Origin of the sequence: Vibrio sp. YT-18 (assembly GCF_033337345.1) — a bacterium.
In the GTDB taxonomy this organism is placed as follows: domain Bacteria; phylum Pseudomonadota; class Gammaproteobacteria; order Enterobacterales; family Vibrionaceae; genus Vibrio; species Vibrio alginolyticus.
Genome location: NZ_JAWOQO010000001.1, coordinates 1 through 57671 on the forward strand (window position 1 = coordinate 1; position 57671 = coordinate 57671).

Sequence of the window (57671 nt, forward strand, 5' to 3'; positions counted from 1 at the left end):
CAGTAAGCATGCCATTAACTTTCTTCTGCAAAATCAGCTAGGTAGGATGATAGTAGTGTATGCCGATACAATTTTTTGTTTATCGAGCCAAAAAGTTGGGTATAAATCCAAGAAGTTGGTCGGTGTTGGCTGTGGTCTTTGTGTACGGTAGCTGTTTAGCTGAAGCGATACATATGGTGTTTTTACCCGTGAATACATTCGTAGTGGGCACGTTGTGGATGTAATAGTTCTAAGAAGGCTTTGCCCCGTTTCGTGTTAGAGAAAGTCAACCCAATCAGTCTTACCTCAAGAGCTTTCGATAGATTTTCTAATGCCAAATGAGATGTACGTCAAAACACTCAATCATGTCGTATTTTCTTGTTCTTGATTATGTGAGATATGATAATACCATTTTAAACAGTTGGTTACACTGAAGCTCAGCGCTGGGTTGAAGCGCAAAAAATTCCAAAGTGGCATGTTTAATTGTCCCATTTTGGGATCAAGTGAATTGTAGATTTCCCGACGCAGCTAGGTTGTAACTTCTAAGTATCGATGCGAACGCAACCTGTATCGTAGCCACAAAGTAGTGCTTGGAAGGCAATAAACAAAGTAGATGATCAAATGAAATTAAACATAGATGATCCACGTGAACTATATCGCGGGGTTAACGCTGAACTGGATGGCATTATCGGTGAGCTGGCCACCGAGTCAGATGATGAGCAATTGAACGGCGCTCAGCGTGAGGCCCAATCTTTGCTCCAGGAACATCGGTCAAACCTTCAGGATCAACTGGAGGCACTTGAGACAAATGCCGAGTGGGATACATTCACTATCGCGTTTTATGGCGAAACGGGTGCGGGAAAATCCACCATCATAGAGACCCTGAGGGTATTGCTGAAAGAAGCCAGCAAACTGAAAGATCAGGAAGCGTTCCGGGAACTCCAGAGCAAACACGAGTTGACAGCTGAAGCACTGGACGGGCTCCACCATGAGGCAGAGCTACTCGGCCGGGAACTTGAAGATCTCAGCGATAAATATGAAAAAACATCTGCCAAATATGAACAGCTAAGTGTGGAATCCAGTAACAAGATTACCCAATATCGTGAGCTGATACTGGAGAAAAAACGAACGGCGTCTTTGTGGCAGAAGTTTCTGCACCTGTTTCGGAAAACGGAAGAGGAGCTGGCCATTGCGCGTGAAAAACTACAGTTGCACAAGACCGAAACAGAATGTGAGAGCGAGCTGTCGGCCCTGAACGAACAGAAAACAGGACTGGAAATTCAGTTGGCTGAAACCAGGAACAAACTGCAGGAGTTCAGGGAGCGCCTGCCAGAGCTTGAAGCTCTGTCTGACGGCGGAATTATAGGAGATGGCCGTTCGGATTTTACTCGAACGACGCAACGATTCGACTTAAGCGTCGCTGGCCAAGAATTCGCACTACTCGACGTACCAGGAATAGAAGGTACCGAACGCCTGATCGCTGAGGAGATTGAAAAAGCCCTCCAGGCAGCCCATGCGGTGTTCTATGTCACGAACCAGCCCGCACCCCCACAAACGGGGGATCAGAAGCAACGGAAAGGTACCCTCGAGAAAATAAAAATGCACCTGGGGGCTTCGACGGAGGTCTGGTGTGTTTTCAATAAAAAAGTAATAAATCCCAAGTATGCGCTGAAAGATCGTCCCCTGATCTCCGAAGATGAATGCGCCAGTCTACGGGAACTTGAAGGAAAAATGGCGGAACAGCTCGGGTCGCATTTCCAGGGCGTGCGTCCCTTGACCGCACTACCCGCTTTCTTGGCTGCAACAGATCATTTTGCGCCCGATTCACAGAACGCGAGACGCCGCAAGAAAGCTCTATCCGAATTTGAAGCAGGCCAGCTGATCGAATTATCCGGTGTAGAGGCATTTATCAGCCTTATACAGGACAGTCTGCTGGAGGGAAGTCAGCAAAAGATCCAACGGGCCAACCTTTTCAAGGTGAAGGATGCTCTTGATAAGACAGCTATCGTCCTCGACCAGGTAGGAGAGGGAATTTCAGAGTTGGCGTCAAACCTCCACCTCGGCGAGCAGAGTTCGAAGAAGCAAATCAGAAGTGGCTTTTCATCATTCAGGAAACGTCTCGAATCATCCACCGAGATATTGATTGATCGCTTCAACAGCGATGTTCTGAACAAAGTGTATTCAGAAATTGACGACGATATTACCAATGACGCCTTTAAAACCAAGTTGGAACAGTTAATTGAAATCCATCAGGAGCGATTGAGTGAAAGGTTGAAGAAGGCGATGGCGAAGGAAATTGAACGCTTTGGAAAGGAGACTGAGAAAATAGTTAAGCGTTTCGAGGATAAAAGTCGTGAGTTGACGGATATCTACACCACGATTGCCAGTGCTGACATTGATCGTGACTTCGACCTAAAACTGGATATCGACAATGGTTTGCGATTGACGAACCTTCTGGCACTCATCGTTGGTGGGGCACTGTTGTGGTGGAACCCAGCGAGCTGGTTAGTTATTGGTATGGGAGCAGCCAGTATTGCAATCGGTGCATACAAGGCCGTGCGTGGATTTCTGAGCTCCAGTTACAAAAAAGCACAGCAACGAAAAGCTGCTGATGAAAACCTCAGAAATATAACCGGCCAATTGCGCGATTCACTGCAAGAAAGTCTCAAACAAGGACTCCCAGAGATGGAAAAAACAATCAGTGATATTGAACAGGCACTCGCCAGGCCTGTGAACAAGGCGAGGACCCACGCCGACCTCATTAAAAAGTCGAATACAAAAATCAAGACCTTGTCGGGCATGATTGAAGCTACAGGAGCACTAAAATGAAAGACACTCTCAATACTTTCAAAGGCCAGCAGAACGAATCTCTGGAGCTGTTGAATAGGCTTTCGAAGTTTTTGACGCAAGGTGAAAAGGCCGGGGTTCCGATCGATCAAGAGTTGCGTTCCAAGCTTCAGACTGCCATACAGTCCGTGTCTGGCGAGCGGCTAAAGGTTGCACTCATCGGCGGTTTTTCAGAGGGTAAAACGTCTATTGCCGCGGCTTGGATGGAGCAGCTCGATAAGTCCAGCATGAAAATCAGCCACAGTGAATCTTCTAATGAAGTGAAAGTCTACGAGGTGGGGGATGACTTTGTACTTATTGATACTCCTGGTCTGTTTGGCTTCAAAGAAAAGTACAACGCCGAGAAGCAGGCTATCGAAAAATACAAAGACATTACTAAGAAATACGTGAGCGAAGCACATCTGGTTCTGTATGTCATGAACCCGACAAACCCGATCAAAGAGAGCCACGAGGACGATCTGGCCTGGCTGTTCCGGACCTTGGGGCTTTTGCCCAGGACAGTGTTCGTACTCAGCCGCTTCGACGAAGTAGCGGATGTGGAAGATGAAGATGACTACCGGGATAACCTTAAAGTTAAATATGACAACGTCGTTGGTAGACTTCGCGCGGCAATCGAGCTTGACGATGAAGAAGAAAACGAACTATCGGTAGTTGCTGTGGCGGCAAATCCGTTTGATCTGGGCGTTGACCACTGGCTTCAGAACCCCGATGAGTTTAAAGAGCTGTCACATATTACTGAGCTTCAGGCAGAGACGGCGCAGAAGATTCATAACAACGGTGGTGCAGCAGCCCTTGCAGAAGAGATGCGCGCCAGTGTTATCCGCGATGTTCTGAGCAAACAACTGCCGATAGCGATAGAGAACGACCAGAAGATCTCGCAGGAAGTCACCAAGCTGGATGAGCTTAATAGCCATTTGAAGCTTGAGCTGGCGACTACCGAGCGGGATATTGAAGACGCGAGGATAGAGCTACGGAAGTTCGTCGTCCGATATTTTTCCGACCTGATCCTCAAAGCGAAAGGTTGTAGTCTCGAAACCTTCGGTGATTTCTTCGAGCGGGAAATTGGCTCTGAGGGTATTGTGATCGCAACTCGGTTACAGAATGAGTTCAGTCGTCAGGTGCAGCCAATTACGCTGGAAGTCGAAAAAATGCAGATTGGCTTTGACAACGAGGTCAGTCACTTCAATACCACAATCAAGTCGCTGGGCAAGCAGGGAGTCAACCATGTCTTGAACGGAAAGTTCATTAATAAAGACTCTGTCCTGGCCGCCCGGGATGGCATTGTGAATGTCGCGAAGTCCGTTGGGTTCGATCTTGGTAAGTATCTTAAATTCAAGCCTTGGGGTGCCACCAAATTTGCCAAAGGTGCGAACGGGGCTCTTGCTGCAGTGGGATTGGCGTTTGAGCTATGGGATAGCTGGGAAGAACATAAGCGCCAGACCGAATTTCAGAACGCGATCGCCAAAATGGTGAGCAATTTCGAGAAGCAGCGGGAGGAACTGCTTACACTGATCAATTCTGTCCAGTTCAAGGAAATGTTTTTTGGGAACTATATTAAGCTCAGGCAGCAAGTCGTGGAGGTGGAGAAGATGCTTAATCAAAGCCGCGAAAGTCAACAGATGTTCCACGCGTGGAAAACAGAAGCGGAGGCAATAAGGGAGAATTTCAAGCGTATGGGATGAATGTAGGTTTTGAATCCTGAATTCATTGAATGATCTGTCAGGATTTCTTAGCAGGGGGCATGTTGGTTGGACAAGCCCTTTTTCTAACCACGGTATGAACATTTGCCCAAACTCAAATTATCCGAAGTGTGCTCCTATGAGTAAAGTCGCCAACCCACTTCTGTCCAAAAAAGTGTTTCGTTAGCTTGAATTAGAACAACAAAGCGCTCTTCACAGAAAATGAAGGTCGTTTATCTCGTCTTAACAGCCTTTCAAGTTGTTTGAAATGAGGTATCGAGATCCGCTTCGCTCTTAGTTACGTTCAACCTTAGCTGCTACTTTTCATCAATAAATAGAGATGAGTTACCATCAAGTAGCATAGGGAAGCGAGGGAGTATTCTCTCAAATGAACATTAAACTCCTTCTTTGTAGCCTGTCACCTTCAAACTACTTCCTCTAGCGCTAACAATTAATTCAAATGTGCGCTGGTTAATGATTTTTCTGTAAGTAACACAATTGAACGTGATAGAAGTAACAAAATGGCCTCTTAAAGGTAACGTTCCCGAAAAGTTTATATATTATCGCCCTCATTGATATAAGTAGTAGAGACGCTCTGAGTACGAGCGCTCTGAAATTCAAGCTTTAGATGGACATTTAAAGTCACCATAAGTTTGCGATTTTTCCTTGGGAACGTTTGCAATATGCCTAAGTATAAATTTACGTGAGACTATGGAAATGAAACTACACACTTTGACGATGGCAGTAGCGCTTGGAATGGTTACTGCACCTGCATTCGCAGCAACAGATGTTGACGCTCTTGAAAAGCGAATTAATGAATTAGAACAGAGACTTGAGCAGACAGAAAAAGCATCCACAGAAGCAAATGAGAAAGCCTCAAGCTTTGAGTTTCATGGCTACGCTCGTTCCGGGCTACTGATTAATGACGATCTGAATGGTGCAGTGGGTACTGGTCCTTACATGACGGCAGCTGGTGCTATTGGCGCTCCAGTTGGGCGATTAGGGGTAGAGGATGATCATTATGTGGAAGCAAACCTTATTCACAAACGTTTTGCAGATGATGGTTCCAGCGCATTGTTCCGAATCATGTTGGCAGATAGTACGGAAACCAATAACGAATGGACGGCGAGCGAGAGTCAATTAAACGTTCGTCAGATATATGCTGAGCTAAACAAGTTGAGTATGTTCTCTGAATCAAGAGCTTTTGCTGACGCGACGTTTTGGGCTGGTAAACGATTTGACCGTGATAACTTTGACATTCACTTCTTTGACTCGGATATTGTTTTCTTATCTGGTACTGGTGCTGGTGTGTATGACGTCCAAATGAGCGATTCGTGGAAAGCAAACTTCTCGATCTATGGTCGTGATTTTGGTGAGATTGATAGCTCGTCAACAGATGTTGAAAACTATATCGCGACAATGAACAACCGCTTCGGTAATTGGCAATTGATGCTGAGCGGCATGACGTCTGCTGATAACAATGATCGCGTAGAAGGCGGAGCGGACAAAGGTTTACATGCGATGTTTGCTTACCATGGCGATAACTTCTTTGGCATGAGTGAAGGCTTCTCTAAAACCGGTATTTTGATGGGTGATGGACTGGGTGCGGAACTTAAAGGCATCGGTTCAAACGGAGATTTGTTAGAAGACGCAAAAGCCGTACGCTTGTTCAGCTATGGTGTAACACGCATCGGCGACAACTGGCGTGTAGCACCTGCGTTGCTAGCAGAACACAGCCAAGATCGCTTTGCTAAAAATGATGAATTTACGTGGGCATCGTTCAACATCCGCTTAGCGCAAGAGTTTACGCAGAACTTTGAGATGGTTTATGAAGGCTCATACCAATACATGGACCTAGACAATGCGATTGATAAAGCAAGTGGCAGTTTTTACAAAGCGACAATTGCACCAACGCTTAAGATGTCTACCGCTGCAGGTTTCTTTGACCGTCCGGAGCTACGTTTTGCAGTTAGCTACGTTGATTGGAGCGAAGACTTGAATGGCTACTCGATTAGCCAGGATGCGGGTGCTGCAACGATGGGTGATGGTGGTGAAGTTCTGTTTGCACTGCAAATGGAAACTTGGTTCTAAAGGGATCTAACCGACAAAGAGTAATAAGAAAAGCGCCAACTGATTTCAGTTGGCGCTTTTTCATTAACAGGACTGACGCTCAATTGTTTTGAATGTTAGTACCATCTTACTCATTTCAAAACTTCTGTTGGCAATTCTATCTAGTAGCAGTTTCGCACCATTTTCACCCGCTTTATCAAATGCATAGTTAAATGTTGATAAGGTTGGGGTGCACACTGATGCGAGCTCATCATCACCAACTCCTAGAACTAAAACGTCTTTACCCGGTGTTAACCCGAGCTCTTGAATCGCTCTCATCGCACCGATAGCAATACGGTCTGTCGCACAGAACAAGCCATCTAGCTTAGGGTTCTTTGTTAAGTGTTGTTTTGCCAATGAATAGCCAGAATCGATGGTAAAGTCACCACGAGCATGGAAGGCGATCTCAAAACCATGATGCTGTAGCGCTTGAACAAATCCTTCAGAGCGTTGCTTATCTACCGCGATATCGTCACCTTGCACACCAATAAAACCCATGGTTTGGCAACCTTTTGCAACCAGTCTATTTCCCGCTTCAAACCCTACTCGTGCGTCATCATGAATGATGCTTGGAATATTAAACATGGAACCATCTTGACCGACGAGCACAACTGGAACGGCTGAGTTTTGAATTGCTTTTACCAGTTTGGAATCGAGGTGGGTGGCGTAAAGAATGATCCCTTCAACCCGTTTTTGGTTAAAGATCTGAATGTACTCCAGTTCTTTTTCGTGGGCTTGGTGAGTGCTAGCAAGTAAGACATGTTTCCCGGCTTTTTCAAGGACATCGGTTAATCCATCGACACCTTGGGATGTGGCATGAGAGGAAACCCGAGGAACAATGACACCAACCAGATTGGTCTTTTGAGATTTTAGATCTTTAGCGACTTGGTTCGGCAAATAGCCACACTCCGCTACTGCTTGGCGGACCTTCTGTTTTGTCGCTTCTTTTACGCCATACTCATCGTTTATAACCCGTGACACTGTTGATTTTGATACGCCAGCCAGACGGGCGACATCATGCAGACTCGCCATTGTTCCTATCCATTCTGTTTTTCGTTTTTGGGATTGTTTGCAAAGAGAAGATGAAAAGCTCTTTGATAAGTAGCGATTCTAACCTCCTATACTGCTCTTAGGGAGAGAATTTGACGATCATTCTCACATTCTCTCTGCTTTATCTTTGATTATTTGGTTTTATTGAGCAAAAATCTGTTTTGCAAACGTTCCCGAAAATTTCGCAAGCTCAGATAATAATCCAATGGGGTATGAAATGAATTATCCGGCAGTAGCAAAAGAGTTGTTAACTCTATTAGGTGGTAAAAGCAACATCACCGCACTTGCGCATTGTGCGACACGCTTACGCCTTGCCGTTGCAGATGAGCAAAAAATAGATGAACAAGCGATTGATAACCTTGAAGGGGTAAAAGGGCAGTTCAAAGTTGCGGGTCAGTACCAAATCATTTTTGGATCAGGCATCGTAAACCAAGTTTATGCAGAAATGGCGAAGTTGACGGGTATGAGTGAAATGTCCACCAACGACGTTGCGTCTGCTGGCGCAGAGAAACAAAACATTGTTCAGCGCGCGGTGAAAGGGCTGTCTGATATTTTCGTCCCAATCATTCCCGCAATCGTCGCTGGTGGTTTGTTGATGGGTATCTATAACCTATTGACTGCTCAAGGCTTGTTCATTGATGGCAAATCTTTGATTGATGCCAACCCAGGACTGACAGACTTGGCGAACATGATCAACACGTTTGCGAACGCGCCGTTTGTTTACCTGCCTATTCTGCTGGCATTTTCAGCCAGTAAGAAGTTTGGCGGTAACCCTTATTTAGGGGCGGCGCTAGGTATGTTGATGGTTCACCCTGACTTGCTGAATGGTTGGGGATTCGGCGGCGCATCTGTGTCTGGCAACATTCCGGTTTGGAATATTCTTGGCTTTGAAATCCAAAAAGTGGGTTACCAGGGTTCGGTGTTACCGGTTTTGGTATCGGCATTCATTCTTGCGAAGGTTGAGCTAGGCTTACGTAAAGTCATACCTTCTGTTTTAGACAACCTTTTAACGCCATTACTGGCGATTTTCATAGCGGGTTTGCTAACGTTTACTGTCGTCGGTCCGTTCACGCGTGATATCGGTTTCCTATTAGGTGATGGTCTGAACTGGCTATACAACACAGCTGGCTTTGTTGGTGGTGCGGTATTTGGTCTTATTTATGCTCCGTTTGTTATTACTGGTATGCATCACAGCTTCATTGCGATTGAAACTCAACTTCTTGCGGATATTGCGACGACGGGCGGCACCTTTATCTTTCCTATTGCGGCGATGTCTAACGTTTCTCAAGGAGCGGCAGCGTTGGCGGTGGGCGTGATGAGCAAAGATAAGAAGATGAAAGGTATCGCGATTCCATCGGGTGTTACGGGTTTGCTGGGTATTACAGAGCCAGCCATGTTTGGTGTTAATCTAAAACTACGTTACCCATTTATTGCGGCAGTTTGCGCTGCGGCGTTATCAAGTGCGTTCATCACAATGTTTAATGTGAAAGCTCAGGCATTGGGCGCAGCTGGTCTTCCAGGCATCATTTCCATTACGCCAGAGAAGATTGGGTACTACATCGCGGGTATGGTGATCGCGTTCTTGACCGCATTTGTTCTCACCATTGTTCTTGGTATGCGTGACCGCGCTAAAGTCGGTAGAAAAGCAGCGGCTTAATCTGAACTCCTTAAGGGTGGAGTCCCAAAAATCCACTTCTTTTCCTAAATGTTTGGGGTGCTAGCCAAGCACTAATGGCTTGGCTAGCCTTTTTCAATTTTTACTTGGTAGTGAAGGTGTTCAACACGTTGGACTATCAGGGCTTTAATTTCAAGGTAAGCAAGATGAATCAAGTGTGGGTAACTGGTGATGCTGTTGTCGATCTAATACCGGAATCTGAGACTTCTTTACTCAAATGTCCCGGTGGTGCACCAGCGAATGTCGCCGTAGCAATTGCTCGTCTATCTGGTAAGAGTGCGTTTTTTGGACGTGTAGGTGATGACCCATTTGGTCGCTTCATGCAATCAACGCTCGATCAAGAGGGCGTGAGCACGGAGTTTCTCGTTAAAGATCCTGAGCAAAGAACATCAACAGTGTTGGTGGATTTAGACGAGCAAGGTGAGCGCAGCTTTACGTTTATGGTAAAACCGAGCGCTGATCAGTTTATGTCTGTTGAAGACATCCCAAACTTTAAGCAAGGTGACTGGCTACACGTTTGCTCAATTTCACTGGCAAATGAGCCAAGTAGAAGCAGCACATTTGAGGCGATCAAAAGAGCAAAAGCCGCTGGTGGTTTCATTAGCTTTGACCCTAACTTGCGTGATGAAGTGTGGCAAGATCAATCAGAAATCCAAGCTGTCGTGATGAAGGCTGTAGCGATGGCCGATGTGGTTAAGTTCTCTGAAGAAGAGCTTTTGTTCTTGACTGACTCAACGTCGATGGCGCAAGGTTTACAACAAATAGCCTCTTTGAATATTGCTTTGGTCTTGGTGACACAAGGTGCGAAAGGTGTTTGGCGCGTCTTTGAAAGTCAGAGTGAACTGATCACAGGTCAAGTCGTTAGTCCGATTGACACCACAGGTGCGGGTGATGCTTTTGTCGGAGGGCTACTGGCATGCCTGTCTCGGCATGACGATTGGAAAAATCATCCTGTTGTTAGCTCTGCGATTCAATGGGCAAATGGCAGTGGTGCATTAGCGACGACGCAAAAAGGCGCAATGACCGCGCTTCCGACCCAGACAGAGTTGCTGCAATTTATTGGGCAATGATCTTCAGATCCAATTTCAGTTGAGAAAAATTATGAGCTTAAACAACCGTTGGACTGTAGAGCAAAGATATCGTCGACTTGAGCAAATCCCTCAGTGTGATATCGAAGAAATGACACTTTCACGTCAGCAAGATAAAGGCTTTCCTAGTTTTCATATCGCCCCTAGATTTGGGCTGTTAAATGACCCAAATGGGTTGTGCTATTTCAATGGTGAGCACCACATCTTTTACCAGTGGACGCCTGTGGGACCAGTCCATGGAATGAAGTATTGGTACCACCTTTCTACTAAAGACTTCATCCATTTTAAAGATCATGGCGTGGGTCTTCATCCCGACCAAGACTACGATTCACATGGTGTCTATTCGGGCGGTGCTTTGGTGGAAAACAACAAGGCTTTGCTGTTTTTTACTGGTAATAAGCGTGACCAAAACTGGAATCGAATTCCAACACAATGTTTTGCCACTATGGATTCGGAAGGCAACATTGAAAAAAATGGAGTGGTCATCGAAAATGAACATTACACGGAGCACTTTCGTGATCCAAAAGTTTGGAAGAAAGACGACGACTATTTGATGGTGGTGGGAGCTCAAACCAAAACCGAGCATGGTTCAATGGCGCTCTATCAAAGCAAAGATTTGAAAACGTGGCAGCATAAAGGTCCTATCAAGACCAAGTTTTCTGACCTTGGGTACATGTGGGAGTGTCCTGATTTCTTTGAGATTAATGGTCAATCGGTGATGCTGTTTTCTCCACAGGGCGTGAGCAGTCGTAATCCTTATGATTTCAAAAACATCTATTCTGTCGCATATATCGTGGGTGATCAGTTGAACCTAGAGTCGATGACTTTAGAAAACCACCAAGATATTTTGCAGCCAGATTATGGGTTTGATTTCTACGCCCCACAAACCTATTTAGATGAGAATGGGCGTCGCATTCTTATTGCATGGATAGGGTTGCCAGAAATCGACACACCATCGGTCACACACCAGTGGGCAGGAATGTTGTCTCTTCCTAGAGAACTAACGTTGAAAGATGGTTTTCTTGTTCAAACTCCACTCCCTGAATTGGAGAGTTTAAGAAAAGAAGAGGTGGTCTTTGCACAGTCCCATACACTGGAAAGCACAAGTTGTTTGATCCAATTAGACCTTGAGGGCGATGGCTTTGAACTTGAGCTGAGTAACCTCAAAGGTGACAACATCGTCTTTAGTGCGACAAAGCACGAGTTTATGCTGGACCGTCGTCACATGTCTCATTTGTACGCAGAAGAATTTGGTGGTATTCGAAAAGCACCAAGATTGGACGCTAAGCAGACGATTGAGATGTATATCGACAATTCTGTCATCGAGATTTTCATTAATGGCGGCAAACACACGATGACCAGTCGTTTCTTTATTGATGACCTCAATACGGTAACGTTGAGAGGGTTGGAGCAAGCAAGGCTTTTCCCTTTGAAAGGTATTTCTGGTTTGTTTGAATCAGCTAAGTAACGGTTTCGAATACATTAAAACGCCCTTCATTGATTTAGTGAAGGGCGTTTTTCTTTCTAACTATCTAACTTAACTGCCTATCACGCACGTAAGTTGTTTGAACTAAGGTATCCAGAACAACTTCATTCTTGGTGACTTTGAAGTTTAGCGGTTGTTCTAAATCCCCAAATAGTGGCGCGCCGCCGAGTGTAGCTTACTCATCGTTGGCATCTCGAACCTAGTTCACATTATCGCGACGTTTTTACTTATAGCGTGAAAGAAAATCCCATAACCAAAGGTTCTAACTAAAAGAGATTGCAGGACTTTTATTTAGCGAATTCGACCTAATATCTTGAGTATGCCTAATCGCAGTTGGCGAAGAGGTGATGTTAATAATGCTTGCTGGCGCGTAAGACCCGTCAGTTTGAAGATGCATTCAAACACAATAAGGGAAAACAATGGCTAACGAATACATTCCACCAAAAGTTTGGACAAACGATAATGAAAACGGCGGTCAGTGGGCGAGCATCAACCGTCCGGATTCTGGCGCACGTCATGAGCAAGAGCTTCCAGTTGGTGAGCACCCATTCCAACTTTACTCAATGGGTACCCCAAACGGTCAGAAAGTGACGATCATGTTTGAAGAGCTTTTAGCGGCAGGCGTAACGGCAGCAGAATACGATGCGTACCTGATTAAGATTGGCGATGGTGACCAGTTTGGCTCTGGCTTTGTGGCTGTTAACCCAAACTCTAAAATTCCGGCATTGGTTGACCGTTCGGGTTCTGAGCCAGTGAACGTGTTTGAATCTGGCAACATCTTGTTTTATCTAGCAGAGAAGTTTGGTCACTTCCTACCAACAGAAGGCGCGAAACGTGCCGAGGTAATGAACTGGTTATTCTGGCTGCAAGGTTCTGCGCCATACCTAGGCGGTGGTTTTGGTCACTTCTACGCGTACGCACCAGAGAAGTTCGAGTACCCAATCAACCGCTTTACAATGGAAGCAAAACGTCAGTTAGATGTATTAGACAAGCGTCTTGCGAACAATGAATTCCTAGGTGGCGATGAGTACAGCATCGCTGATATCGCAACATGGCCATGGTACGGCAACCTTGTGTTGGGTCGTGCTTACGATGCGGCTGAATTCTTAGACGTAGAAAGCTACAAAAACGTTGTGCGTTGGGCAAAAGTAATTGATGAGCGTGAAGCGGTAAAACGTGGTCGAATTGTGAACCGTTCATGGGGTGAAGAATGGGAGCAGTTACCTGAGCGCCACAGCGCAGAAGATATTGATAAAGTATTGAAACTTAAACCATAAGCAATCTTGGCCTAGCTACGTCAAATGAGTTTAGTTTTATCTATGCTTATACAGTGACCTTAATCAAATCTATAGCGCACCATATACGGTGCGCTATTTTTATTCTCATTTAGTCTCGAAATGCTAATTTATATCACCTCTTGAAGAGCATTTAGTTCGTAGATGAATCTTTAATGTATTTATATATTATGATGCAAAACAAAGCTCATATTTCCATGTTAAATATGGACTGGTCATACTGCTTTCTAATAATTAAATTATTTAAAAATTATAAACTGATTTTATATCCATTATAAATAAAATTAATGATAATTAATATTTGACATAACCTCTAAATTTATGTGGAATATGCGAGTTGATTTGTTTTGAAGAAATAAAATTAATTTCTAGTACTTTTATTTAAGACAAGCTTAGCTTTTAGCGATGTTTAATTATTAATGCTTATATCATGAAAGAGGATATGTATGATGTCGTCGTTTGAGTCGTACTGGGTTGGGATACGTCAAAGAATAGCCGAACAAACCGAAGGTAACCGCAGTTTAAAGTCTCTAGTCATTAAAAAGCAGCGTGTGAACTTAAATAACAGTGGGTTATCCTTTCGCGCTAAGTCCGGATGCCTTATTCCTCACTGTTATACCAAGTTCTCTGATGAGATAAACCTAAAAACATCGAAAAAATCGTCTCTTAGTTTTAAAAAAGGAAAGCTGTATTTTTCTCCAGTTTAATAATAAATGAAATTTGCATAAATTATAATATTAGGTTTTTAAATTTATCGATAATTAATTACGATTTTATGATGCGTTTTCAATATGTTTTCTTGGTAAATAATTAGCTGGGCTTATTGTTGATTGTTTTTGTTGTTTCCTATTTAGATATGGATAAAAGCTCAACTACTTTTCCTATACCAACTTACTCCCTGAATTGACTTGCGCGCTTTTTCTCTCCTCTCAAAAAAACATAGCGTTACGGAATTATTTTCGCTCCTGTTTCATTCTTCAAGACGAAAGCTCTACCTACCTCTCATTATTTTCGACAAACATTGAGTAAAAGTAACCAATCGTAACAAGGTGGCTGTAACTGAGCGCCGTTTCAATATACTCGTTTTTTAACTAGGTAATCCCGCGCTTTGAATTCATTCGGGTACCGTTTGTAAGCCTTAAATGCTACTAAGATAAGATGTCATGATGAGAAAAAGTACTATATTACACACAGTGTTAATTACAGGGTTCGCTGCTGTATCCTCGTTGGCTTATGCTGCGCCTTCAGTTGTGCCAAATGCGCCGGAACTCAGTTCTCGTGGTTATGTTTTGATGGACTTCCATACGGGGAAAGTACTGGTTGAACGTGATGCCCACAAACGTTTAAACCCCGCGAGTTTAACGAAGTTGATGACTGCTTATGTAGCTGGTCAAGAAATTAATACAGGCAATATTACGTTGAATGATGAGGTTGTCATCAGCCGAAATGCTTGGGCAAAAAATTTCCCAGATTCTTCAAAAATGTTTATTGAAGTCAATACTTCCGTTTCTTTGTCTGACTTATACCGTGGTCTGATTGTTCAATCTGGTAACGATGCCAGTGTCGCTATTGCTGAGCATGTTGCGGGAAGTGAATCAGGGTTTGTGAGTTTGATGAATAGTTGGGCCGCCAAGCTTGAATTGTCTAACACGGCATTCACCAACCCTCACGGCCTAGACAGTGACGGTTTATATTCGACACCTTATGATATTGCCAAGTTGGGCCAAGCGATTATTCGTGACTTACCTGATATCTATCCGCTGTATAGCGAAACCTCGTTTACTTACAATGGCATCACTCAATACAACCGTAATGGCTTGCTTCGTGATCGTAGTATGAATGTCGATGGCATGAAAACTGGTTATACAAGCGGCGCGGGTTATAGTCTAGCGACTTCTGCAACACAAGGTGATATGCGTTTGATTGCCGTAGTGATGGGAGCGAAGAGTGAGAATGTTCGTGAATCAGAAAGCAAGCAGCTGTTGAGTTATGGCTTCCGCTTTTACGATACGGTAATGCCGACTGAGGCGGGTGCGGAACTTGCGAAAGCTCGAGTTTGGATGGGCGAAAAAGACGAGCTTACTGTCGGCGTAGCTAACGATGTTTATCTCACTTTGCCAAAAGGAGATGTAAAAAATCTGCAAGCGGAAGTTGAATACAACGGTGATTTAGTTGCGCCAATTTCTGAGCAACAAGTGGTTGGTAAAGTGCTTTACAAAGTCGAAGGTAAGGTCGTAAATGAAGCCGAGCTCGTTGCATTGGAGTCCGTGGAGGAAGGCAGTTTATTCAAGCGAATTTTAGACTGGTTTAAGCAATTGGTCGCTAGCTGGTTCTAAACAGTAGCGAACTTCTGTCTATATCACTCTATCTTGTTAATGTTCTATTAAATCAATTTACTAAGGCGACCAACGTGGTCGCCTTACGTTTTTGGAATACTCGTTGCGTTAAAACACAGGCCCTCTTGTAAGGGTGTGTTTTTACCTGACCAAGAGCGTTTTGTGTTTTTGGGTGCGAGAGAAAAGAAACTAGAACAAGAATGGAGTGACACGTGCACAAGATTTTATCTTTGACATTGATTTTATCGCTCATGGGCTGCGCTATGCCTTACCAGCAGGAGGTCGATAGCGGCCAATGTGTTGGAGTCATGACCTCTCAGGATGCATATGGTTATTTAAACCCAAACCATTACACGATGCAGGTACTCGCGCTAAAGCAAGAAAAAGATGTGAAAGATTATATTCGCTATATCGATCCTAAGCATCCGGTTTGGGTTAACTGGAAAAACAGCCGAGGCACGCGTTGGTATACGGTAACTGTTGGTGATTTTAAAACGAAGCAGGATGCCTACAATGCGCTTTCTTCATTACCAAGCCGTGTAAAGCAGTCATCCCCGTTTGTGCTGACTTTTGCGGAAATGCAGCGTAAGCAACAAACGAGTGTTGTGAGAATGCGTTAACCAACAAAAAACGGAAGCGATGGCTTCCGTTTTTGTATTTAGGAGTAAGCTTAAAGCGCCGCTAAAATCGTTTCTGCTTTGCTTGCTTCAAACTCTTTTGGCTCTTCAACGTTAAGCTTAGCCACTGTGCCGTTTTCAATGATCATCGCGTAACGTTGTGAGCGAATACCACCAAAGCCGCCTGTATCCATTTCAAGACCCAATGCTTTAGTAAAGCTAGCGTCGCCATCACCCAACATCAAAATCTCAGAAGCGTTTTGAGCTTCGCCCCACGCTTGCATCACAAATGCATCGTTTACAGAAACGCACGCAATTAAATCAACACCTTTTGCCTTTAGCTCATCAGCTAATACCACATAGCCTGGTAGATGGGCTTCTGAACAGGTAGGGGTGAATGCGCCAGGTACAGCAAAGAGTACGACTTTCTTGTTCGCAAACAGTTCTGTAACGTCGTGGTTCACCATACCATCGGCAGTCAACTCACTTAGAGTTGCAACTGGTAGAGCTTGGCCTTGTTGAATCATGATTCTGTTCCTTTTTGTGTGCTAGTTTAGCTTTCTCAGTCTAGCGTTTATAAATGCGGTTAACCACAGAGTTTTTGTAGGGTTTTAATACCTACGCGTTTGGCCTAAGGCGTGGCACTGATGCCTTTATTGCAAAGCTTCGTGCTGGTTTACGTATTGGCTAACAAGGTGACGATATTTCGCCTTTAACTCGTTATCGATAAAGCTGGCATCAATCGCGTTCATTGTAAATTGGGCAAGTTCACTCTTACTCATTGGATGTGCGTTGTTGACGGCCAGAAAGTTATCCGTCATGTAGCCACCAAAGTACACAGGATCGTCTGAGTTAATCGTTACAGCGACACCTTTTCGTAGCAAATCCACAATATTGTGATCTTTCATATCGTCGAATACACATAGCTTAAGATTCGATAACGGACACACTGTCAGTGGCATTTGGCTTTCGATTAAGGATTCAACTAATGCTTCATCATCAACACAGCGAACACCGTGATCCACGCGGCTCACGTAAAGCATTTCAATTGCATCGCTAATATTTTGTGCGGGGCCTTCTTCACCTGCGTGAGCAACGGTAAGTAAGCCTTCTTCTACTGCTTGTTTAAATACGCGCTTGAATTTAGCTGGCGGATGACCTTGTTCTGAAGAATCTAGTCCAACACCAATGATCTTATCACGGTGTTTCAGAATAGCCTGTAGGGTCTCTATGGCGCTCTCTTCTGAAAGGTGACGGAGAAAACACGCAATAATTTGCGAGGTAATGCCAAGTTTTTCGTGACCATCTTTTAGCGCACGAGCGATTCCATTGATAACAGTGTCAAAGCCTATGCCGCGTTCTGTGTGTGTTTGAGGGTCAAAAAAGATTTCGGTATGAATAACGTTGTCTTCTTTACAGTGCAGTAAGTATTCCCAAGTGAGATCGTAAAAATCTTGCTCCGTACGCAGAACTCCCGCTCCTTGGTAATAGAGGTCGAGAAATGATTGTAAGTCTGTAAACTGATATGCGCTGCGTAGTTCACTCGGAGAAGAGTAAGGGATCTCGATGCCGTTTCGTTTTGCTAATTTGAATAAGAGTTCCGGCTCAAGTGAACCTTCGATATGTAAGTGCAGCTCTACTTTTGGAAGACCTTGAATAAATGCGTTCATATTCCACCTTATGTGTATTGTGGATGCAGTTACTCTAAGAATAGGTATAGATAGAAATAAATCGAACGCTATCACAAAGAGTAAGACCCACGATGATCTCAACTCTTCGTAATCAGCACTTTGCGGGAACTGGTAGAGACCCCCAAACCATATCATTGGGGTTATACGAAGCAAACGAGAGGGATTATACGCAAAAATATCGCTTTGGCTATACGCAAATAACCTAACTGTCATTAGTCACGGGTTTTCCTGTGAGCGAAACGACTATTTGCAAGTCACTTGAGTATAGAGGAGCCAGTTGTTTTTGCGTGTGTGAGAGGCACGTTTAATTAGAAGAGTAGTCTAAAAGAGTGGAGATTCGTTTGAGCAAAGGTAGGTGGCGGTACCTTGCACAACGATAAAGGCAGAGAAAGCACTAGAGAGCATTTATAGATCGAATAACTTATCAAATTCTCTTTGTTCCATAATGTCTTCTATGCGGCGTCGAGTTTTCTGCTTTACCGCCGCCGCGTTTTGTTCAGACTCTTTTTTGTCTTTTTCTGACTGCTTCTTACTTTTTCTAGCCATTGGATACCTTCCAAATTAGTTGCATTATCCATTAATGCATGAAAACTGAATCAGTTAACAGTAAAACTTCCTAACTTTGAACCTGAATCACAGAGAATAGTTCCAGATTGCGTTTTCTCACAATATTCAAAATCGATCATGAAGCTATGAGAAAGAAGTTTCGGTAATACGTGCCTTCGTAAAATATCACCATTTAATTGATGTATTTTAGCGTTCCAAGAGGTTTGAGGTTGTTCTAAATTAAATTCAATTTCTAACATTTATTCTCCTGTTTTTTAGTGATTTTCTCTTTGTTAAGTAATTGATACCAATGCCTTTGACGGCCAGTTCTTTTTGAGGACATGATTTTTCCTATAAATAATAAATTAAGCAGTACTATTCAGTTTATTTTAGATAGCACAAAGCAATGCCTAAAATTAGGCTGAGTGATTGATGAAAGAATATTTTTGAAGGAGAGAGGTTTGGTGCAGCATGGGCATGCTACACCAAGAAAAGCAGTCTTATAGAGGAGTTACTTCAGTCGCTTGAGGACCTTTTTTACCTTGCTCTACATTGAAGCTTACTTTCTGACCTTCAGTCAGTGTTTTGAAACCGTCAGAAACGATAGCGTTAAAGTGTACGAATACATCTTGGCCGCCGTTGTCTTGAGATAGAAAACCGAAGCCTTTAGTTTCGTTAAACCATTTTACTGAACCAGTTACTTTAGACATAAAAATACCTTTGAATTAAACATTAAAATTATGATTTGTTTTGTGGATCTTTTCTAAGCTATTGAATGTTCAATCAAGAGGAAGTTGTACGCAGGTGTCTGAATTGGGGATTCAAGATTTTACTGAGAGGAAACTTAAACTAAATGTTGCATTAACAGCTCTCTTCTAAGAGCCAAGGCACACTATACACCTTGTTTAGAAAATAGCTACATTTATTTTAGATAAATTAAATGTGCTCATTATTAACTCGATAAATTGTATTGTTCGAAAAAGTTGAATAAGTAGAACGAATAGTATGGCTCATAATTTTAGCTCATCAACCTAAAATAGAACCTTATCGATAGCCATAGATTGAACATGCGACTTGCAAGCGGTCACAAAGATAAACTAGGAGAACTAGTATGAGTACATTCAGAGAAATTCGTCAGCTTATTCCTGCGCAACCTACTGCTGATGGTGATGGAGTGAAAATTCGCCGTGTAGCGGGTTTCAATCATGCTAGCTTTTCTCCATTTTTGATGATGGATGAACTCAAATCAGAAGACCGCGCTGACTATATCGGCGGTTTCCCTCCGCATCCGCACCGCGGTATTGAGACGCTTACTTATATGTTGAAAGGTCATTTCCAGCATCGTGATCATATGGATAATGTTGGTGAGCTTCGTTCCGGTGGTGCACAGTGGATGGCGGCAGGAAGAGGCGTCATCCATAGCGAAATGCCTATTATGAAGGAAGGCGAATTGCATGGTTTCCAAATTTGGATTAACCAGCCTGCGAAAAATAAGATGCAGCCAGCTCAATATCATGACTTTCAACCTGAAACGATCACTGAGTTTGATACTCCGAATACGGGGGTTGTACGTTTGATTGCGGGTTATATGACTATAAACAACGAACGAATTCAGGGGCCGCTAACAGAGACAGGTGTTGCTGCCACGGTAGCCGATTGGAGAGCGATGGGGGGGCAAGCTTTGAATTTGAACACGGATCAAGACAACAACATGATGCTCTATGTCTATAAAGGTCGTATTCAATTAAAAGGTCGTGAGATCAATCAAGGCGAAATGGCCATTTTATCGAAAGGTGAATGGGTTGAATTGCAGGCCGAAAAAGAGAGTGGTGCACTGATCTTTATTGGTGAGCCAATTAATGAACCCGTGGTGCATTATGGCCCTTTTGTCATGAATAGCATGGAAGAGATAGAACAAGCCATCCAAGATTACAACTCTGGGTTGTTTGAAACTTACTAGTTTGGACTGCCTACTCGCTTTTTCAGTTAGCGAGCAAATTAAAACAGTTTTGAGCCTGAATATTGGGCTCGACCAGAAGCAAATACGATAATCCACTGCCATCGAATTTGCGTTAGCCACGTTTAATCCACGTGGCTTTTTTCTACTTCTGACTCCAGCGTATGATGGCTTCCTTTCCTGCTTCAATTCCTAACTCATAAGCATGACGCAGTGGTGCTGGCGATCGACTCAGCCGTTTCAACTTGAATGTTTCAGGAGGACACACTTGAATGATTTCGATACCAGGTGGTGGGTTGTTGATCAGCGCTAAGGTCTGATTGTAGCGAACTTCACGTGTCAACATCGGTTCAATTAATCCGGGCGTTTCTTTCAACATCTTCCTAGTTAGGGCGCTGAATCTTCCTCTTGGCTTTTGATAGCTTGCGGGCTGGCTGCGTAAAACCATAATCTTTTTGGCTCCTCGCTTTATTGCTTCTGCAACAGGAAGTGCGTCTGAGACGCCACCATCAACGTATTGAATTCCGTTCAGTGATACGCCATTTCGGTAAAGTACAGGCAGTGCGCTGCTGGCTTTCATTGTTTCTGCCAAGTCGTCGACATCAGGAAGGTGGTACTCCGCTTGCCCATTGTCTTGACGCGTCACGCCTAAAAAGAAAGGTCGTGAATCAGCTTTGAGCGCAGATTTATCGATGCCAAGTTCTTCGAGGGTGACATTCCACATCCAGTCTAAGTTCATCATATCACCACCACGTAGAAGTTGAGATGGAGAGATAAATTCTTTTCTTAAGCTGTAATCGAGGTAGATTTTTAAGTTACGTCCGGGCATTTTAGCTAAGTAGGCAGCCAAGTTGCTAGCACCCGCAGACACTCCCCAAAAGCTATCAAATGGAGAGAACTCGCTAGCAAGAAAATGATCGAGTATGCCGCATGAAAATACGCCTCGCATGGCTCCACCTTCGACAATCAATGCTCGAGAGCCTACTTTTTCCATCACTTCGCTCCACTCTTTATCAATCGGATAATAGAATGCAGCTTAACGCATAATGGTTTTATACCCAAGTGGGCCAAAGGTCTAGGTTGCGTTCCTTTGAATAAAAGGGCATCAACGGATGCCCTTGTCACTTTTAGCCTATGGAATTGCGGGTAATTGAGTCGCTAATTTAGTGAAGGAGACCGAGCCAATTAGCCCCCTTACATAGAGCCATACCTGTAGTCCCATACTGATCGTTGTTGGAATAGTTTGATGATCACTTGTTAAATAGGCATACAAACACTATCCAGAGCGTTGTAAGCAAAAGTAATGGGGTGAATACTTTCTGGATAGAAGCGCCATCAGTTAAATTGTAAATTTTGATGGATTCATTATAGAACGCTCGTTTGAATTCTTTGAAGCTAATGTCGCTCTTCGCATGCGACTGTTCATAGTGCTGGTGCGCAGCGTCCGATAGCTGGTATTCCAAGTCTTGGAGCTCGTACTCCTTGTTAAAAAACGCATCCCAAGCCGAAAGGCGGGCTATCGTTTTAGGAGATGGATCCCCATTTAGTTTCTCTAGACGTTTAGCATAAGCTGCTTGATATTTATCCACGGTATATTCCTGTCTGAATAGACGTTGAGTTAGAACATATGTAAAAAAGAAAAATAAGTAATAAAAGGTTTTTTACGTTCTATACCTGTGATAAATGCTAAAAATTTCAATGCTCTAGCACTCCGATGTCGCAAATGATATTGATGGAATTGCTCTGCGACAAATAAAATAATTACTCTAGATAACAACGAATTTTTGTTGTTTTTTTAAAAAACTGATCATGAGATTGAGTGGGGATTTTTACCGAGAAGAATTTCGCTACTGTAACTGTCTATATTTACTCAAAAAGAGAAAATCTTAGAAGCTTTCTTTGATTGATGTGAGATATTTTAGGTCGAAAAGCATTAATTTTGGCTATGCTTATAGTTCGTCTTTTTTGTTGTTGAACTCTACTTCGAGGGGGAAAGAACCCATATTTCGAGCATAGGATAGCTCGCTTTTTCGTTACGTCGTTCTTGGAGTTTGAATCAGTGACGACGCTATGAGTCTAGCATCTTGAACTCACTTGGGTGTATTGATTAATTATAAAAGTAAAGCAGTGCTGAGCTAGGATAAACTTCAACGTAAAGGTGACGGTATGAATATACAATCAGCCATTATTGAATATGCGATAGCGATTATAGGCTTACTTTTGACGGGCGTTACCCTCTGAGCATGACTGCCCAGAGGATAGAAAGCGCATTAGCTTTTTGCTAACGATTGATGTTGTATCGAGCCATTGCAGCTTCTTCTGACGATACAACCGTTTTACCAATTGGTGCGAGTGAAATAACCGCTAGCTTGAGGTGTTGGAGCGCAAACGGAATGCCGATTATGGTGACAAAGCATGCTGCGGCAGAAAGTACGTGACCGATAGCTAACCAAAGGCCTGCAAACACAAACCAAAGGACGTTACCAATAACGCCGAGCGGACTCGTGCCAATGTCCATTTCATTGGTCAATTCATCGCGTGAGATGGCCTCTTTACCGAATGGGAAAAAGGAAAAATTACCCATAACGATACACGCACGCCCCCAAGGTATTCCGATGATGCTAATAAAGGCCAAAATACCAAAAAACCACCATAGCAACCCCATAAATACGCCACCAAATACAAACCAAATGATGTTACCAAGTGTTCTCATTCTATTTCCTTTATTCTTGAATGTGATGATTCAGATACCTGAGAGCACCGTAAAACAAATCTAAACCGTCTGTTTTGTCAATGTGTGCTTTTGTGCCCTCATTCACCTGATTGATAGAATAATCGCCGTAGTCTTAACAGAGAATGAATGCCTTCCTTAATGCAAGTCTTTTTAGTATAGAGCGTAATACTCAATCAAGCATATAGCCAAGAATCGCATTATCTAGAGACAACTTTCTCGAGATATTGACAAATTTGCTCTGCCAATCGATGGCTGGCAATGTTGCGTGTTACTACTTCATCAGCAATATTTCCAGACTCAACGACGCCAAACCAATCGAGCAACATCGAATGGAAACCTTTACTCGTCAGCATTGGCGTCCAGTCTTTCAAATTGATTTTTTGCTCTTGGTTAGCTTGCCATAGTTTGCCTTCAACGAAGGAGTCGAACTCAACTGCCTTGTTTGCATAACAAGCTTGAACGCGCTCTGTAGTGATACCGAAGTGGCGATTCATCGAGGCGTGGAGCAAAGTATCTCCATGTTGCCACTGAATATCTAAACGCGCCAACTGACCACCTTCAAGTTGATGAGTTACATAAGCATCTTTTAGATCGGCTTTGGCTGTGACGTTAACGCTGTCTAATGGGTGAATAAAATCATCAAATATAAAGGTACGAACATCCCCCGGTAGTTGGTGACGGTTCTTTTCCCAGCGTAGCGACTTTAAGTCATATATGTTGCCTTGCTGCACTTGTGGCATATGTTGGTTGTAAAGTGGAATGTGACGACGGTTAAAGCCCACATAGAGTGGCTGTCTCTCTTTTTCGGCAATGTCGTACAGCTTTTCCACGTCATCAGCACTGTTCGCTAATGGTTTGTCGACAAAGGTTGGAATTCCATGCTGCAGAAAAAATGCCGCTATTTGAGGGTGTACGCTTGTTGCCGCATGAATCATGACGGCATCGACGCCAAAGTGTAGAAGTTGCTGGTAGTCTTGGCAGATCTCTGAGATTCGATACTGCTTAGCCAGGCTCTCAAGTGTGTTTGGGTTGCGGGTACAAAATACAAGTTCGATATTTGGAAGCTGAGTGATAACAGGAAGGTATGCTTTCTGAGCGATATCCCCTAGACCAATAATACCAATTTTCATCCTAGTCCTTATCTCGATGTATGGGTCGCGGACTGTCAGTATAACGCTTGGCGCGGCGATGAGTTTAAATACCTTGTTAGAAAAAGCCTGATTCACACTTTGAGCCAGGCTTTATTGAATGATTTAGGAAACGGCTCGGCAGGCTTTGAATATATCTAACTTGCTATCGTAGGCTTGAGTTTGTACATCCATAATGCCTAATAAAGAGTGGAACACGTTATCATGTGAGTATTGGCCTGCATTCTGTGCTTGTTTATACAAACAGTCGGTATTGATCTGCTTCGCTTGTTTAAAGCCCGAAGACAGCCACATAATCAAAGGAACGCGTTTTTGGAAATCTGGTGCAAGGCCATAAGGCATACCATGTAAGAACAATCCGTTTTCGCCTAGTGACTCACCGTGATCCGATATATAAATTAGCGCGGTATTATACTCAGACTCTAACGCTTTAAGTTTTTTGATGGTTTCTGCCAATACATGATCGGTGTAGCGTATTGTATTGTCATATGTGTTCACTATTTGTTCGATGCTACAGTTTTCGATATCTGCACGTGGACAGTCTGGTTTAAAGAAGGCGTTGTCTCTTGGGTAACGCTGAAAGTAGGTCGGACCGTGGCTTCCTATAAGGTGCATGGCGACCACTCGGTTACCGTGCATATCCGCGACTTCCTGATCAAAATGATCTAATAGCGCCATGTCGTAACAAGTTTGGCCATTACACATAGGGCTTACTTGCTTTCGATCCACTTCGATTTTCTTGATCTTGTGGGCTACTTCTTTATCCCCACCGTCATTTTCTTTCCAAATGAGGTCAACCCCGGCGCGCTGCATTATATCGAGAGCATTGTCCTGGTTATCCGCTTTGGTGCGTTCAAACTCGTTTCGCGTGAGCTGTGAAAACATACAAGGCACAGATACAGCAGTCGCGGTGCCACAAGATGCGACGTCTTGAAATGAGATAACATCCAATTTACTAGTATAAGGGTTTGTCTCTCGTGTATAGCCATTGAGTTGGTAGTTCTGCGTTCGAGCGGTTTCTCCTACGACAAAAACCAGTAGTGTTGGTTTGTGCTGTGCTTGCTGTACGGCGCTATCTGACTGCTTTGCATCTGTGCCGATTTCTCGATATGGCTGTGGCGTGGTGAAATATTTCTCCTTCACATACCCGGTCGCGCTGTAAACGAACTGGGTGGGTATGATGATTTTTTTTAGGTGGCTATTGTTGCGCCCTACAGATGCGTAGTCTTGATAGTACACGCTGGCAATGACGGCGATGACAGCTAGCGACGACAGCATCGATACTAATTTGGTAACAGAGAAGTACAGTAATTGGTGACGTTGAGATTGCAGCTTGACCTTAAAGACAATCATCGCTGGGATAACTCCCATAATCAGCGTCCAAATTACAGAGTGAGCACTCAGGTAAGAACTCGCCTCGCTCGAATCGGTTTCAACAATATTGGCAATCATTCCAGAATCGAAAAGTGTGCCATAGTTATAGCTTGCGTAGCTCACCATACTTGAAACAATGATTAAAATTATAAAGAACGGCTTGCCGATCCAAGGCCAACTAAATAAATTAAAAAGGAAATTGAGCGCGGCAAGAAAGAAAATTGGTATTGTGATAATAAATCCAATCTTGACATTATCTAAGTGTGTAAAGATGCCGATCAGTTCTTTATAAATAGGGATATTTACGACGAGAGCGAAATACAGCGCCAACAGGAAAGTAAAGGTAACGTAAGAGATACCTCTCTGTTGTAAATCATGTGTCTTCATAATGAGTGTCTTGAATAAAAATTAGAGCAAGAACGAAGCCCAAATAAAAAGGGCAAGAGTTAACGCAACAAATACTGCTGCTGAACCAATATCTTTGGCTCTACCACTGAGCTCGTGCCAGTCATCGCTAACACGGTCGACAACCGCTTCTACGGCGGAATTAATGAGTTCGACGATCAATACCAAGAACAGGCTACTGATCATCAGCACTCTTTCGTATGTGGTGACAGGAAGGAAAAAAGCACAGACGGAAAGCACCAAGGCGAGAATCAGTTCTTGTCTAAAAGCGGCTTCGTGTGTCCATGCGGCTTTCAATCCTTGAAATGAATAGCCGGTCGCATCCATGACACGGCGTATACCTGTTTTACCTGGCTTCAAAATATGACCTTACTATTTAAGCATTGGGATGGAACACATATCCCAGAGAGGTAACGAGATTAATCGTTACAGCGTGAAACATTTGTGAATAGAATCCATCGCGCGATAATTTAAGAAAAGTGCTTATTTAATCAAGATCGTAGACGGTATAGCCTTTGTTCTGGAGACATTTACGCAATACGAGAGATTGGGTTTTGGTTGAATCATTTGTTCCACTCAAAGCACCAGCTCCAGCTCCTACAGCACCGCCGGCAGCAGCACCGACAGCCGCTCCACCTAATCCGTCTTCTAGCGCACCAGCAGCTGCGCCGATCAATGCGCCTGTAACTGCCCCATTAGTGGCTTCAGATTTCGCTGCCTCTGATTTGTCGACATTTTCTGCATAGCCTTGGCAGTAAAGAAAGTCTTGTTCATATGTACTAGGGTCAACATTGGTCATGTCGACGACAGGTTTTTGGTTGTAGGCGCAAGCTGTAAGCGTAGAAGTAAGCGCCATAATCAGGATAAAAGATTTATACATGAGTACTATCCATTTAGTGTGTGAATCTTATGGATTAAATGTACACTGTTTTATTGTTGGGCTCTGTCGCTTGAGTGTATTGAAGTGTCGTCTTCTGTAAACGGGGTAGGAAGGTTAAGTTAACTGTCTGATTTTTTGAGGCTAAGTGTGAAGCAAGCTCCTCCAAGTGGGCTATGGCAAATCGAAACTTCTCCACGTTGAAGCTCCATTATCTGTCTGACAATCGCCAAACCGAGCCCAAACCCGCTCGTCTTTTTGTTGCGAGATTCATCCGCGCTGTAAAATGGTTCGAATAGATGAGGCCAATGCTTTTCTTCAATACCTATGCCATCATCATGAACATTGATGAAGCAGCGGTGCTGATCGTGTTTTATCTCCACTAAAATCTGCTTATCTGCGTACCGCATTGCATTGCGCAGCAAGTTATCTAAGGCTCGCTTTAACAATTTTGGGTCAGCAAACGCGAGAACGTTTTCTGAGTTTACTTCTTGAAGCGAGATAGCGAGCGTAGTCTCTTTTTGCCATCTCTGTCGTAATTCTTTGACTAAGTTGAATAGGACGACTTCTTCTTGAGTTTGTAATGCTGTGTCAGGACGCTCCATCTTTGCGTAGTAAAGCAATTCTTCAACCATTTCTTCCATCTCGTCAATGTCTTCGACGATACTGTAAACATACTTTTTCTGTTGTTCAGTTAAGGTTGAATCCGATAACAAATCTGCTTGCCATTGTAAGCGGAAGATTGGGGTACGCAATTCATGTGCAACGGCGTTAGTTAGCATTTTATTGCTAGTGATCAAGCGAGATACTTTATCGGCCATCGTGTTAAAGCTTTTGTTTAACGTCCCAACAGACTTAGCGCTTGAGGTACTAGCTCGAGCCTTGAAGTTACCTGAGGCAAACTCAACGGTCACTCTCTCTAGCTCTCGAATCCGACGGCTTAAGAACCAGATCAACAATATGCAATACAGAGCAAATCCAGCTAAAAAGAACAACCAAACGATATTGTCATCAAAGTTGGCAGCTTTAACCACAGGGCTATTCGGATTATCGCTCATTTTAAAGATAGGCGTGCTCGCATCTAGGCGGAACCAGATATCCCTTTCTTCATCGTAAGCGACGTTAACGGAGGTATCATTTTCAAACGCCTTTTTGATGTCTGTTGGAAGCTCTTCAAGCGTATGAGGCACCAACAAACGATGGCTTGATGTGGCAAATTGTTCCAACTGTTGTTGAGTATATTCTAATCCGTGTTCTTTATAGATAGGGTAGATCAGATCGTGAAAAGCTTGACCCTCATGCTCTTGTAACAGGTAGTCATAATCTGTGTTGATCTCATAAACTAAGAACTCGTATCCCCACAAGCTAGCCATAAACAGAATGATAAGGCCAACAAAGCTTTCCAGATAAATCCGTCTCATTATTCATTCCATGCATCAGGCATAAATAGGTAGCCTTTGCCGCGAACGGTAATGATTTTTTGTGGTGAGCAAGAAGCATCGCCTAGCTTCTTTCTCAGTGTCACTATGCGATTATCAATGGTGCGGTCTGTTCCATCGTATTCAATACCACGCAGTGTTTTGGTCAGCCACTCGCGTGATAGTGTTTTTTCAGCATGCGTTGCAAGAACCCACAACAAATCGAACTCGCCGTCTGTCAGCGCAATTTCTTCTTGGTTCATTACGCACGATTTACGCAATCGGTTTAAACACAGAACACCAATTTGTAGGCCGTTTTCGGACTCGGTAGGCGCCGCCTCTTTTCTTCTTAATAGCATGCGAATACGAGCCAGCAATACGCGAGGTTTGATGGGTTTAGTAACAAAGTCATCTGCGCCTATTTCTAATGCGGCGACATGATCGAAGTCATCATCACTTGCTGTCAGCATCAACACTTTGCCTTTGTAGCATTCTCGGATTTGACGACATACACTCAGACCATCTTGCCCGGGTAGCATCAAATCTAACAGCACCACGTCTGGTTGTGTGTCAATAATCGCATTGGGTGCGTCCGTCCCATTGTCGATACATTTGACCTGAAAACCTTGTTCAACAAAATACTCTCCCAACATAGTTTGTAATTTGGGATCGTCTTCCACAATGATTAGAGATGGTTTGATTTGTTGTGCGTTCATTTAAGTGATGTATACAATATTTAATATCAATGGAACTTAAACAAATTTACGAATTATTTCAAATAAAGCTTTCTCAGAATAAGGTTATCGGATGAGTTAACTGGATAAAATTGCCAATTAATGATTTAAATCTAATCACCAATCACATTTCGAGAGATGTAAAAAGGCGCAACGTTTGCGCCTAGGTATGGAATCTTAAAGCGAAATTACCGCTTATTCGGTGGTACATACGACGCTGTTGTCGCTGCCAAATGCATTTGGAACGTAAGCATCAGCTTGTGGGTCATTTTCCCACTTCGCGTCATCGAGCAAGTAACGGAACTGAACATTCTGCGCTTTAGGTAAGCGGGTTTTAAATTTAAACTGACGACTTTTCTTCACTAATTTCATCGGTTCTGGCTGCCAGTTGTTGAAGTCTCCAGCAATTTGGACAGAGTCCCACTGATCTTTATCTAGCTCGAACGTGACTTCGACTTCATCTTTTGTCTTAAAGAATCTTTTTTTAAGCATTGATCTTTCCTTGTTCGTACAAAAACCGTTCTAACTATTACTCGTGTTTCATAATGATTTCAAGTTTTATCGAATTGTTGCTGGTATCTGATGAGGGGAGTATCCGAACGGTGAATAGCTCGTTGTGCTGGTTTCGTGTACTGAGGGAGCGTTAGAGAGAAAATTCACTAGCCTAAAATGGTCAAAGAACAGAGTTTGTTAGCGAGCCGAGAGTCCGTATCTTGAAGTCAAATCGTTATCATGTATTATCTTAAATCACCATTTTCCTTGATGTAGCTATGTTGAAGTTTAACCGTACATTGTTGACTGCGATAGTTTGCTTAGTTGCTATGCTTTTGAGTAGTGTCGCTCCTGTGGCGCAGGCTTCCGCTCCGATGAAAACAATTGAAGTACGCGATCTTATTGTTCAACAGGCTGCTCTGCACAAACAACTTGGCGTCAATGACGACTGCGTAGAATCACATCACGATGAGTCAGCCATCAATAAGGCACAACAATCTCACACGAGTTGTAGCTCTTCCTGCATGGTCAAAATTCCCGCCAACTTATCTCAAAACGACTTACTGCTTCTTCCTTATAGCCTTGCCTTGATTGATAGGCCTCTAGTCGAAAAAGTAGTGACAGTGAGCACCAAACTTTATCGTCCTCCGATTGTTTAATTCCTCATCTCAAATTACTTGGGGTTTCCCCCTTTTTACCAAATGAAATGATTTGGCATTTGAATGCCATAAGGAAATAAACAATGAAAAAACTACTTGCCTTATGTAGTGCACTTTTACTGACTTTTACCGCTCATGCAGCGCAATTTGAAGAAGGGAAGCACTACAAAGTTCTGGATGTTAAGAAAGCATCGAAACCTGTTGTGACGGAATTCTTTTCTTTTTATTGCCCACATTGCTACAAGTTTGAGTCGCTTATTGAGCGTTTAAAACCTGCTCTGCCAAAAGAGGCAAAGTTTGAAAAGGTACATGTGGGGTTCATGGGCGGAGATATGGCGATTCCGATGGCCAAGTCCTACGCGACGATGGTGTCGCTAGGAGTTGAAGATACAATGATTCCTGCTATGTTTGCCCAAATTCATCAAAAGCGACAAGCGCCAAAAGACGAAGCTGAGCTGAAACAGCTGTTCGTTGATAATGGCGTCGAAGGTAAGAAGTTTGATGCGGCGTACAATAGTTTCGCCGTAAACTCAATGCAGAAAGGTTTTGATAAGCAATTCTCTGCCAGCACGTTGAGAGGGGTTCCGGGTGTGGTTGTGAACAATAAATACATTGTTTTGGCCAACGAAATTCGTACTTACGACGAGTACAATCAATTAGTTAATTACTTATTGACGCTGTAACTGTAAATAGCATTGAAGCTTAAAAATGGCGACGGTAGAGTCGCCATTTTTTATGCTTATCACTTTCGTATTATCTAAGAACGCTTGTACATGCTTGAGTCGGAACACTAGTCATAAATATGGCATGCGGATAAAACAAGCTAGCAGCAGTGATTGCAACATTACATGGCTGAGCAATCGTGGTTTTAATCACATTGGTAAGCACGGCTCCTGTATTATTTACTGTTTGAGCGGCGGCTTGTTGTGCTTGGTAAGACACGCAACCTGTCGTTGCATTGATCATCGCAGTGCTAAACAAAAGTTTGCGAAAAAACATATTCATATCCTTTGTGAATGCTTTGAATTACTTATATGTGGATTGGTTCATAAATGAAACAAAACAGTGTTCAAAATATGTGTGCATTCACGAAATGAACATTGTTTTATAAAAAGACGTTTTTTTGTGATCTTAGTACTGGACAGACCAGGTTATGAAACTAAAGCCAATCCGTGCATTACGATTACGCCGAAGGTCAGTTTGCTCCTCATTCCTTGATATCCCTTGGGCTCGGCGTCTTGTTCGACTTTCCTCACGAGCTTTTCTGCATACCAAACAGCAAGGTACCCAATTGCTAAGAGTAGGGTTGCGACTGCGTAATGTTTGTGGCCCTGCAGTAATGCGCCCCAAGCCAGTAAGACAAAAAGGTTGCTGAGAATTAATATATTTCGGCTAAGGCGATGGTAGTAATGCTCAATGCCATTACCCCAAAGGATGCCGGATAAAAAACTTAATATAACGGCGCTATATGCGATGAAAAATTGCTGACCACTTAAATTGAAGAATGAGATGTCAGTGAAAATCAGCCCTAAACTAAACACAAATGGAACCAGGCCTAAGTAACCGAGTTGTAGCATGGTTGAGCGTGTTGTCATGGTCGTCACCTTATAATTGTTGCTCTATCATATTGGTAAGCGTAGTACTTGTCGGTGATGTGGAGCTTGGAAAAGTAGCAATAACTTTACCTTCAGAGCTAATTAGAAACTTGTAGAAGTTCCATTTTGGTTTTATGCCTGCTTGGTTAGTAATCTGGTTGAAGACTGGGTTCGCATCTACACCTAATACTGAAGAGCGAGCCATCATTGGAAAGGTGACCCCGTAATCGAGATAACAGACTTTCGCTGTGTTTGTTTCGCTTCCTCTATCTTGTCGAAAGTCATTGCTCGGGAAACCGATAACGGTGAAGTTTTGGTCTTTGTAAGTTTGATAGAGGGTTTCTAACTGTTCAAACTGAGGAGTGAAGCCGCACTGGCTTGCTGTATTGACGATTAGTAGTGTCTTTCCCTTAAAGCTTTCGCATAGATCGACTTCTTCCGTTGAGTTTAACAACCTTTGCTTACCTTGAAGAATATCAGGGCACTCAGATGCAAGAGCAAGCGAATTCATGGAGAGAAAGCTAACGAGAGCGGCGAGTTTCAGTAATCCTTTCATGGTGTTGTTCCCCTTGTTTTCAATAAGTATAACTACTCAAGTGCAAAGAGGATCGATCAAAAAAGCCGCACAAATGCGCGGCTTTTTTCAAGAGCTGAGATCTGACTATGCCAGTTTCAACTCGAACTGGTTCAGGTACATTACCATGTCTTCAATCGTCAGTACCGGCATGTTGTGCAGGCGACCGAATGCTACGATCTCCGGTGCCTTTGCCATCGTGCCATCTGGATTGGTCACTTCACACAGTACGCCAGCGGGTTGAAGCCCTGCCATTTGCATCAGATCAATCGTACCTTCTGTGTGACCACGGCGAGTCATTACACCACCTGGACGTGCGCGCAGAGGGAATACGTGACCCGGGCGAGCAAGATCTTCCGGTTTTGCGTGCGGGTTTGCCGCCGTTTTAATGGTCGTTACGCGGTCTGCTGCTGAAACACCCGTTGTTACACCAACTTTCGCTTCAATAGAAACCGTAAATGCGGTTTGGTTTGCGCTGTTGTTGTTTACCACCATTGGAGGCAGTTCCAGTTTGTCTGCTTGAGCATCTGTTAAGCACAAACAAACGATGCCGCTACATTCGCGGATCATCAATGCCATTTGCTCGTTAGTGAGGTGCTCGACTGAATAAATGATATCGCCTTCGTTTTCGCGATCTTCATCATCAAGAAGCAGTACGCCACGGCCTTCTTTTAAAGCGATAAGTGCGTTTTCAACGCGAGTAATTGGGTCGCCGAATTCGGCAAGTAGTGATGACTGATTCATGGTTAACTCCTAAATTTCACCAGAATCAGGGCGGTATGAGAGATCGCCGTAAAATACGATCAAAAAGAAGTGCACCAGCATTCTTAGCGATCTGACTCGCTATGCTGGTGTATTCTTATTCTCTTTCATCCGGACTATAACCGTCGGCTCTGGCATCTCACCAGATCTGCTGACCTCGACGAATCGAGCGCTCGCGGGCTCACTTGAAAAAGTATACCGCCGGTGGGGAATTTCGCCCCGCCCTGAGAACAATTAAAAATGTACCACTTCATCCAAGTTGTGAAGAAGTGGAGCTAGGATAGTACTGCGAACTGAATAGCTTGGAAAGTCGATTCCATCTGTATGATGGAAAAGTGTGCTATCGACGGAAATAATCTGTGCGAATAAAGTGATCAATCTGCTGCGGCACGAAGGTGTTGTAAATCAGGCTCGTATGCGTTTGCTTCACTTCGATATGATCTTGCATACCGTCCAGTCTTGTCTCTTCTACGGTAACGGTACCGTCCGACATGGTGTTGTCATTACGGATCAACAATGGGCGAGCGCCAATCGGCATCGTTCCTGCGATACTGCCGAGTTTTTGAGGGAAATCCCAGGCGTCATCATGTTTGTTTAATCCGTGGTGTGGCGAATTGCCTAAAATTGCACCCAATCCGAGATCTTGAATTCGACCTACAATGGACGCGCCTTTAAGAGGCGAACCGATAGCGACAACATGAGAGATTAAGTTAGTGCTCGGTTTTCTGTTGGCGAGATAGCGCTTAATCATCAAGCCCCCCAAGCTGTGTCCCACGAGCACGTTTGTGGTCAGTGGATTAAGCGAATGATCAATAGAATCAAACAGTGAAGACTCATCGATAGCAACAGTGTTATAGCTGAGTACTTGCGTTTCGTATCCGAGTTTTCTCAGCTTTTGGCTAAGAGGCTGCATGACCAGCCCATGCATATAAAGACCATGTAAGATGATGATTTTCATAATACCTCCTAGATTTATGACGTCGTAGATATCCTACTCTAATTGACAAGAAACTACTTGTGCTTTGTGGTGCATATTTACGTTTTGCTGCAAAGTTTGACTGCTGTAGCAAGCGACTCAGCCCAGTAAATCCTGTACTTGTTGTTGCAATTGATGACGATTTAAAGACGCAGGACTTAACACTTCACCGATAACAACATCCACTTTTGACCAAAAACGAGTCGGTCGTTTTGTGAGAGCATGTCCGCCTTTATGGCTGAAAAAAGAACCCCAAAGCCCTTTTAACGCCATAGGGATGACAGGAACAGGGTTACGTTCAAGGATTTTCTCTACACCAGGGCGAAACTCACCCAATTGACCGTTAGACGTTAAACGACCCTCAGGGAAGATACAGACAACCTCACCGTCGTAAAGTGCTTGTTCAATCTCCTCAAATGCTCGTCGGTAAGTGTCGGCACACTTACGTGGAGAACAGATCGGGATAACACCGGCATGAAGGAATACATATTTAAGAACAGGTAGCTCGCTGATGGACTTGTCCATCACAAAACGAACCGGGCGAGTAGAGGTTCCCATCAAAATCAATGCATCGACATAGCTAACATGGTTAGCCACGATTAACGCAGCACCTTGTTCAGGAATATGTTGGCGCCCCTTTACGGACACACGATACATACAATGGCTGAGTAAATAACTGATAAAGCGTTGTGTGAATTCCGGTACTTGACGATAGACATAGACTGCCACGAAGAAGTTACCTATTGCCATCATGGCAAACAGTTCCACAATAGAAAGCTCTAGTACGCTGAGTACAACGATCGAAACCAAAGCAGACACCACCATAAACAACGCATTCATGATGTTGTTAGCAGCAATGGCACGTGCACACTCCCCTTTGTTTGAACGCGATTGGATGAACGCATAAAGAGGAACAATAAAGACACCGCCGCTTACACCAACAAGGAACAGGTCAATCATGACGCGCAGATGTTTGGATTCAGCAACGAAGCTTTGCACATCATAAAAGTGCACCGGAAGCGATGGATAACTCGGGACTGCCCATAGCAAGTCGACGCCAAACACTGTCAGTCCAAGGATACCGAATGGCAAAATACCAAGCTCAACGTGGTTGAAAGAAAGTTTTTCACACAACCAAGAGCCTGTAGCGATACCAATGGAAAACAATGCCAACAGCAAAGAAACGACAGTGCTATCTGCGAACAAATGTTCGCGTGCGAAGTTAGGGAATTGAGTTAGGTAAGTCGCACCCATGAACCAGAACCAACTGATGGCAAGAATAGACATCCAGATGCCTCTCTGTTTTTTTGCCACTTTTAACGTGTTCTTTAAACCAGAAATCGGTTCAAATTTCGCTTTGTCATTCGATTGGCTAGGCATCGTTGGAATATTCACGCTGCTCATGAACCCAAGCAAAGACAAGGCAATCACGGTACAAGAAGCAATCAAGGTACCATTAGGAATGGCTAGCAGCAGGCCTGCGCTAAGCGTACCTATAAGAATCGAAAGAAACGTGCCCATTTCAACCCAAGCATTTCCTTTAACAAGCTCATTTGGTTTGAGCGCTTGTGGTAGCAAGGCGTATTTCACGGGACCAAAATAGGCCGATTGAGTGCCTGTCATAAACAGCAGAACCAGCATCAGCATGGCACTTTGGGTGGCAATAGCGGTTGCTGCGCAAGACATGATAGCTAGTTCGATGAGCTTTAGACGTCGGATTAATTTGGCTTTGTCCATGCTGTCAGCGACGGCACCAGCATGCGCTGAGAATAGAAAGAAAGGTAGGATGAATAAGCCTGCCGCCAAATTAACGAATAGATTGACGGATATTGGTAGGTTATCAATTTGGCTGTATGTCACCATCAATAACAGAACGTTTTTGTAGATGTTGTCATTGAGTGCGCCAAGGCATTGCGTCACAAAGTAAGGAAAAAAGCGTTTTGAGAAAAACATGCTGGCTCCGATTAAACAAAGTCGAATGAGATGGGAGCACTTTATGCTCAATGAACGATTAAACCAGCTTTCTCTTTCAAGTGACGTTGTATGCCACCAAAAGTAACGAAATTCGTTACTTTCATTTTCATTCGTTTATTGAGTTACTAATTCCGAGACTTCTGAGCAGGTTTTCTTTCCCATGGTTCAAACAAAGGGAACGTCCAACGACGCATCGCAATAATCAGAGAGGTGCCGTGCTTTTCGTCCATATCGAGAGAGCTATCATTTTGGCAAGCCTGATAAAACTCATCGATGACCTTTTGCAGTTTCTGTTGTAGCTTCTTGTTGCTTGGTACACTCATCAGTCCTGTTGCCATGGAGAACTTTTCATCTTCACCAGAAAAGTAGCTTTGGAAAAAGGCGTCTTGAACTTGCTGTTGGAAGAACCGTTGAATAGGGCCGCCCATCTGCCACTTAAATGTCGGAGATATACGCAAACGAATTTTGTTATTTGGCTGCAAGTCGATGATGTTCAGACGATCCAAATGAGCAAGCTTTTGCACCAGTTCCAACTCATTGAAGGTGTATTGCTGAACGATTTGCTCAAACTGATAGCCATTTACAACACAGATTGCCACGAGTAGCAGGGCTTTATCATCAACCAACTGCTTTTCTTGCTCTAACGTTAGCGACTCTAGACCTTTATTGTGCGCAGCCGCAAGCTTAAACAGGTCCGCCATTTCTAAACCAATCAATTGGCAAATGCGTTCTAAGCGTTCAAGACTAATGTGTTGACCTTCAGCGAGTAAACGTTTGACGCTTCCTTCACTTAAATCAAGGTGTTGTGCAACATCCGCATAATGCAGCCCAGCTAACTTTAGTTGGCGTTTAAGCTCTTTAATTAACGTATAGCTTTCTGACATTTACGCTGTTACCTCGTCGTGTAACTGCTCTAGGTACGTTTGCATAAAGGTTTTGCGTTTTTGCGCTTCGCGTCTTGCTGACTCTGTGTTCATAGTTTCGGCGATTTTGAATAACTTGGTCTGAAAGTGATCCAGAGTGAATTGTTTATCGTTAAGTTCACGTTCTTCGGCAAATATATCGCTGTCGTTGTAAAGTTGCGCGTTAAATTGAGTGCTGACTTGAATGCATCGCGTCACGCCAATTGCGCCTAAAGCGTCCAGACGGTCGGCATCTTGGACGATTTTGGCTTCTAACGTATTTGGCCTGATGTTTGCGCTAAAGCTGTGTGCCTCTATCGCATGAGCAATGGCATCATGATATTGCTGCGGATAATCGATACTCTCTAAAAATGCGACCGCTTTTTTGGCTGCGATGATTGAGCTCTCTTTGCGATTTGGGTGATCTTTCGGGTAAGTAAAGCAATCATGCAAATAGGCAGCCGGTAATACAATCGCGATGTCTGCATTTTCTTCTTTGCAGAGCTGTTTCGCTGTTTTGACCACGCGTTTTACGTGTTTAAGATCATGAGCTGCATCTACTTGCATCTCTTGCTGCATAAATTCCAAAAATTGCGGTTCTATCTGGTTTAATGACGTCATGGTTCATATCTACAACTAAAATGAAGTCAGAAGTATGCCCAACGCTTAGAATAATTTCCAAGTGCGATGGTGTAATTGAGATTCAGCCACCAGAACCTTGTGCAACGTTTGGTACTGAGCCGTTTTATATGGCCTTTCAATGTGTTCAGTGGTTTATGAGACAAGAATAGACAGAGCGAGCAGTGATGTTTACCAGTAGAAAAAAGGCCTGACGATGTCGTCAGGCCTTTTTAGTTTCGCCGATCTTTTTAGCGTTTGAACGTTACTTGCTCTGCTTGTTCAAGATGAATATGAGTTGTTGCAGGCTGTGTTTCTGCAATAACTTTACCGTGACGAACAGAGTAGCGAACCGGCACTTGGCGACGTACTGCGTCAAAACCATTTTCTGCGGGAAGAATCAGTAAACTACCTGGTTTGCCTTCTTCAATGCCGTGCTTATCTTGAATGTTCAGTGTACGTGCTGAATTGGTGCTGATCAGATCCAGTGAGTTGTTGATTTGGTCGTAACCCATCACCTGACACACGTGCAGACCCATATGCAGTACTTGCAGCATGTTTGCAGTGCCTAGTGGGTACCAAGGGTCAAATACATCATCGTGTCCAAAGCAGACGTTGATGTTGGCATTCAGCATCTCTTTCACTCGTGTTACGCCGCGACGTTTTGGGTAATCATCAAAACGTCCTTGTAAGTGAATGTTCACCAATGGATTTGCCACGAAGTTGATACCGGACATGCGTAATAAACGGAACAGGCGAGATGCGTATGCACCGTTGTAGGAACCCATCGCTGTGGTGTGACTGGCCGTGACTTTATTCCCCATATCAAACTTGTGCGCTAATGCTGCCAGTGTTTCAACGAACCGAGATTGTTCGTCATCGATTTCATCACAATGCACGTCGATCAGGCGGTCGTATTTTTTCGCTAACTCGAATACGTAGTGCAGCGATTCAATGCCATATTCGCGTGTGAATTCAAAGTGTGGAATCGCGCCAATCACGTCCGCACCTAATTTGACGGCTTCTTCTAGCAGCTCTTTGCCATTTGGGTAAGAGAGAATTCCTTCCTGCGGGAAGGCGACGATTTGGATATCTACCCATTCTTTCATCTCTTCACGCACTTCTACCATCGCTTTTAGGGCAATTAGGGTAGGGTCTGAAACATCGACGTGGGTACGAACGTGTTGTACGCCGTTTGCTATCTGCCATTTTAAGGTTTGTTTTGCGCGCGCTTTCACGTCTTCAATCGACAGCATTTCTTTGCGCTCAGCCCAACGTTCAATACCCTCAAACAATGTGCCAGAGATGTTCCAGCTTGGCTCTCCTGCGGTTTGAGTTGTATCTAAGTGAATGTGTGGCTCGCAGAAAGGCGCAACCGCCATACCGCCTTCAGCATCGATGATGTCACCGTTATGACTAAGCTCCACATCGTTGCTTTCAATGCGCTTGAATTGACCATCTTCAATCAAAATTTGCTGCAGACCTTCTTGTCCTTTTAGCGTTACGTTTTTGATCAGTAGTGTTGTCATGATGGTTCCTTACGCTGGCTGTGTAGCCAGTGCTTTTTTGTTGAGAACAGGATTAAGAATCAGGAAGCTAATTGCGCCGCCAAGTACAGCGTTAATCGGCACTACGCCAGGCAGGAAGTGTCCCGCACCAACGCCAATCACGACAGCGATAATGCCAGCCCAGTTAACGTTTTGGAATTGGGCGGCTTCAAAGTTTGCGTAGCGTTTACGGTTCGTGAAGAAGTCAGCGATGATCACACCGCCAATCGGTGGAATTGCCAAAGATAAGAAGGTCAGCCAGCCAACAAAGTTATTGTAGAGCCAGAGAGCGCAAAGTGTGCCAACAAGACCGTTCGCCATTGAGATGTATTTACTTGGTAAGCCTGTGATGTTGGAAAATCCAAGACCCGATGCGTAGAGCGCGTTGTCGTTGGTCGTCCAGATGTTCAAGCCAAGAACGATGATAGCTGGAATAAGAAGACCTTGCGCGATCATCACTTCAGAGATGTCTGATTGACCCGTCACCGACGCACCTGCCGCGCCAAAGATAAACATTAACGAGTTACCGATGAAAAATGCCACCATGGTGATCATCACGGCGCTGCGCGGCTTTTTACCAAAGCGTACGAAATCCGCCGTTAATGTACCAGCACTGACAAAAGAGCCGACAACCATCGCGAGAGCTATTGAAAAATCGAGTGGCTCGGTTGGTTGAACCTGTTGTAGTTCGCTTATACCGCCAACACTATTTACTGCCTCGATGACAGAGTAGCCGCCAAGTAGCGCAATGGCAGGAACGGCAATTGCTGACAACACCATCAGTGCGGAGATGCCAAAGTAAACGGTCGCGGTCATGAGCAAACCGGAGACGAGGATCAAAGTATTGGTATCGATGCCCGTTGCTTTGTGCACCGGAATCGCAAACATCGCGACACCAACTCCAAACCACCCAACTTGAGTACCGCCAAGAAGAGCAGAAGGAAGCCAAGAGCCTTTAGAACCAAAAGAGAAACGAGCAAGAAGGTGAGTAGAGAGACCAGTAGAAGCGCCGATGTAACCGAGGAAAGAAGTGTAAATACCGAGGATTAGGTTACCGATGAGAACAGCGAGGAAAAAATCATTAAAGGAGAGCCCAGTACCGAGAGAACCCCCAGTCCACATACTTGCGGAGAAAAAAGTGAGTCCTAACATCACCATTGTAAGTGACGCCACGCCTTTTCTGGCCGTGTTAGGAACTGGTCCAAGACTGTAGTTATTGTCTCCAGCCATTATTACCTCCGCACATTGAAATATTAAATTATAGCACCTGATTTTCAGGCAAACGGCGCGTATTATCGTGATGTAAATTTAATAGTCAATGATAAAATTGCAATTTAAACGTTTGCTTTGTTTTTGATGTGTATTTTTTCTTTTAATAACAATGGTTTGATTTTTAAATTCTAAAGGTGGAAATTTTGATTTTACGTATTTTCTATGATTTATAGACAGGTTTTCTATGTGAAATGAATGTTTTGAATTGCTATTTGTTTTTATGGATTAAATTTATCTATAACTCTGGATTGTTCAGTCGATTTCTATGAAAAGAAAACGATTTCATGATGAGGTTTTTGGTTTGGACGTTATTTGTTCTTTTCTTGGGTGTGTTTTCTTGGTTTTATTTTATGTAGGTGATTTATTTTTGTTGAAGCTGGCATTTCTAATGGTTTAGTGGGCGAATATTTGAATTTTATAAACAGTAAACAATCTGTTGTGGGTAAGAAAAGTACAACCGAGCTCGGTCAGAGGATAAGAGGGCAATAGCCACATAAAAAAATAGCCAACCGCAAAGAGTGCGATTGGCTTATATACATGTGAACAAAATCAAGTTCACTAACAACGTCAGTTGGCTAGGTGACCCTCGGCTTAAGAAGGGTCGATTTATATAATGCAGTTACTGTGCCAACTTTAATATGCCCTAAAATACGTAGTTTCTGTGACATGCGTTGCTTAAAGTTTGAGTATGTTTGCAATTTGCAACTGCGTTATGCAATTTGACTCTATTATGCTAATGATTGATTAATAAACAATGAACCTTTTAAAGCATGACTAAACTCGCCGTTCCTAAAAAGGCGAAAAAACCAACTACATCTGTCACTGTTGTTAGAATCACCGAGCCAGCCAAAGCGGGGTCCAATTTAAACTTATCCAGAATAATGGGAATCAGCACACCAAATAAAGCTGCGGTAATAATATTGACGATAATGGCGAGCGCGATGGTTCCCCCAAGAACCGGAGATTGAAACCACAATCCGGCGAGCCCGCCGATGATTAACGCCCAAGCAATGCCGTTCAGAGAGCCAATACCCAACTCATTTTTCAATAGCTTGAAACGGTTACCTGGGGTGATCTGATTAAGCGCCATCGCACGAATCATTAGAGTGAGCGTTTGGCTGCCAGCAATGCCCCCCATGGATGCAACAATTGGCATGAGCACCGCCAAAGCCACCACCTGCGCAATTACATCTTCAAATAGTCCGATAGTGACAGACGCCAAAATCGCAGTAAGCAAATTGATGCCTAACCAAACACCGCGCTTTTGCGAGCTTTTTAATACTGGCGCAAACAAGTCATCGCCTTCATCCATACCTGTACCGGCCATCAAACGTGCTTCGTAGATTTCACGCTGTGTACTCAATGCAAACTGCCAATCGACTTCACCGATCAGTGTTTGGTCTGCATCAGTTACAGGGAGAGCGGGCAGTGTGCTGTGTTCTAATGCCTCTACCGCTTCAGGAAGCATCATTTTACTGTCTAGCACCGTCACAGCCTCAATAACGAGTGTTTTTAAGCGAGTATCGGGGTCACCACGTAAGATATCGAAGTAGTTGACCGTTCCACGATACTGTTTATTACGATTAATCAGATACACCTGTTGAGGCGTGTCGTAGCTATAGCGCTCCATTAACTGCTTAGCTGTCCCAATCGTAATGTTGAAGGGCAGGGTGATGATCTTACGTTCAGCCCAGTGGCCGAGTTCTTCATCAGCATACTCGTTTGCTTGATCGTAAAGTTCCAACTCATCTTTTTCTATCAACGAGAGCGCTTCGTTGATGATCGACTCTGGCAACGAATCGGCCCATTCGATGAGCGATAAGTTGTCGAGTTTAGCGAGAGTGAGTTTTAGCTCGACTTCAGATAACGCGTTGATGATAGAGAAACGTACGTCCGCACGCATTTCCGTTAACACGTCGATATGTAGCTCTAGTGGTAAAGCTCGCCATAAGCGAACACGATCGTCGATTGGAAAGGCTTCTAGAATCAGGGCAACCGCGCCGGGCTCGAGGCCCGCTTCAATAGATTCATTGAGCGTTGCGACTTGATCCGCTTCTTCGGCTTGGCCAATTTGCTGGATTAGAGTGGAGAGATCTTGAAACTTGCTCACCGAGTACCCCGATAGTTAATTCGTTTTATGGAAGTATGGCATGTTATTGAGATGCACAACTATGCACCTTAACCTTGCTCAAGGTACTTGAAAGTAACAGAAAAACAATAGGCTATTCGCTGTTGATGGTGAGATATGGCTGTACCAATTGGCGAATGTTCACTTTTGCGCCAATACGGGCTGCCAGCAAGTACATTCCGCCGATTTTTCTGTGTAAAAATAGGGCATCTGCTGGTGGAGTATGCCAGTATTCTTGCTCCATGCTTAGAATGGTGCCAGCCTCGCGAAGCTTTTGTGCTAAGCCGCTGGCTTTAAAGTCATAAGGCTCATCAACTAACATCGGTTCACATGCCATTTTCACTAGATCGAGAATCGCTTGGCGTTGGTCTGGAAGGATGGTTTGGCTGAAGAAGCCTATTTGTTCAAGCGCATTATTCAAGCCTTGTTCGTCATTGTTAACGACAGATGCGAAAGCTTGGCGATAACCAGTGCTGAACCGCTCGCTGTACTCTCGAGTGGCCCCGAAATCTAGCAAGCCGATTTGACGAGTGTTTTCGATATATAAGTAGTTGGCGAAATTTGGGTCGGTTTGTACCATCTTAAATTCGAACAGCTCCCTGAACAGTAATTCGAGTAGGCTGTGCATGACAAAATCTCGCGTACTCTGATCATAATGTTCGATTTGCTCAATCGGGCTACCATCAATGAATTCCATCGCGAGAACGGAGTCTGAGCAACTTTCAGTATGAATCTTGGGCACCACAAAATGAGGGTGCTCCTTCAAAGCGTCATGATAACGAATGGCAAATTGTGCCTCTCGTGCGTAATCGGCCTCGTCATGTAGCTGCTTTTTCGCTTCTTCGAGCAATCCTTTGTAGTCGACAGACTCGGGAATCAACCCAACGACCTTGAGCAGTGTACCGACATTATCGACGTCGCTATCGATACTTTTCCGTATGCCCGGATATTGCACTTTGACGGCTAGGTTATCGCCCGCATCGCTGTAGGCTTGGTGCACTTGTCCTATTGATGCACTGGCGATTGGTTTGAAGTTAAATGACAGAAACTCAGCTTTCCAATTCGTTCCTAGCGAACTTTCCATTACTGCGTTGAGTTGTTTTGCAGGCATTGGGTCTGCGTTGGAACGAAGACGGGAAAGAATATCGGCAAGTTCAGGTTCTAAAACATCACCAGCATCCATTGATAGCATTTGACCAAGCTTCATTGCAGCGCCACGCAGGTGAGCAAGTTGGTCAGTTAAGCGCGCGATGTTCTGTGGCGTCAGCAAGAGGTCTTTCGCTTTTGGTTTGTTGCCTTTGGCTATCTGCTTCGTGCCTTCTGCAATCACATTGCCTGCGACACGGGTAGCAAGTGAAGCGAACTTGCTGAATCTTGAGATGCGATGGGTAGGTAGGCTTCTTTCCTTTGCCGACATGAATCTTCTCCGCTATTTACTAACTAATTGTTATACGGGAAAAGGATATGTTTGGATACAAATGAAAAGAAAACCGCCAGCGTAACTGGCGGTTTGCGAGTTTAGATAGAGTAGAAGAAGTACAGTTGAGACTTCATTCGGATGATGATCCCGCGAATCACATCTAAGAAGGCCATGAAGCCTATCGGTTTTTCACCGCTGACCCATGCGAGGCCAACAGAGCCAACAGGGATGTCGTAGCCTTCTGGCTCATCAATCTTAAGACGAACAAAGTGGTGTTTGTTCTGTAAGTTCTTTCCAGTGGTGACACGTACGGAATCATCGAAACCCAGTAGATTACCTTGTGACTCACCTGTTGCTTCAACAATGCCTTCGACGGTCGCTGAGAAGATCTTACCTGGGTAAACGGACGAAGAGAATTCCGCTGGCTGACCCGGTTTGATGTTACGAATCGCTTGGTGGTTCACTCGCATCAGTACGTACTTCTCGTTGGTGTACATATTAATACGTGGCATCGCTGATACGCGCTGACCTTCACGCAGGATAAAGTTAGTTACAAAGCCATCACTAGGTGCATGCACTTTGGTGCTGTTCAAATCCCATTGTGCTTTTGCAATTTGCTCTTCCGCTTGACGCAATTCAGCCTGCTTCGTTTCAACCGCTAACTCCGCTTTATGAATCGCCAGCTTCGCACGTGAAATATCGACTTGTTTCTTCTTGATTTGAGATTCAAGAGTCAACACATTGTGGCGAGCCATGTCTACTGTGCTCGACTGTTTGTCGATGTCGCTTTCCGTGATGGTGTTTTGCACCACTCGGTTTTGCTCAACATAGCGAACTAGCATCTTTTTCTGCAATTTGTAGTCAACTTTCGCCGCTTCCAACTGGCTCTTTGATGTTTCTAGATCTTGCACTAGCGCTTCGTGGTTAGCTTCTTCAATCTCGATGTCGCCTATTGCTGTAGCTAATGCAACGCGAGCAGAATCAGCGGATACGTTCGCTTGATTTAATGCGATGTTGTATTGCGTTGGGTCAAGTTCATAAATGAGCTGACCTTCTTTAACTTGCTGATTCGGCTCAATGTAAATGTGGTCAACTTTACCTTTTACATTGGTTGAATCTGGACGCAATTGGATGTGTGGCGACTGCACGACAGAACCGCCGGATAAATCCATCGGGGTGAAGTTAATCAAACCTACCCAGACGAACATTAGCCAACCCAAGCCGCCAAGATAAGCGAACGATTTGGTTGCTTTGTTCCAAGGCATGCCAACCAAACGCAACAGATAGATGAAGAGTGCCCATACCGCTAAACCTTCTAACATTATGCTTCCTCTTTTGGCTGTGTTTCTGTTTGCGGTTTACTTTTCCATGTATCACGCAGATTGATGATGGCTTTTTCCATATCAACGAATGCAAAGATCACGGCTAGCACCCAAACCCAGTGCCAGACAAACCCTATCCAGGTCAGCGCAGTGATGAGCCCTATCTGATGATGGTCTTTGCTGTGTGCTTTATTGATAGGCAATTCATGGATTTTCCAAAAGCCGTAACACGCGCCCGCGACACTCGCAATTAAAACGACAGCAGCGACAACATGTAACGCCGTATCTGCGCCTGTACCGACAAACGGGACACTCAGTAAACTCATTAAACACTCCTCTATCAAACTGTTGGCGTATTGTGATCTGAATTTGATTTGCGGCTTTCTTTGTGACAGATTCAATCACTACAGGATTAAATTTGATGTGATTGGTTATGAAAACGGTTCGGTTTATTCGCGCGATGGGCATTCTAAACATGCATAACCTCGCGTTATCTAAATACAATTTGGACTCGGATGAGTTAGGGATCCCAGCATCGGTGTTTCGTAACCCAATGACACTGATCCCGCTAAAAGCCGTTGCGGAATGGTACCGTTGTGTTGAACAAGCCAGTGGTGACCCGGATGTGGTGTTGAGTCTCAGCCGAGGTATTGAACTGCAAAAGCTAGGGCCAGTGGGACGCTGGTTATTCTCCGGCAATGATTTAGCCAGTACCATTCGGCGAGTGAATTATGGTGTGAGCAACCTACAATCAGGGGCGTTTTTTGCTGGCGAACAGTCGGGTAAAATCATCAAATGGACTTACCACAACCCGTTTATAGAAACGTCAGTAAAGGTGCACGATAGTATCCGCTGTGCGGTATTTATGATTAAGGTGTTACGCGAATTTCTTGGCAAAGATTACCAGCCTTTACGTGTCAAGGTTTCAGGCTCGAGAAAAAATACTGAGCGATACCGGGAATATTTCGGCTGCGAGGTGGAATGGAGTCAGCCAAAAACAGAGATATGGATCCCGGGAGATGACCGACTAGCTTCTCGCCAAGTGAGCCATCGAGAAGACAGCCGTCTAGCGATGAGTTTTTCCGATTTGGATGATTTGCTGAATATGCCCGACCCAGAAGATGAGTTGAAAGTGATTTATGAAGTGGTGAATTACAGCAGCCATTATGGATTGCCAACGTTAGAGCGCGTGTCTTCTCTGCTTGATTTATCTGAACAGCAGTTTCAACGTCGTTTGCATAAATTAGGGCTCAATTTTTCGACGGTTTCTGGCTATGTATTGAGTAATATTGCAGCTGGTTTGTTGAGTAAGCGCGTGAGTATTGATGACATTGCCACGCGCCTTGGTTACACCAATGTGGCGAGCTGCAATCGTATGTTTAAGAAACATCGTGGATTAACGCCCAAGCAGTATATGGGAAGATTAGAGAAGTAGTGCTCCACTTATTTCTATGAGTACAAGCAATAAAAGCCCTCAAAAAAGTAGAGGGCTTTGTTTTTTGTGTGTTGTTGTTTTATGTAATGGCTATTTTTTAGGGCGCCAACTTAGTGCACTTGCAACAGCGCCGATGGCAACTACATCCTTTTTTTGTTCGCTAAGTTCAGGGAGCATCTGTACCGCAATGGTACCGTTCGTCTGCACAGCGGCAATTTCTTGTGTGCCTTCCTTAAAGCTATAACCCAATGGAATGTCTACCGCCATCATGGCGTCAGGACTAGTATGTACAGTTTCTACATTAAAGTGGGTGCTACCAATACGCACTATGCCTGTCTCTTTTTTCTCAAAGCTGATGTCGATGAGAGCCGATTTTGGCTCCATCGCAAACTCACCGACTTTTTTACCATCTTGAGTAATGTCACAGGTGTAAGGATCATTCCCACCAAAATCGACGCCCATGTAGTTAACCGACATACCGCCTCCGGTGCAGTTCAAAAGCCAAGTTTCCCCGCTGTCGATACGAGTCACTTCTGCGCCCATTGAACCTTCTTTGAAAGAGATACGGTTAAACCAACTTGAGTTAGAAGCACTGCGTGAATACTTGCCTTTGTACTTACCAGCAAAATCAAAATGGCCATCTGCACCGAATCCCCAAAAATCACCGTCGGTTTTGATCAGCATTTCTGGTTGTGCTTTTACGGCATCAGTACGATCCATGACGGCTAGGCCACCACAACCAACAAGGAGCAAGGGAGCGAATAGAATAAGTTTCTTCATGTTTTTCATTGTTTATAGCTTGGTTACATCTAGGGTTTGGTCGGTGAATTGGATGTTCTGAATGTCGTACAACTCGTCAGTGCCTGTATTTGGGCACTCAACAGAAACACTCTTTGCTTTGATAACAGTACATTCCGCCAGTTTGTGTGGCACGATATAGGTGTTGATACCGCCTTCACCATAAATGCTGTTGTCTTTGCTGTTGCCTTCAAAAGTATTGTTTTGATCATTACCGATCACATTCATCGCGTCGTCGCCAATGATCTTCACTTTTGTTAGCCACTGAGATTTGTAGGTGTACGCTTCTATCAAACCGTCTTTGTTGGGAGCCATACGGAAGGTAGGTACTGTGCCTGGATTTGTCTTTTCGGTGTAGAGCTTGACGCCCGCAGAGTCGATATTCGCGGTATATTGCAAGTATCCGTGGAATAAGCCACTGATCCAATCAACGGCTTGTGGATCTTGGGTTTGCATTTCTTCACGCGTTAACGCTTGGTAGCCATCTAAACCATGTCCGTTTGCTTTTGCTACACCCATGTAAGCTTCAAAAGCGGCAGCAAAATATTCGTGAGAATATGAAGGGCCCGTTTGTTTAACACTTTCAGGATCGAAGTCGTCCGATTTCCAATCGTCCCAGTCATACTGAGTAGGGCGCCACACCGTCGGTTTGCCCGATTTAATATCGTTATAGATTGTTAACGCATGAGCTTGAATGTCATTTTGCAGTGCCGCAGTCTCCGTGTTAGGTGCAATACCTTGCGCTTGGACCAAGTGTAAAATTTCTTCAAAAGCGGCGTCTCGTTCGGCTTTTTTGCCAAGATTGGCGCAGTAATCGGCAAAATTACTCATGTAATGGCAATCGCCTTCAACTGTCAGTTCTCGATACATTAAAGATTGGCTATTCCTTAGCCAGTTTGGTGTTTCTTTACTAGTTACTAATGTTGACGCGATAGATGTGACAAGTGTATCCATATCATCTTCGCTAAGTACCATCATGCTTACAACAAACTTTTCTAGAGAACTCGTATCAAAAGAGTGTGCTAAGCCCGAGTTTGCAACTGCATCGTTCAATTTGTCTTGGCGAATCAGTTCGTTGATAAAGATTTTGGTTAACATCTCATCATTCTGTTCGTCGTTTTCGGTCAGCATTAATGTGGCATCACGCTCGGCTAATGTCTTAGCGATACGAGACTTGTCAGCACCGTACTTAGAGTCTGGTTGGTTTGTTAGAAGGTGTTGGATGATTTTGGCTGCACGAAAGATTTTTTCATTATTCGCACCGTCATCAACAGCCACAATGTGAAATGTATCGTTGTTGTTTGCTTCGGAAAGGGAGATTTTCACATAGTGGGTGAAGCCCGAATCAGCAGCCACTTTTAACTTGGCTGGAAACTTTGTAGAAACGACAGTTGGGATTGTGACAGTGCTCAATGTTGGCACTGGTGGTGTTGGAGGTGTCGTTGTCGATGGTTTCGAATTAGATTCACTGCCGCCACAAGCAGTTAGACTTATCGCGCAAAATATGGCTAAAGGTGTTAATTTGGAATATCTCATTTCATGTTACTCGTAGACTTTATTAGAGCAAGAAACTTAGAAGCAACATAAAGTCCTGTCTATATAAGCAAACTAAGTCATATATGTTGATATTGTTTTTTGGTAAGACCTATTATTCGATATATTTAAAAATATAGTGGATTTTTATTCCGAATTTTATTTTCTATGTGAAGCTATATTCTGATAATGAATAAAACCTCAGGTTATTGCATGGTTTTAGGGGTATAGAATGATTAGGATTACCGTATATGTATGGTTTGTAAGCGTATGTAAGCCTGCTTTTTATTAAAATTATCATTTAAGTGGGTTGCGCAGTATAGGGCGAGCGATATACTCCCTCCATCATATTGGTGGAGTAAATGATTCATGGTGGGTAATACAATCTTACTGGTAGAAGACGACTCAGAGATTGCTCGATTAACCAAAATGTACCTCGAAGCCGAAGGATATACGGTAACTGTCATCGATAACGGTCAAAATGCATTAGAAACGATTAAGGGGCTCAAGCCGGACCTAGTGCTGTTAGATTTGATGTTACCAGGAAAAAATGGCGCAGAAATATGCCAAGAGGCGCGTAAGTTTTATCATGGTATTATCATTGTTTTGACTGCGACCGATGATGAAATGAGCGAGGTGAGCTTATTTAAGTTCGGTGCTGATGATTACCTTACCAAACCGATAAAAGGTAATATTTTGCTCGCCCGTATTGAAGCAGCGTTGCGTCGCTATTGTCGTCAAGTTGATATCGTTGAAGAAGAAAAGCTGAGCCGATATGGCATTAGTCTTTGTCTTCGTCGCTCCCAAGCATTTTATTTGCAAAAAGATATTGGTTTAACGAGTTCTGAGTTTGAAATTTTAGAGCTCCTGATGCTGAATGTCGATAAGCCAGTATCTCGTGAATCATGTTGCCGTCTTGCCCGAGGCATTGAATACTGTATTACTGATCGTTCGATTGATATGCGTATATCCTCACTAAGGAAGAAATTCTCTAAGGCTCATATCCATACGGCTACCATTAAAACCATACGTCACCACGGCTACATGCTGACAGGTAAATGACGCATGTTTTCCCTGTTTACTCGTCTATATGTGGGGTTAGTAACTGGCCTTGCGCTGACTGTTGCTTTGTTTCTCTTTATGGGGGAAGAGTACATGCGCAAAACAGAAGTCGGTGTTTTTTTGAGTGACGGTGCTTATTTTGTCGATCAATACATTGAGCAACGAGGCACTCCGGATTCTCTCTACAAGAAGTTAACCGAAAACGGCAAGCAAGATTTCTTTATCTTTGATTTAACATTGGTTGAAAACTGGGACGGATCACCGCCTTGTCGAGATTGTAATCTGCTGTACCGTATGCAAGGGATACCTGTTTATCTTATTGATGGCAGTACCTATGCTGCGGTATTCCCTTTGCCTAACACTTCGAAGAGTTTAGTTTTCAAAGAAAAAACGGATTTCTTTAGCCCACACGTTGATTGGAATGAAGATTCTGAGATTGTATTTATACTTACTCTACTTTTGGTTGTTGTATGCAGTTTAGGCATTATGGTTTACATACCTGTACGACGTCTTGACCGCCAAATTCGGCAACTAACGGCTGCGCAACAACAATTTGGTTCTGGTGAGTTGAATACGCGAGTCGATCTAAAGCAATTTTCGCAACCAGTGAAAGAGCTCGCCCAAGGCTTCAACTGCATGTCTGAAGAGATTGAGAGACGAGTGCGCCAAACACACATCTTTACTCAAGCTATTCCTCATGAAGTGCGCACTCCGCTGAGTCGTATTCAGCTAGCGACGGATTTAGCTCGACGCACGAGTGGTGAAATGCAGGCAGAGTTACATGACGATATTGAACGATACGTTGATGTCGTGACGGATTTAACATCCGACATCGTCATGCTGTCTCGCTTGAGTGTGAAAAACCACTCATGGATCGATTCTGTTGAAACCATGGAACTGCCACTTTGGTGTAAAAGCCGCATGAATTACCTAGGCTTAGAGTCCGCCATGTTGAGAGCAGAAAATGAACTCGCGAACCAATTGATTCACTTTCAGCCTACTTTGGGTAACCTTGTCCTCGATAATTTACTGCAAAACGCCAAGCGTTATGGTGAGTCCTGCGTTGAGGTGACGATTCGAACGGTAGCGGATTGCTGGAGCATCGATATTGAGGACGATGGTCCGGGCATCCCTGAGGCGATGCGAGAAGAAGTATTTATGCCATTTTCGCGCTTAGACAAAAGCCGCAACGCCGACATGAAAGGCTTTGGTTTAGGGCTTGCCATCGCTACCAGTGCAGCGCGGCAACTGGGGTGGGAGCTTTCTGTCGGCGAGAGTCACTTAGGCGGCGCACGTTTTACGGTGCTTATTCCTGCCAACGGTTAGAGTAGGCACTGCGGTAGTCTGGCTCTGCGATACCTTCATACAAATCGTCACAAGCTTGCAGTGGACCTACGACGGTTCGGTAGGGTAGGACACCTGCCCAAACAGGAATGTCCATGTCTTCCGCATCGTCGTTGACGCCAAAATTGCTGATTTTCACCGATGCTTCTGTGAGTGGAATACGCAGCAGCATGGTGGCTTTGAGTTCTTTTTCATTACTCAAACGGACTTGTTCTGTTCTCCCCGGAGCGATCTGTTCAATAAAGTGATTCAGCAACCTGTCTTTCTCTTGGTTATCTTCCACCACCTCAAACTGGCCAAAGACCACAGCACTGCGATAATGCGCACTGTGGTGAAACGCACTTCGAGCCAATACCCAACCATCAAACAAAGTAAAGGTTAAGCACGTTTGTACTCCTTGTTTGAGTGAGCGTAACAGTCGACTGTTGTTGGCACCATGGATATACACGTAATCATCGACACGCCATGCCAGCATAGGGATGACCACAGGGCCTGACTCGTTGGTTATCGCAATATGAGCGATTAGGCTTTCATCTATGATGGCGTGCAGTTTGCTAACATCAGAGGCGGCTTTATGTGCGCCTTTCTTAATTTCCGTTCTATTGGTGTTGGATAGCATTTTCTCTCCTTGCTTGCTCACGATTACGAGCGATTTATCCTCATTCTTTGATTGCAATGTAGCGTTTAACTGGTAGCTTAAAGAGAGCCAGTTTTAACTAATGGATGGATCCAGTTTGTCTTTGATTGATATCGGTGACCTGCATTTAAAAGACAGTGATGGAACGCGTCAGCAAGCGTTGTTTTTTGCTATTCGCAAGAAAATTGTTCAAGGACTGTGGATGAAGAATGGGAAGCTGCCTTCTACGCGGAAGCTTTCACAAGAGCTTAATCTAAGTAGGAATACCGTGATTTCTGCCTACGAACAGTTAGTGGCGGAAGGGTACTTGAACAGCCAAAAAGGTTCTGGTTTTTATGTTGCCGTAGAACTGCCAGAGCAGTACTTGCCTGAACCTAGTTCAGTTCAGAGAGACTCATCACCGAAAGCTCACTTTGATATCAACCGCGCATTTGCACCGGGTGTGCCGGATTTGGACGCATTTCCGATGGCGCAATGGCAAAAGTTACTCACTCGCCATATGTCTCGTACTTGCTTGTTGGGGAATCAAGATATTCAGGGTAGTTGGGCATTGCGCTGTGCTTTAGCTGACTACCTCGCATCAAGCCGTTCAGTGAATTGTTCTCCAGAGCGCATTATTATTACCTCTGGGGCGCAGCAAGCGTTGTCAATTGCGACGATGGTAGTGCTCAAACAAGGTGATAAGGTTCTGATGGAGCAACCAGGTTACGCGCAAATGCGGAAGTTGATTCAGTTCCAAAACTATCAATTTGAGCCTTTGTTCGTAAGAGAGAAATTAGGTTTTGATGTGGAAGCGGTGACCTCAAGCGATGCCGATGCTCTGTATATTACACCAAGTAATCAATATCCGATGGGCACCACACTCAATACCGAGCAAAGAGGAAAGATCATCAACTGGGCGGTCGAACAATCAAGTTGGATCATCGAGGACGATTATGACAGCGAATTTCAGTTTGCTCATCGTCCCTATACCAGTTTACAGGGGCTAGCAGCTCAAATGGGTCGAGATGATCGCGTGTTGTATGTGGGTTCCTTCAGTAAAGTGATGTTTAACGGATTGCGGCTTGGCTACCTTGTAGTTCCTGAACGTTTAGTAGAGCAATGCTTAGTGGTTAAGGATGCGTTAAGTGGTGATTCGCCGACGCATACACAAGAAGCATTGGCAGACTTTATTACTGAAGGTGGGTTATTACGTCATATTCGAAAAATGCGTCGACTCTACAAAACTAAGCATGAACAGATGCATGTATCCATTCAACAGCATTTTGGCGACCGTGTTTGCGTCGTTAGCCAAGCGGCGGGGCTTCATGTTACGTTGAAATGGCAAGACGGTATGGATGAGCAGCGTTTTATAAAACTAGCAGAGCATGAAGGGATCATCTTGCGACCTTTGAGCTATTATGAACACCCAGATTTTCAAGCACGTCACTGGCATGGTGCCGTGCTTGGTTACGGCAATATCGCGTTAGAGAACATAGACGCTGGTATCCAACGTTTAGCTCACATATTTCGAAATGGGAAGCGATGACTATTCAACTACACGTGTTTGTCGCTTATGTCGCCACTGTTTCAAAGGCAGTAAAAGTAGAGTAAAAATGCCAAGTGCATAAAACATTGACCAGCCTAAACATATAAAAACACCGGTACAAAGCAGTAGGGACAGTCCCGCAAGTGTTTTACCAAATCCTCGAAGCAATTTAAAAGCGGCTAACATCGCCAACATGTAAACCAGAACGAATACACTGTTTGCGAGTTTTAGGAAAAACTCCAGATCGAGCTGTGATAGGGTTCCTATCACACAAGATATCAATAATATACCGCCAACTAATATGGTGGCTGAGAAAGGGACACCACGACGCGAAATCTTGGCTAGTGGACTAGAAGGACGATGTTCCCGAGCTTGAGCCCAGACCATTCGCGCTAGGCTCTGTGTGTATAAGTTAACGCTCGCGAAACAAGCGGAGAAACCTATCAAGCTGATTATCCATTTGGCTCCATCGCCTAGTAGTTGGGCACTAAGCCAGGGGATGGATGCGTTATCAAATTGAGCGTTACCATACGCGCCAAATTTTAAAATAACGACAGAGCATGCCCAATAGGTAGCCCCTGCTACAAAACAACCGACCACAATGGCAATAGGGAAATCTCTTTGAGGGTTTTTGAACTCTTCCCCCATATGGGCAAAAGCCTCTATGCCAACAAAACACCAGAACATCACGCCTAACGCTGCGGTAATAGGCCAAATTGACTCTTGTGTGATGGCGGGCATCACAAGATCGGCGCTGTTAACGTCGCCTTTCCATAAAAATGCGCCAACAAGTGCGAAGACACTCAAAGCAATAAGAGTTTGTAAATGACCTGATGATTTTGTGCCCATCAAGTTGACGAACACAAGTAGTACTACCGTCAGAATTTGTGCAAACAGATTGTTGCTAATAGGCTCTGGCAATATTTGTTGTAGGAAGCCTGCGGCGAGTGCAATCGCGGCCGGAACCCCTACCGGAATGACACTAACAAATAGCCAAGCGACACTACTTTCCAGTTTGGCGTTAAAGGCTTTGCGTACAAAAAAGGCTGTTCCGCCCGCGTTGGGGTATCGTTTACCCAGTTGAGCAAAAGTCAGCGCAATAGGACAAATCGCGATGAACAATAAAATCCAAGCCCATAGTGAAAAATGGCCAGCTATACCTGCTGCGATAGCCGGGATCATAAACAGCCCAGTTCCCATTAATGTGGTGGATAACTGTGCGATACCTGATGTGAGTGAAATGTCTTTTTTGAGCTCTTCCATGCGAATTGATTCATCCAATGTTATGAGGCTTATTACGAAAAAGCTTGTGGCTTCTGGTTATTTCGTTTTATGTGTTTAAGCGATGCTATTTATGTGCTGAGCACTTAAGTTGGGAATTTGATTTCAATGTGTTATCTATTTTCTGTTGAAATGGATAACAGCACTCATCTCATGCCCGCCAAATAGCATATCCAAAATGTTAATAACAAAATGATTTACTAAACCGTCAATATGACGGTTGTTTTAAATAATTCCAACAAAATGTTGGTTTCTTATGCAGTTAGAATCGGTATAGAATGAGAAAAATAAGGAAAGCTTGGTAACGGTATGGACAAGTTTGATCATAAGATTGTGGATCTGCTCAGGCACAACGCTCGGCTGTCGGTGACTGAAATTGCGGATAAAGTAAACCTTTCTCGTTCTGCGGTAACGGCCCGTATTCGTAAGCTAGAGCATGACAAAGTGATTCTAGGGTATCACGCTGAAATTGCACCTTCGGGTGGGGATTCGATTTGCGCCTATTTTGCCTTAAAGTTCGATAAATCAACCTCTACGTATTATTGCGAATCATACGCGGACGAGTTATACAAAATTGATGGCGTAAAATGGTGTCATGCGATCAGCGGTGAGACGGACATGATGGTTTTTGTCGAAGTGCCTACGATGGCTCGCTTGAACGAAATCAGAGATCAAATTCAACGATATCCAGAGCTTCGAAACCTGATGACTCATACCGTCTTAGCTGAATTCTTTAACACGACTGGGAACCTGTTTGTGAAGTGACCATGAATGGATGCCATGTTGAAAACCCTTCTGAGCGAATATGTTAAACAACATTAATTTGAATCTACTTAGATCCTTGCATGTACTTTTAGAGGAGTGTCATGTCAGCCGGACCGCAGACCGTTTGCACATTACGCAGTCTGCCGTCAGTCGACAGCTTGCACAATTGCGCGATCTGTGTGGTGACCCACTGCTTATTCGTCAAGGTAATCAACTGATACCAACGCCACGAGCAATAGCGTTAAAATCAAAGCTTGATGCATTACTGGCTGAGTTTGACCATTTACTCGATGACCAACCTTTTGAGCCGCGGCAGTGGCAAGGTGAGCTTGTTATTGCTTCTAGTGACTACGTGGCGCAATACGTATTGCCCGATATTGCCTCTCACTTGGGTGAACAAGCGCCACAGTTAGATATGGCGTACCGACTGTGGCAACCCAACTTTCTTGATAAACTTCATGAGACGGGCATCCATATCGCGTCTTCTATGTATCCAGAAAAACCACAGAGTGTGTCGAGCGTTAAAATTGGTGAGGATTCATCAGTTTGTTTGATGAAATCTTCTCATCCGTTAGCAAAGCAGGACCAGATCAGTATTGAAGACTTGATTTCATATTCACACATCAAAGTGACTGGCGGCGGAGACAAAGATTCCTACACTGATTTAGCATTGAAAGAGCTAGGGCACACCCGCCACGTTACCTTTAAGGTTCCATTCTTCTCTGCTGCGATCAATCGCTTAGTTGCAAGTGAGCACCTGATGGTGGCTCCTGAACATATTGCCGTTAACCTCGCTAAGCATTGGGACTTAACCCATAAAGCATTACCACTCGAAACACCTATTCATCAATATTGGTTAATGTGGCACCCCAAATACGACACGGATCCTGCGCATAAATGGGTGCGAGAAGAGATTCGCTCAGTAATGCAAATTTCTGAATATTCCATTCGCTAATACGTACACCGTTTAGCTATGACTTGAAGTCATGATTAGTATGAATAACTTTGATTTCTAATTATACCTCTTCCGTTGATAGAGTGAGCTTCAAAGAGGGGAGATTCTTATGACACTAACAGTTTGGTTATCACTTTTTACCGTGTGTTTATTAGGGGCTATGTCACCAGGTCCCAGCTTAGCTATTGTCGCTAAGCACTCGTTGGCTGGTGGACGTATCCATGGATTAGCTACGGCTTGGGCTCATGCGTTTGGCATTGGTATATATGCGTTTATTACCTTGATTGGGCTCGCTGTTGTTTTGCAGCAAAGCCCGATGCTGTTCAAGACGATTAGCCTTGTGGGTGCGGCATATCTTGCGTATTTAGGGTTTAATGCTTTGCGTTCAAAAGGTGGTGTGGCTGCGAAGTTGGAGTCAGGTGAGGAAACAACGGTAATCCAGTCTGCGCGAGAAGGCTTTTTTATCTCGATTTTAAGTCCCAAAATTGCTTTGTTTTTTATCGCATTATTCAGTCAGTTTGTCGCGCTCGGTAATGATTTGAGTAATCAGATGATCATTGTTGCCACGCCGTTTGTTGTGGATGGGCTTTGGTACACCTTTATTACCCTAGTGCTATCGAGCTCTAAAGTCGTTGACAGAATTCGCTCTAAGGCAGTGTTGATTGATCGTTTGTCAGGGGTAGTACTCATGCTGCTGGCTCTTAGAGTGGTCGTAACGGTATAGACAAGCTCGCAAGACAGAAATACTAAAAGCAGCCCGTGTGGCTGCTTTTCAAAAAAGCACCCTGCCATTTTAAGGACAGGGTGAAAGCAAGAAGTTTCTCAGGAGCGGTCTGGGGAGAGAAACTCATCTAAATCTTATTTACTTACCGGCGAACCTCTTCAAATTCACCTTCAATCGCATCTGCTTTACCTGTATTAAATTCATATTCTTCGTGCATTTCTCTCTGCATTTTCTTGACGCGATTTTCAATACGCTTGCCGGTAATTAATGCTGCGATGGTCAACGGAATCGCAATGATCAAGCTAAATACTAACGTAAAAAAG

54 protein-coding genes, 1 pseudogene and 2 riboswitches (1 of these 57 running past the window's edge) are annotated in these 57671 nt (G+C 44.0%); of the genes and pseudogenes, 19 read left to right on the plus strand and 36 right to left on the minus strand.

The genetic code is table 11. From position 1 onward, the window contains the following. Window positions 1-600 precede the first annotated feature (600 nt). The 3 genes from R7M72_RS00005 (at window position 601) to R7M72_RS00015 (ending at window position 6596) form a co-directional block, all read left to right on the plus strand. Entirely contained in the window at window positions 601-2808 is a 2208-nt protein-coding gene (locus R7M72_RS00005; RefSeq protein ID WP_318055967.1) for an AAA family ATPase, read from the plus strand. After that, the gene (locus tag R7M72_RS00010) at window positions 2805-4508 is read left to right on the plus strand and encodes a LeoA/HP0731 family dynamin-like GTPase (protein WP_017633791.1); all 1704 of its coding nucleotides are present in this window, start codon (window positions 2805-2807) and stop codon (window positions 4506-4508) included. The genes R7M72_RS00005 and R7M72_RS00010 overlap by 4 nt, the downstream gene beginning before the upstream one ends. A gap of 714 nt (window positions 4509-5222) precedes the next feature. Further along, window positions 5223-6596: a carbohydrate porin gene (locus R7M72_RS00015; protein WP_031777226.1), complete on the plus strand. Its 1374-nt coding sequence runs from the start codon at window positions 5223-5225 to the stop codon at window positions 6594-6596. Window positions 6597-6659: 63 nt separating this feature from the next. Here R7M72_RS00015 and R7M72_RS00020 read toward each other — a convergent pair whose 3' ends face one another. Further along, on the minus strand, window positions 6660-7646 hold the full coding sequence (locus tag R7M72_RS00020; RefSeq protein ID WP_064354874.1) for a LacI family DNA-binding transcriptional regulator: 987 nt from the start codon (window positions 7644-7646) through the stop codon (window positions 6660-6662). 235 nt (window positions 7647-7881) lie between these two features. Here R7M72_RS00020 and R7M72_RS00025 point away from each other — a divergent pair, with 235 nt between their 5' ends. From R7M72_RS00025 to R7M72_RS00035, 3 genes are all read left to right on the plus strand, one after another. After that, window positions 7882-9321: a sucrose-specific PTS transporter subunit IIBC gene (locus tag R7M72_RS00025; RefSeq protein WP_017819848.1), complete on the plus strand. Its 1440-nt coding sequence runs from the start codon at window positions 7882-7884 to the stop codon at window positions 9319-9321. 164 nt (window positions 9322-9485) lie between these two features. Then, on the plus strand, window positions 9486-10409 hold the full coding sequence (locus R7M72_RS00030) for an aminoimidazole riboside kinase (protein WP_315957421.1): 924 nt from the start codon (window positions 9486-9488) through the stop codon (window positions 10407-10409). A gap of 31 nt (window positions 10410-10440) precedes the next feature. Then, window positions 10441-11895 carry a sucrose-6-phosphate hydrolase gene (locus R7M72_RS00035; protein WP_115386521.1) on the plus strand — a complete coding sequence of 485 codons (1455 nt, stop codon included), beginning with the start codon at window positions 10441-10443 and terminating at the stop codon, window positions 11893-11895. Window positions 11896-11959: 64 nt separating this feature from the next. Here R7M72_RS00035 and R7M72_RS00040 read toward each other — a convergent pair. Next, window positions 11960-12079, minus strand: a pseudogene (locus R7M72_RS00040) (dihydrofolate reductase); the annotation flags it as partial. A gap of 253 nt (window positions 12080-12332) precedes the next feature. Here R7M72_RS00040 and yghU point away from each other — a divergent pair. The 3 genes from yghU (at window position 12333) to R7M72_RS00055 (ending at window position 16164) form a co-directional block, all read left to right on the plus strand. After that, complete coding sequence (yghU, locus tag R7M72_RS00045) at window positions 12333-13190, plus strand: glutathione-dependent disulfide-bond oxidoreductase (protein WP_053304568.1); 858 nt, start codon at window positions 12333-12335, stop codon at window positions 13188-13190. Window positions 13191-14374: 1184 nt separating this feature from the next. After that, window positions 14375-15544, plus strand: coding sequence for a D-alanyl-D-alanine carboxypeptidase family protein (locus tag R7M72_RS00050; protein ID WP_053304564.1), 1170 nt, complete (start codon window positions 14375-14377; stop codon window positions 15542-15544). Between the two features lie 212 nt (window positions 15545-15756). Further along, window positions 15757-16164, plus strand: a complete 408-nt coding sequence (locus R7M72_RS00055; protein WP_005373701.1) for an SPOR domain-containing protein — start codon at window positions 15757-15759, stop codon at window positions 16162-16164. A gap of 50 nt (window positions 16165-16214) precedes the next feature. On the opposite strand, the gene R7M72_RS00060 is transcribed toward R7M72_RS00055, so the two are convergent. The 5 genes from R7M72_RS00060 to R7M72_RS00080 form a co-directional block, all read right to left on the minus strand. Then, on the minus strand, window positions 16215-16688 hold the full coding sequence (locus R7M72_RS00060) for a peroxiredoxin (RefSeq protein ID WP_053304562.1): 474 nt from the start codon (window positions 16686-16688) through the stop codon (window positions 16215-16217). A 126-nt stretch (window positions 16689-16814) separates the two neighbouring features. After that, entirely contained in the window at window positions 16815-17831 is a 1017-nt protein-coding gene (locus tag R7M72_RS00065; protein WP_318055968.1) for an adenosine deaminase, read from the minus strand. Window positions 17832-17920: 89 nt separating this feature from the next. Further along, a riboswitch (purine riboswitch) is annotated at window positions 17921-18020 on the minus strand. Between the two features lie 237 nt (window positions 18021-18257). After that, a complete protein-coding gene (locus tag R7M72_RS00070) occupies window positions 18258-18398 on the minus strand; it encodes a PA3496 family putative envelope integrity protein (protein ID WP_017633782.1) in 141 nt (46 codons plus the stop codon). Between the two features lie 50 nt (window positions 18399-18448). Next, window positions 18449-18658, minus strand: a complete 210-nt coding sequence (locus R7M72_RS00075; protein ID WP_005373692.1) for a hypothetical protein — start codon at window positions 18656-18658, stop codon at window positions 18449-18451. Between the two features lie 240 nt (window positions 18659-18898). Further along, window positions 18899-19108, minus strand: a complete 210-nt coding sequence (locus R7M72_RS00080) for a cold-shock protein (protein WP_005373691.1) — start codon at window positions 19106-19108, stop codon at window positions 18899-18901. Between the two features lie 401 nt (window positions 19109-19509). Here R7M72_RS00080 and R7M72_RS00085 point away from each other — a divergent pair, with 401 nt between their 5' ends. After that, complete coding sequence (locus tag R7M72_RS00085; protein WP_318055969.1) at window positions 19510-20358, plus strand: pirin family protein; 849 nt, start codon at window positions 19510-19512, stop codon at window positions 20356-20358. A gap of 142 nt (window positions 20359-20500) precedes the next feature. Here R7M72_RS00085 and R7M72_RS00090 read toward each other — a convergent pair whose 3' ends face one another. From R7M72_RS00090 to R7M72_RS00135, 10 genes are all read right to left on the minus strand, one after another. Continuing rightward, on the minus strand, window positions 20501-21349 hold the full coding sequence (locus R7M72_RS00090; protein ID WP_054576131.1) for a patatin family protein: 849 nt from the start codon (window positions 21347-21349) through the stop codon (window positions 20501-20503). A gap of 256 nt (window positions 21350-21605) precedes the next feature. Then, window positions 21606-21944 carry a hypothetical protein gene (locus R7M72_RS00095; protein ID WP_017635147.1) on the minus strand — a complete coding sequence of 113 codons (339 nt, stop codon included), beginning with the start codon at window positions 21942-21944 and terminating at the stop codon, window positions 21606-21608. A gap of 692 nt (window positions 21945-22636) precedes the next feature. After that, window positions 22637-23068, minus strand: a complete 432-nt coding sequence (locus R7M72_RS00100; protein ID WP_005373685.1) for a YccF domain-containing protein — start codon at window positions 23066-23068, stop codon at window positions 22637-22639. Between the two features lie 218 nt (window positions 23069-23286). Continuing rightward, window positions 23287-24219, minus strand: a complete 933-nt coding sequence (locus R7M72_RS00105) for a Gfo/Idh/MocA family protein (protein ID WP_042522689.1) — start codon at window positions 24217-24219, stop codon at window positions 23287-23289. A 123-nt stretch (window positions 24220-24342) separates the two neighbouring features. After that, the gene (locus tag R7M72_RS00110; protein ID WP_170890196.1) at window positions 24343-25998 is read right to left on the minus strand and encodes a phosphoethanolamine transferase; all 1656 of its coding nucleotides are present in this window, start codon (window positions 25996-25998) and stop codon (window positions 24343-24345) included. A 21-nt stretch (window positions 25999-26019) separates the two neighbouring features. After that, entirely contained in the window at window positions 26020-26376 is a 357-nt protein-coding gene (locus R7M72_RS00115; protein ID WP_017635149.1) for a diacylglycerol kinase, read from the minus strand. A gap of 127 nt (window positions 26377-26503) precedes the next feature. Beyond that, window positions 26504-26896 (minus strand): glycine zipper family protein, encoded by a 393-nt coding sequence (locus R7M72_RS00120; RefSeq protein ID WP_005373677.1) that lies wholly within the window; start codon window positions 26894-26896, stop codon window positions 26504-26506. Between the two features lie 119 nt (window positions 26897-27015). Further along, window positions 27016-28314 carry an ATP-binding protein gene (locus R7M72_RS00125; protein ID WP_042522686.1) on the minus strand — a complete coding sequence of 433 codons (1299 nt, stop codon included), beginning with the start codon at window positions 28312-28314 and terminating at the stop codon, window positions 27016-27018. Next, window positions 28314-29027, minus strand: a complete 714-nt coding sequence (locus R7M72_RS00130; protein ID WP_005373673.1) for a response regulator — start codon at window positions 29025-29027, stop codon at window positions 28314-28316. The genes R7M72_RS00125 and R7M72_RS00130 overlap by 1 nt, the downstream gene beginning before the upstream one ends. A gap of 213 nt (window positions 29028-29240) precedes the next feature. Further along, entirely contained in the window at window positions 29241-29537 is a 297-nt protein-coding gene (locus tag R7M72_RS00135) for an isoamylase early set domain-containing protein (protein WP_005373671.1), read from the minus strand. A 278-nt stretch (window positions 29538-29815) separates the two neighbouring features. Here R7M72_RS00135 and R7M72_RS00140 point away from each other — a divergent pair, with 278 nt between their 5' ends. Together R7M72_RS00140 and R7M72_RS00145 are read left to right on the plus strand one after the other, a co-directional pair. After that, window positions 29816-30196 carry a hypothetical protein gene (locus R7M72_RS00140; RefSeq protein ID WP_258494753.1) on the plus strand — a complete coding sequence of 127 codons (381 nt, stop codon included), beginning with the start codon at window positions 29816-29818 and terminating at the stop codon, window positions 30194-30196. Window positions 30197-30279: 83 nt separating this feature from the next. Then, a complete protein-coding gene (locus R7M72_RS00145) occupies window positions 30280-30879 on the plus strand; it encodes a thiol:disulfide interchange protein DsbA/DsbL (protein WP_005373667.1) in 600 nt (199 codons plus the stop codon). A gap of 70 nt (window positions 30880-30949) precedes the next feature. Here R7M72_RS00145 and R7M72_RS00150 read toward each other — a convergent pair whose 3' ends face one another. The 14 genes from R7M72_RS00150 to R7M72_RS00215 all read right to left on the minus strand — a co-directional run bounded on the left by R7M72_RS00150 (window position 30950) and on the right by R7M72_RS00215 (window position 45612). After that, the gene (locus R7M72_RS00150) at window positions 30950-31195 is read right to left on the minus strand and encodes a hypothetical protein (protein ID WP_005373664.1); all 246 of its coding nucleotides are present in this window, start codon (window positions 31193-31195) and stop codon (window positions 30950-30952) included. A 152-nt stretch (window positions 31196-31347) separates the two neighbouring features. Next, window positions 31348-31791 (minus strand): DUF3429 domain-containing protein, encoded by a 444-nt coding sequence (locus tag R7M72_RS00155; RefSeq protein WP_042522685.1) that lies wholly within the window; start codon window positions 31789-31791, stop codon window positions 31348-31350. Between the two features lie 10 nt (window positions 31792-31801). Next, a complete protein-coding gene (locus R7M72_RS00160; protein ID WP_054577749.1) occupies window positions 31802-32347 on the minus strand; it encodes a glutathione peroxidase in 546 nt (181 codons plus the stop codon). A 105-nt stretch (window positions 32348-32452) separates the two neighbouring features. Further along, complete coding sequence (ribB, locus tag R7M72_RS00165) at window positions 32453-33109, minus strand: 3,4-dihydroxy-2-butanone-4-phosphate synthase (protein ID WP_005373655.1); 657 nt, start codon at window positions 33107-33109, stop codon at window positions 32453-32455. Between the two features lie 113 nt (window positions 33110-33222). Then, window positions 33223-33363, minus strand: a riboswitch (FMN riboswitch). A gap of 104 nt (window positions 33364-33467) precedes the next feature. Further along, window positions 33468-34085, minus strand: a complete 618-nt coding sequence (locus R7M72_RS00170; RefSeq protein ID WP_005373653.1) for a hypothetical protein — start codon at window positions 34083-34085, stop codon at window positions 33468-33470. 117 nt (window positions 34086-34202) lie between these two features. Beyond that, entirely contained in the window at window positions 34203-36056 is a 1854-nt protein-coding gene (locus R7M72_RS00175; protein ID WP_318055970.1) for an MFS transporter, read from the minus strand. Between the two features lie 146 nt (window positions 36057-36202). Further along, complete coding sequence (locus R7M72_RS00180) at window positions 36203-36961, minus strand: helix-turn-helix domain-containing protein (protein ID WP_213910133.1); 759 nt, start codon at window positions 36959-36961, stop codon at window positions 36203-36205. Beyond that, window positions 36962-37600 (minus strand): HD domain-containing protein, encoded by a 639-nt coding sequence (locus R7M72_RS00185; protein WP_065275174.1) that lies wholly within the window; start codon window positions 37598-37600, stop codon window positions 36962-36964. A gap of 248 nt (window positions 37601-37848) precedes the next feature. Continuing rightward, a complete protein-coding gene (locus R7M72_RS00190) occupies window positions 37849-39126 on the minus strand; it encodes a cytosine deaminase (protein ID WP_104980493.1) in 1278 nt (425 codons plus the stop codon). 9 nt (window positions 39127-39135) lie between these two features. Continuing rightward, window positions 39136-40374 carry a cytosine permease gene (gene codB / locus R7M72_RS00195; RefSeq protein ID WP_064354865.1) on the minus strand — a complete coding sequence of 413 codons (1239 nt, stop codon included), beginning with the start codon at window positions 40372-40374 and terminating at the stop codon, window positions 39136-39138. 805 nt (window positions 40375-41179) lie between these two features. Then, window positions 41180-42526 carry a magnesium transporter gene (locus R7M72_RS00200; protein ID WP_005373641.1) on the minus strand — a complete coding sequence of 449 codons (1347 nt, stop codon included), beginning with the start codon at window positions 42524-42526 and terminating at the stop codon, window positions 41180-41182. Window positions 42527-42638: 112 nt separating this feature from the next. Further along, window positions 42639-43961, minus strand: coding sequence for an ABC1 kinase family protein (locus R7M72_RS00205; RefSeq protein ID WP_017635160.1), 1323 nt, complete (start codon window positions 43959-43961; stop codon window positions 42639-42641). Window positions 43962-44062: 101 nt separating this feature from the next. Then, window positions 44063-45286 (minus strand): HlyD family secretion protein, encoded by a 1224-nt coding sequence (locus tag R7M72_RS00210; protein WP_017635161.1) that lies wholly within the window; start codon window positions 45284-45286, stop codon window positions 44063-44065. Next, window positions 45286-45612, minus strand: coding sequence for an MFS transporter (locus tag R7M72_RS00215; protein WP_017635162.1), 327 nt, complete (start codon window positions 45610-45612; stop codon window positions 45286-45288). The genes R7M72_RS00210 and R7M72_RS00215 overlap by 1 nt, the downstream gene beginning before the upstream one ends. A 107-nt stretch (window positions 45613-45719) precedes the next feature. Here R7M72_RS00215 and R7M72_RS00220 point away from each other — a divergent pair, with 107 nt between their 5' ends. Further along, the gene (locus R7M72_RS00220) at window positions 45720-46721 is read left to right on the plus strand and encodes an AraC family transcriptional regulator (protein WP_017635163.1); all 1002 of its coding nucleotides are present in this window, start codon (window positions 45720-45722) and stop codon (window positions 46719-46721) included. Between the two features lie 90 nt (window positions 46722-46811). On the opposite strand, the gene R7M72_RS00225 is transcribed toward R7M72_RS00220, so the two are convergent. Then, the gene (locus R7M72_RS00225; protein WP_017635164.1) at window positions 46812-47501 is read right to left on the minus strand and encodes a hypothetical protein; all 690 of its coding nucleotides are present in this window, start codon (window positions 47499-47501) and stop codon (window positions 46812-46814) included. 12 nt (window positions 47502-47513) lie between these two features. Then, on the minus strand, window positions 47514-49055 hold the full coding sequence (locus R7M72_RS00230) for a hypothetical protein (RefSeq protein ID WP_262627236.1): 1542 nt from the start codon (window positions 49053-49055) through the stop codon (window positions 47514-47516). Between the two features lie 366 nt (window positions 49056-49421). Here R7M72_RS00230 and R7M72_RS00235 point away from each other — a divergent pair, with 366 nt between their 5' ends. Continuing rightward, window positions 49422-50114 carry a response regulator transcription factor gene (locus R7M72_RS00235; RefSeq protein ID WP_005373624.1) on the plus strand — a complete coding sequence of 231 codons (693 nt, stop codon included), beginning with the start codon at window positions 49422-49424 and terminating at the stop codon, window positions 50112-50114. Between the two features lie 3 nt (window positions 50115-50117). Continuing rightward, window positions 50118-51440 (plus strand): ATP-binding protein, encoded by a 1323-nt coding sequence (locus R7M72_RS00240; RefSeq protein ID WP_136976704.1) that lies wholly within the window; start codon window positions 50118-50120, stop codon window positions 51438-51440. Here the strand turns inward: R7M72_RS00240 and R7M72_RS00245 are convergent. Beyond that, window positions 51421-52077 (minus strand): pyridoxamine 5'-phosphate oxidase family protein, encoded by a 657-nt coding sequence (locus R7M72_RS00245; protein ID WP_136976705.1) that lies wholly within the window; start codon window positions 52075-52077, stop codon window positions 51421-51423. The genes R7M72_RS00240 and R7M72_RS00245 overlap by 20 nt on opposite strands. A 100-nt stretch (window positions 52078-52177) precedes the next feature. Between R7M72_RS00245 and R7M72_RS00250 the strand changes: the two genes are divergently transcribed. Further along, window positions 52178-53623, plus strand: coding sequence for a PLP-dependent aminotransferase family protein (locus R7M72_RS00250; RefSeq protein WP_213892264.1), 1446 nt, complete (start codon window positions 52178-52180; stop codon window positions 53621-53623). On the opposite strand, the gene yjeH is transcribed toward R7M72_RS00250, so the two are convergent. After that, window positions 53624-54886, minus strand: coding sequence for an L-methionine/branched-chain amino acid transporter (gene yjeH, locus R7M72_RS00255; RefSeq protein WP_318055972.1), 1263 nt, complete (start codon window positions 54884-54886; stop codon window positions 53624-53626). A gap of 327 nt (window positions 54887-55213) precedes the next feature. On the opposite strand from yjeH, the gene R7M72_RS00260 reads away from it, so the two are divergent. The 3 genes from R7M72_RS00260 (at window position 55214) to R7M72_RS00270 (ending at window position 57348) form a co-directional block, all read left to right on the plus strand. Continuing rightward, on the plus strand, window positions 55214-55669 hold the full coding sequence (locus tag R7M72_RS00260) for an Lrp/AsnC family transcriptional regulator (RefSeq protein ID WP_005373615.1): 456 nt from the start codon (window positions 55214-55216) through the stop codon (window positions 55667-55669). Between the two features lie 40 nt (window positions 55670-55709). Then, window positions 55710-56624: a LysR family transcriptional regulator gene (locus tag R7M72_RS00265; protein ID WP_017819875.1), complete on the plus strand. Its 915-nt coding sequence runs from the start codon at window positions 55710-55712 to the stop codon at window positions 56622-56624. Between the two features lie 109 nt (window positions 56625-56733). Next, the gene (locus tag R7M72_RS00270; RefSeq protein WP_017819876.1) at window positions 56734-57348 is read left to right on the plus strand and encodes a LysE family translocator; all 615 of its coding nucleotides are present in this window, start codon (window positions 56734-56736) and stop codon (window positions 57346-57348) included. A 142-nt stretch (window positions 57349-57490) separates the two neighbouring features. On the opposite strand, the gene R7M72_RS00275 is transcribed toward R7M72_RS00270, so the two are convergent. Next, window positions 57491-57671, minus strand: partial view of a hypothetical protein gene (locus R7M72_RS00275; RefSeq protein ID WP_021035939.1) — the 3' portion only. The gene runs 41 nt beyond the window's last position; only the last 181 of its 222 coding nucleotides appear in the window; its start codon lies off the right edge, out of view; it ends in the stop codon at window positions 57491-57493.

Coding starts and splice junctions, on each gene's coding strand:
- R7M72_RS00190 (WP_104980493.1), bottom strand. CDS start 39,126: ATGACAACACTACTGATCAAAAACGTAACGCTAAAAGGACAAGAAGGT.
- R7M72_RS00230 (WP_262627236.1), bottom strand. CDS start 49,055: ATGAGATATTCCAAATTAACACCTTTAGCCATATTTTGCGCGATAAGT.
- R7M72_RS00250 (WP_213892264.1), top strand. CDS start 52,178: ATGGATGGATCCAGTTTGTCTTTGATTGATATCGGTGACCTGCATTTA.
- R7M72_RS00050 (WP_053304564.1), top strand. CDS start 14,375: ATGAGAAAAAGTACTATATTACACACAGTGTTAATTACAGGGTTCGCT.
- R7M72_RS00140 (WP_258494753.1), top strand. CDS start 29,816: ATGTTGAAGTTTAACCGTACATTGTTGACTGCGATAGTTTGCTTAGTT.
- R7M72_RS00130 (WP_005373673.1), bottom strand. CDS start 29,027: ATGAACGCACAACAAATCAAACCATCTCTAATCATTGTGGAAGACGAT.
- R7M72_RS00025 (WP_017819848.1), top strand. CDS start 7,882: ATGAATTATCCGGCAGTAGCAAAAGAGTTGTTAACTCTATTAGGTGGT.
- R7M72_RS00105 (WP_042522689.1), bottom strand. CDS start 24,219: ATGAAAATTGGTATTATTGGTCTAGGGGATATCGCTCAGAAAGCATAC.
- R7M72_RS00075 (WP_005373692.1), bottom strand. CDS start 18,658: ATGTTAGAAATTGAATTTAATTTAGAACAACCTCAAACCTCTTGGAAC.
- R7M72_RS00225 (WP_017635164.1), bottom strand. CDS start 47,501: ATGAAGAAACTTATTCTATTCGCTCCCTTGCTCCTTGTTGGTTGTGGT.
- R7M72_RS00085 (WP_318055969.1), top strand. CDS start 19,510: ATGAGTACATTCAGAGAAATTCGTCAGCTTATTCCTGCGCAACCTACT.
- R7M72_RS00110 (WP_170890196.1), bottom strand. CDS start 25,998: ATGAAGACACATGATTTACAACAGAGAGGTATCTCTTACGTTACCTTT.
- R7M72_RS00235 (WP_005373624.1), top strand. CDS start 49,422: ATGGTGGGTAATACAATCTTACTGGTAGAAGACGACTCAGAGATTGCT.
- R7M72_RS00180 (WP_213910133.1), bottom strand. CDS start 36,961: ATGTCAGAAAGCTATACGTTAATTAAAGAGCTTAAACGCCAACTAAAG.
- R7M72_RS00155 (WP_042522685.1), bottom strand. CDS start 31,791: ATGACAACACGCTCAACCATGCTACAACTCGGTTACTTAGGCCTGGTT.
- R7M72_RS00160 (WP_054577749.1), bottom strand. CDS start 32,347: ATGAAAGGATTACTGAAACTCGCCGCTCTCGTTAGCTTTCTCTCCATG.
- R7M72_RS00210 (WP_017635161.1), bottom strand. CDS start 45,286: ATGTTAGAAGGTTTAGCGGTATGGGCACTCTTCATCTATCTGTTGCGT.
- R7M72_RS00205 (WP_017635160.1), bottom strand. CDS start 43,961: ATGTCGGCAAAGGAAAGAAGCCTACCTACCCATCGCATCTCAAGATTC.
- R7M72_RS00175 (WP_318055970.1), bottom strand. CDS start 36,056: ATGTTTTTCTCAAAACGCTTTTTTCCTTACTTTGTGACGCAATGCCTT.
- R7M72_RS00145 (WP_005373667.1), top strand. CDS start 30,280: ATGAAAAAACTACTTGCCTTATGTAGTGCACTTTTACTGACTTTTACC.
- R7M72_RS00015 (WP_031777226.1), top strand. CDS start 5,223: ATGAAACTACACACTTTGACGATGGCAGTAGCGCTTGGAATGGTTACT.
- R7M72_RS00120 (WP_005373677.1), bottom strand. CDS start 26,896: ATGTATAAATCTTTTATCCTGATTATGGCGCTTACTTCTACGCTTACA.
- R7M72_RS00245 (WP_136976705.1), bottom strand. CDS start 52,077: ATGCTATCCAACACCAATAGAACGGAAATTAAGAAAGGCGCACATAAA.
- R7M72_RS00270 (WP_017819876.1), top strand. CDS start 56,734: ATGACACTAACAGTTTGGTTATCACTTTTTACCGTGTGTTTATTAGGG.
- yghU (WP_053304568.1), top strand. CDS start 12,333: ATGGCTAACGAATACATTCCACCAAAAGTTTGGACAAACGATAATGAA.
- R7M72_RS00125 (WP_042522686.1), bottom strand. CDS start 28,314: ATGAGACGGATTTATCTGGAAAGCTTTGTTGGCCTTATCATTCTGTTT.
- R7M72_RS00005 (WP_318055967.1), top strand. CDS start 601: ATGAAATTAAACATAGATGATCCACGTGAACTATATCGCGGGGTTAAC.
- R7M72_RS00100 (WP_005373685.1), bottom strand. CDS start 23,068: ATGAGAACACTTGGTAACATCATTTGGTTTGTATTTGGTGGCGTATTT.
- R7M72_RS00035 (WP_115386521.1), top strand. CDS start 10,441: ATGAGCTTAAACAACCGTTGGACTGTAGAGCAAAGATATCGTCGACTT.
- R7M72_RS00030 (WP_315957421.1), top strand. CDS start 9,486: ATGAATCAAGTGTGGGTAACTGGTGATGCTGTTGTCGATCTAATACCG.
- R7M72_RS00135 (WP_005373671.1), bottom strand. CDS start 29,537: ATGCTTAAAAAAAGATTCTTTAAGACAAAAGATGAAGTCGAAGTCACG.
- R7M72_RS00070 (WP_017633782.1), bottom strand. CDS start 18,398: ATGGCTAGAAAAAGTAAGAAGCAGTCAGAAAAAGACAAAAAAGAGTCT.
- R7M72_RS00215 (WP_017635162.1), bottom strand. CDS start 45,612: ATGAGTTTACTGAGTGTCCCGTTTGTCGGTACAGGCGCAGATACGGCG.
- R7M72_RS00220 (WP_017635163.1), top strand. CDS start 45,720: ATGAAAACGGTTCGGTTTATTCGCGCGATGGGCATTCTAAACATGCAT.
- R7M72_RS00090 (WP_054576131.1), bottom strand. CDS start 21,349: ATGGAAAAAGTAGGCTCTCGAGCATTGATTGTCGAAGGTGGAGCCATG.
- codB (WP_064354865.1), bottom strand. CDS start 40,374: ATGGCTGGAGACAATAACTACAGTCTTGGACCAGTTCCTAACACGGCC.
- R7M72_RS00265 (WP_017819875.1), top strand. CDS start 55,710: ATGTTAAACAACATTAATTTGAATCTACTTAGATCCTTGCATGTACTT.
- R7M72_RS00240 (WP_136976704.1), top strand. CDS start 50,118: ATGTTTTCCCTGTTTACTCGTCTATATGTGGGGTTAGTAACTGGCCTT.
- ribB (WP_005373655.1), bottom strand. CDS start 33,109: ATGAATCAGTCATCACTACTTGCCGAATTCGGCGACCCAATTACTCGC.
- R7M72_RS00150 (WP_005373664.1), bottom strand. CDS start 31,195: ATGTTTTTTCGCAAACTTTTGTTTAGCACTGCGATGATCAATGCAACG.
- R7M72_RS00185 (WP_065275174.1), bottom strand. CDS start 37,600: ATGACGTCATTAAACCAGATAGAACCGCAATTTTTGGAATTTATGCAG.
- R7M72_RS00080 (WP_005373691.1), bottom strand. CDS start 19,108: ATGTCTAAAGTAACTGGTTCAGTAAAATGGTTTAACGAAACTAAAGGC.
- R7M72_RS00260 (WP_005373615.1), top strand. CDS start 55,214: ATGGACAAGTTTGATCATAAGATTGTGGATCTGCTCAGGCACAACGCT.
- R7M72_RS00060 (WP_053304562.1), bottom strand. CDS start 16,688: ATGATTCAACAAGGCCAAGCTCTACCAGTTGCAACTCTAAGTGAGTTG.
- R7M72_RS00010 (WP_017633791.1), top strand. CDS start 2,805: ATGAAAGACACTCTCAATACTTTCAAAGGCCAGCAGAACGAATCTCTG.
- yjeH (WP_318055972.1), bottom strand. CDS start 54,886: ATGGAAGAGCTCAAAAAAGACATTTCACTCACATCAGGTATCGCACAG.
- R7M72_RS00065 (WP_318055968.1), bottom strand. CDS start 17,831: ATGAACGCATTTATTCAAGGTCTTCCAAAAGTAGAGCTGCACTTACAT.
- R7M72_RS00020 (WP_064354874.1), bottom strand. CDS start 7,646: ATGGCGAGTCTGCATGATGTCGCCCGTCTGGCTGGCGTATCAAAATCA.
- R7M72_RS00170 (WP_005373653.1), bottom strand. CDS start 34,085: ATGAAAATCATCATCTTACATGGTCTTTATATGCATGGGCTGGTCATG.